Origin of the sequence: Acinetobacter sp. YH12227, from assembly GCF_013417785.1 — a bacterium.
GTDB lineage: Bacteria > Pseudomonadota > Gammaproteobacteria > Pseudomonadales > Moraxellaceae > Acinetobacter > Acinetobacter gandensis.
This window is the reverse complement of the sequence record NZ_VPDH01000003.1, coordinates 1-57671: the sequence shown is the minus strand read 5'-3', so window position 1 is coordinate 57671 and position 57671 is coordinate 1. Positions and strand designations below refer to the sequence as shown.

The following is a 57671-nucleotide window of genomic DNA, read 5'->3' as shown; positions in this document are numbered from 1 at the left end:
CCCAAGAAAGTGACCACTTGATCTTTAAGTTGTTTGCCCGCAGCACGTGATGCTGCAATTAAACTTCCGACAGATACCGCTGCTGTCCCTTGAATATCATCATTAAAACAGCAGATTTTATCGCGGTATTTTTCCAATAAAGGCATTGCATTTTTTTGTGCGAAGTCCTCAAATTGAATTAATGCTTTCGGCCAACGCTGCTGAATGGCTTTAATCACCTTTTCAACAAAGTCGTAGTATTCTTCGCCACTAATACGAGGCTGACTCCATCCCATATATATCGGGTCATTCAATAACTGCTGGTTGTTTGTCCCCACATCGAGGGTAATCGGCAACGTATAAGCGGGACTAATGCCACCACATGCGGTATACAACGACAATTTACCAATGGGAATCCCCATACCGCCAATCCCTTGGTCACCTAAACCAAGAATTCGTTCACCATCTGTAATCACGATCACTTTCACATTCTTTTTATTTACGTTATGAATAATCTGATCGATATGATCACGGTCAGGATAGGAAATAAAAATCCCGCGATGACGACGATAAATATCCGAGAAACGCTGACATGCCTCACCTACCGTTGGGGTATAGATGATCGGCATCATTTCACTGAGGTGATTTTCAATTAAATGATAAAACAGCGTTTCATTGGTATCTTGAATATTGCGCAGATAAATGTGCTTATTGATGTCACTATTAAAAGCACAATATTGCTGATAAGAACGCTGACTTTGTTCTTCAATGGACTCTGTTACATGAGGAATTAAACCGTGTAGATTAAAGCTCTTACGTTCATCTTCAGTGAATGCAGAACCTTTATTTAAAAGTGGGAGTTCTAAAAGTGTGTTCCCTGCATAAGGAATATATAAAGGACGTTTGGTATTTACATTTTGACTGGGCATTATTTAACTCATTTAATTAATCTTTCTCGCTGAATGTCTTCAGCACAAGATTTAACGGTTCTGAATCTCTTTGTTTTGTATAGCCTATCCTGATTTGGGCTCTTTGGGGCATTTAGTAAATTGATAATACTTTAAGCAAGATTTTATAATCTGATAAGACCAAGGCAATTCATACCAATTTCAAACACATTTATTTTAATCTTTTGATTCAAATGACGCAGAATGACTACGACTTTTAGCGAATATCGTTCAATATTATTTTTATAAATAAAATATAAAATCAAAAACTTACTAGATATTAATACAAATCCATAAATTTGGTAGGTCTTTGGTAGGTGTCATTCTTTATGTGCCCTCGCAATACTCATTTCAGGTGAGTATCACCCATAACAACTCAAAATGATGGTAGAAGGAATCGCACCATGGCTTTTAAAAATATTGCAGATCAAACAAACGGTTTTTATATCCCTTGCGTTTCACTTTTTGGCCCAGGTTGTGCCAAAGAGATTGGTGCCAAGGCGCAAAATTTAGGTGCAAAAAAAGCACTCATCGTTACCGATGCTGGATTATTTAAATTTGGCGTGGCAGATACCATTGCCGGCTACTTAAAAGAAGCTGGCGTTGACTGTCACATTTTCCCAGGCGCAGAACCTAACCCAACGGATACGAACGTACACAGTGGTGTTGACGCTTATAACAGCAACGGCTGTGATTTTATTGTTTCTCTCGGTGGTGGCTCTTCACACGACTGTGCCAAAGGCATTGGTTTAGTGACTGCAGGTGGTGGGCATATTCGTGATTATGAAGGCATTGATAAAAGTACAGTGCCAATGACTCCGCTGATTGCGATTAATACCACTGCTGGTACAGCTTCTGAAATGACCCGTTTCTGTATCATTACCAATACTGAAACCCATGTAAAAATGGCCATTGTCGATTGGCGTTGCACACCACTCATCGCAATTGATGACCCGAAACTAATGATTGCGAAACCTGCGGCGCTCACTGCAGCAACCGGTATGGATGCATTAACACATGCGGTCGAAGCTTATGTTTCTACAGCAGCCAATCCTATTACCGATGCTTGTGCTGAAAAAGCCATTTCAATGATCAGTGAATGGCTCAGCCCTGCCGTAGCCAATGGCGAAAACCTAGAAGCACGTGATGCGATGAGCTATGCACAGTACTTAGCAGGGATGGCATTTAACAATGCGTCTCTTGGTTATGTCCATGCAATGGCACACCAACTGGGTGGCTTCTACAACCTACCTCACGGTGTTTGTAATGCTGTACTGTTACCGCACGTTTGTGAATTCAACTTGATCGCTTGCCCTGACCGCTATGCACGTATTGCACAGTTGATGGGTGTACCAACTGATGGCCTTACTGTGACTGAAGCTGCCTATGCAGCAATTGCAGCAATTCGTGAACTTTCAGCATCCATTGGTATTCCATCAAGTCTGTCTGAACTCGGTGTGAAAGAACAAGACTTAAGCGTGATGTCTGAAAATGCACAAAAAGATGCCTGCATGCTGACCAACCCACGTAAAGCGACTCATGCTCAAGTGGTCGATATCTTTAAAGCAGCATTAAAACCAAGTGCATCTGTTGTTGACTTCAAAGCAGCTATTTAAGTTCTATATTTCTTGCTTCATGCTAGCAACCTGAGTGCCTGCAAAATCTCAGCTTTTGCAGGCTCAACTGAGTATCCATTTCACATTCATTCAGGAAAGGCTGACCAAGGACGGGTCACTTTCATGCTCAGGTTGTTCTTTTTCTCTTTCTAAATTATTCCACCTACCTTCATTATTTAATTTGACAAAATGCCATGTCTCATCAAGGATAAAGTATAAATTCAAGAACATGGAACACTATAAAAATGACGCATTCAGCAGTGCACTATCAACCCGACATTTTAGGCACGGGCTATGAACAAACCACACTTCATTTTCCGGATGATTACGAAGGTGCTGTTGTTGCCACATTAGTTCGAAAAAAAGCAGCAAAGTCCACATCTAAAGCCGTTCTGTATATTCATGGCTTTATTGATTATTTTTTCCAAACCGAAATGGCCGAACAATTTAATCAGCATGGCTTCGACTTTTACGCACTAGATTTAAGAAAGTATGGACGATCAATTCTACCCCATCAAAAATATTATAATGTGCACAACCTCTCCGAGTACGATGCTGAAATTGACCAGGCCCTTGAGATTATCTCCGCTGAAGGTCACGATGCCTTACTGCTCTGCGGTCATTCCACAGGTGGCCTCACCACGACCTTATATGCAGCCCATCATCCCAATCATCCTCTAATTAAAGCCTTGTGGTGTAACAGCCCATTTTATGACTTTAATATGAATCCGATTAAGCGTGCGCTGGGGATTCCACAGCTCAGTAGACTGGCAAAGACTTTTCCAAATTTAAAATTCCCAAGTGAGCTGAATAAATGGTATACGGCGAGCCTACATCAAGATTTAAAAGGTGAGTGGGACTTTAATTTAGACTGGAAAAAAACTCGCTACCCAATGGTATACATCAGTTTCGTCCGCAGTATTTATGAAGCTCAAAAGGAAATTCATCAAGGTGTGACGATTGATGTACCGGTATTAGTGATGCATTCACATCAAACTAAAAATCCAAAAAAATGGGGTAAATCGGCTCAAAGCAGTGATGTTATTTTAGGGGTAAAAGACATTCAAAAATATGCCAAAAAAATTCAGGGCTATGTAACTATTCAAAGTATCCAAAATGGTTTACATGACTTAGTCCTTTCTGAGAAATCAGCACGCGAACAGGTTTATCACAATTTATTCCAATGGCTGAACAGTAAAGGTTTATAGACCAATCAACGCTTAAATAACGGATGTTTCACAAATGAATAAGCTATGGGTGCTGTTTAAATTTTAATAAAGTTTGATGAATAGGATGATTGCCAGGCATCAACTCAATTAAACGCTCAACAGCATCAATCGCCTCAGGGAAACGTGCCACATGTTTTAACAGCACATCGGTTTCTTTGGCATTAAAAATCGCCTGACTCAGACGTGATTCCAAACAATCTCGCCATGCACATAAAAATGGGCTTTCAGTTTTCGCCAAGAAGATCCCTGAACACAGTTTTAAGGCCGAATCGAGATAACCAGCATCGAGTGCCTGTTCAGCTTGCAAAAAATCGGCTTCCACTTGCACCAATAAGCGATATGGTCGTGAACCTAACATACCACCCAAAATATCGCGCAACTGCGACATTTCAGCCTTTAAAGTACCGATACTGACTTTGCGTTCGCCATATAAAGCTTGATGCAATGTATCTAAAGTCATGCCTTGCGGGCACAACGCTAAAATCGTGAGTATTTCAATCTGACGCGGCGTCAGTACCATCACCTTGCCATTAAAGAGCACTTGCGGCACTGAAAATGCTCGTATATATAAATGCTGCTTTTGAAACTCTAATAACGCTGATTGAATAATCGAAGCACAACGTTCTGCGGCCAATAAACCCAGACTATTATGGTTTTTCCACACTGTGGATAAATCAATGACCCCCAAAATTTGTCGGGTATGCGGATCAATAATTGGGGCAGCATAACAAACCCAATCATGTACCGAAGGCATGTAATGCTCATTGGAAAATACGCAGCTCGATTGCTGTGTTTTAAGTGTCAATGCCAGCGCATTTGTGCCGACCAATTCTTCTCGCCACTGCCCACCTGCAATAAAATGTACGCTTTCAGCAGCGCTTTGCATTTGCCGGCTTGAAGCACTCCAAATAATGGTACTGCCCACATCACCCACTGCAAGCACCATCGAAGACTGCTGGGCAATATGTTTCAACTCATCAGCGCAATGCTGTAAGGCATGCTGTAAGGCCGTTGGTTGCGAATTTGAAGGAATTGGAAGTAAAGGCGCAGCAACACGATGCTCAGGAATTTCCGCCTGTGCAGAGCGTTGCCAAGAGCTCGCAATACTCTCATTGAGCTGCGAATTTTGCTGCTTAGACAGACTGGTTCGCTGCCTTAACCGTTCAATATTCTGTCGTTTTTCTAATAAATCCTGCTGCATCATCATTCATTATTCTCACAACAATTCATGACTGAAAATCCATTTTAACGGCTTTTGTTTTAAGGGCTGAAAAAAATATTGTAAACCTTCTTGTCTCCAACCTTTTTCCAACCTTATACAAGTTATGCTAATCAAATAATGTACAAAAGTACCTTATACCAAAGCTGTAGACAGCTAAGGTAAAGCAGCAAGACCAGATCATAATAAACAAGCAAAGGAAGATTTATATGCGTTATGTCGATCCTAATCAACCCGGTTCAAAAGTTCAGTTTAAAGCTCAGTATGAAAACCTGATTGGTGGCGAATGGGTCGCACCTGTCAAAGGCGAATACTTTGAAAATATCTCCCCTGTAGATGGTAAAGTCTTTACCAAAGTGCCACGTTCATCAGCTGATGACATTGAATTGGCTCTCGATGCTGCGCACAAAGCAAAAGCGCAGTGGAATGCATCTTCACCAACCACGCGTTCCAATATTTTGTTAAAAATCGCTGATCGTTTAGAAGAGAATCTTGAGCTTCTGGCAGTGGCAGAAACATGGGACAACGGTAAACCGATCCGTGAAACTCTAGCTGCAGATATTCCACTGTGTATTGATCATTTCCGTTATTTTGCAGGCTGTATCCGTGCACAAGAAGGTGGTATTTCTGAAATTGATGAAAATACCATTGCTTACCATTTTCACGAGCCGTTGGGTGTGGTTGGGCAAATCATTCCATGGAACTTCCCTATCTTGATGGCTGCATGGAAACTTGCACCGGCTCTTGCTGCAGGTAACTGTATTGTATTGAAACCTGCAGAACAAACACCGGTGAGTATTTTAGTTTTAGCTGAATTAATTCAAGATATTCTACCACCAGGCGTACTCAACATCGTCAATGGTTATGGTGTAGAAGTTGGTCGTCCATTGGCGACTAATCCACGTATTGCCAAAATTGCTTTCACCGGTTCAACCGCTGTGGGACAAATGATCATGCAATATGCCACTGAAAATATCATTCCTGTGACATTGGAACTCGGTGGTAAATCACCGAACATTTTCTTTGAAGACATCATGGACAAAGACGATGAATTCTTAGATAAAACACTCGAAGGTTTTGCCATGTTTGCGCTCAACCAAGGTGAAATTTGCACATGTCCATCACGTGCATTGGTACAAGAAAGCATTGCAGATCGATTCTTGGAAATGGCAGTAGAGCGTGTGAAACGTATTAAGACGGGTCATCCACTTGATACAGACACCATGATTGGTGCGCAGGCATCGCAAGAGCAGCAAGACAAAATTTTAGGCTGTATCGCTACAGGTAAAAATGAAGGTGCACAGCTCATTACTGGTGGTGATCCACGTAATGAAGTCGGTACAGGTTTCTATATTGAACCAACCATTTTCAAAGGCACCAATGACATGAAGATTTTCCAAGAAGAAATCTTCGGCCCTGTGCTTTCAGTAGCAACCTTTAAAGACTTTGATGATGCCATTAAAATTGCCAATGACACCATTTATGGTCTAGGTGCAGGTGTGTGGTCACGTTCAGCGCATACTTCTTACCGTGCAGGCCGTGCGATTCAGGCGGGCCGTGTTTGGACCAACTGTTACCACATTTACCCTGCCCATGCAGCATTTGGCGGTTATAAAAAATCAGGTATTGGCCGTGAAAACCACAAAATGATGCTTGATCATTATCAACAAACCAAAAACTTGTTGGTGAGCTATGACACCAAGCCAATGGGATTCTTCTAAGTCTGAATATTGAAAAACAAAAAGCGAACTTCGGTTCGCTTTTTTATTAGAGCTACGTTTAAATTGAATGAACAGTTTGCTGCGCTGGGTCATTCATTTTGCAGACAAGGCATGCTCAACAAAATGTAAATGATCGACACCCCAATATAACTCATCATCGACAAACCAACTTGGCGCCCCGAACACACCACGTGCAATGGCTTCTTCGGTAATGACTTTAAGCTCAGACTTTACTTTTTCATCCTCAAGCCACGATTTAACTTGCGCTACATCCAATCCAAGCTCTTGCATCAATTGAATTAATTCATGTAGGTCATTTAAATTGCGTGGCTGACCAAACATTGCGTTAAAAATACCCGTCAGTACATTGAGAAATGCTTCAGGCTGAAATAACTGGACTGCGGTTATCAAACGCATCAACTGCAAAGTATTGATTGGAAAATACGGATTCATTTGCACGGGAATCTGCCATAGATCTGACCAGCGCTTAAGATCCCGCATGGAATAGCGTGCCTTTGCAGGCACAGCCATCGGACTACTGTTGCCAGTAGCTTTAAACACCCCACCCAATAACATCGGTTTCCAGATAATCTCTGCCTGATATTGCTCAGCAATGTGCTGAATACGGTGAAATCCGATGTAGCTATATGGACTGCCAACATCAAAATAAAACTCGATTAATTTCATTTTTTTCGTCCTTTTTTTTACTTATTTTCCTAATATTTTTAAATCAGTGCTTACCAATGTTCCATCCATGGTCGCAGATCTAATTCATGCGTCCATGCATCCCGTGGTTGCTGTGAGAGATGCCAATAATTTTCCGCAATATGTACTGGATTTAAAATACCATCTTGCTCTTTTTTTGCGTACAAATCGGGAAAAGTCTCTTTAATAAAATCGGTATCAATTGCACCATCAACCACTACATGTGCCACATGAATATTTCTTGGTCCAAGTTCACGTGCCATGCTTTGTGCCAAGGCACGAAGCGCATGTTTTGCGCCAGCAAAAGCGGCAAAGCCTGCAGCACCGCGAACCCCAGCCGTCGCACCCGTAAAAATAATTGTGCCAGATTCACGGCTCACCATGCGCTTCGCCACTTCCCGACCAGTTAAAAATGCCGAGAAACATGCCATTTCCCAAATCTTAAAATATTTACGTGCGGTTTCTTCCAAAATACTACATGGCACATTGGCACCGATATTAAAGACCATCACCTCAATAGCACCAATACTGGACTCTATTTGCTCCACCAACTCAATGACTTGTTCTTCTTTACGTGCATCAGAAGCAAAACCATAGGCTTTGCCACCGAGTTGTTCAATCTCATCAATTAAAGGCTGTAATTTGTCTGCATTTCGTCGTGTCATACAGGCAATATAACCCTCTCGGGCAAAACGCTTAGCTATTTCACCACCAGTTGCATCACCTGCACCAATCACTAAAGCGACTTTTGACGAAGTCCGATTGAGTTGTTGCATAGTCTCACTCCATTGCTGTTTTATTTTTATTCCACGCTCATTTTATTTACGCGTCGGTTTTAAACCACACATTATTAAATAACGATCGTTACTATAACGAATACTATGTTATGGTTAATTTATCGTCAATCTTATTTTCAAGGGTGTTGCAGATGCGCTACAAACCCGAATACAAACAAAAAAAACGCCAAGAACTTTTAACCATCAGCGGACAAATTGCGAAAAAAGACGGCTTTGCCGCAACAGGTGTGGATGGATTCATGAAAGCCGCCGGCGTCACCAGTGGTGCCTTTTACTCACATTTTTCGTCTAAACAAGAGCTACTTAAAGCCTTAATTGAACATGAGTTACAACACAGTTTTGATATGTGGCAAAACAATCCACATGATAATGCACAGAATTGGATTGAATTTGAGCTTGACCGCTATTTAACCCCTGCACATGTTCAGCATCCCGAGCAAGGTTGTTCACTCCCCACGCTTGCGAGTGAAGTAGCGCGTGCAGATCAGGACACTAAGTTGGTATATGAAACTGAATTACTGCGTGGTCACGCTTTATTTAGTCAGCATCTCGGTAGCGAAGAACTCGCTTGGGCCATAATCTGCCAACTTGCTGGTGCAATTTTAATTGCGCGAGCAGCTACTGATCCACATTTGCAAAAAAACATATTAGACGCCAATAAGATGATGATTAGGCAATATTTAGACAGTCATCCTCCCGTATCAATGTAATTGATTTTTATGTGACAGTTCATGGAGTTAAAGACCGACAGTTTTCCGACAAACTGTTCATCTCTTTCATTTGAATTATTTAAAATCTGTATAAGCTTACCCATTTTTATGCTTTTCAAGTGTTTAAAGATTCAGCATAAATGGCACAATTCAAATAAAGTCCTCTTTTCAAGGTTCTGACGACTGTGTATAACAATGAGCCAGTAAAGGAAACTCATAAGCATAGGCAAAGGACGCAAAAAAACGTTAGACTATGCAACAATCAATGCAAGTAAATGTCATTCGAGACAAACAAAAAGGTGAAGATTGATGCCGCTCAATACTGTTGAAGAGCTCGTAGCTGATATTCGTGCAGGTAAAATGGTCATCCTGATGGATGATGAAGATCGTGAAAATGAAGGCGACCTTGTCATCGCTGCGACCCACGTACGCCCTGAAGATATCAACTTCATGATTACGCATGCGCGTGGTCTTGTGTGCTTAACCTTAAGTAAAGAGCGTTGCCAGCAGTTAAATTTACCTTTAATGGTCGATGCAAACGGTGCACAGCACGGTACAAACTTCACATTATCGATTGAAGCAGCAAATGGCATTTCAACTGGTATTTCTCCTGCTGAACGTGCACATACCATTCAAACTGCTGTAGCAGCACATGCAAAACCCGCTGATATTGTTCAGCCAGGCCATATTTTCCCGCTTATGGCGCAGCCAGGTGGTGTACTACACCGTGCAGGTCATACTGAAGCAGGCTGTGACTTATCTCGGTTAGCCGGCCTAGAACCCGCATCTGTGATTTGTGAAATCATCAATGAAGACGGCACTATGGCGCGTCGCCCAGACCTTGAAGTGTTTGCTGAAAAGCATGGCTTAAAAATGGGGACCATTGCAGATCTGATTCACTACCGAATGACCAATGAACAAACTGTTGAGCGCATTGATCAACAAACCTTAGATACAGAATACGGTACATTTGAATTGTTCCGTTACCGTGAAATTGGTAATCCAGATATTCATTTAGCACTGGTTAAAGGCGAACCGAAACAAGGGGTAACCACAGTTCGTGTGCATGGTTTCAGCCCAGTTCGTGACTTATTAAAACTGAATAAACAAGATGGCGCTCCGGCGTGGAATCTCGATAAAGCACTCAAAGAAATCGCATCCAGCGATCGTGGTGTTTTAGTGTGGATTGGTCAGCGTCATTTACAGGACTTAGGCCCTGCTTTAGAAAATTTAACTGCACCGAAAAATGTTAAATCCAATGCGGCATTGTCTCAGCAGTATCAAACCATTGGTGTCGGCGCACAAATTTTACGTGATTTAGGCGTTGAAAAAATGAAGCTTCTTAGCTCGCCATTACGCTTTAATGCATTATCAGGTTTTAACTTAGAAGTGGTGGAATACATCACCGCAAATCAAACATCAGAGAAATAATCGAGGTTGCTATGGCAGTTCGCCGTATTGAAGGTATGTTACATCTCGCGAACGAAGACCGTTATGCGATTTTAGTTGGTCGTTTTAATAGCTTTGTTGTTGAACATTTGCTAGAAGGTGCCGTTGATACATTGAAACGTCATGGCGTATCAGAGGATAATATCACTGTTGTTCATGCACCAGGTGCTTGGGAACTTCCAGTGGTTGCAAAGAAACTTGCAGCTTCAGATCGTTTCGATGCCATCATCGCGCTTGGCGCAGTGATTCGTGGTAGCACGCCTCACTTCGATTTTGTTGCTGGCGAATGTGCCAAAGGTTTAGGCGTTGTTGGTCTAGACACTGGCTTACCAGTAATTAATGGTGTATTGACTACGGATAGTATTGAACAAGCGATTGAACGCTCGGGTACAAAAGCAGGTAATAAAGGTAGTGAAGCTGCCTTGACTGCTATTGAAATGGTTAACTTGTTAAAGGCTATTTAACGCTATGTCGCAAACACTTCAAGCAACTTATGCAGCAAAACGTAAAGCACGTCGCTTTGCTGTACAAGGAATTTATGAATGGCAAATGAGCCGCAATCCTGTGCATGAGATTGAAGCACGTACGCGTGTGGAAAATGCCATGCACAAGGTAGATCTCGGCTATTACCACGAGTTATTGACCGAGGTTGTTGCCAATCATGAAGCATTGGATGCGCTTTTAATCCCTGTACTCGATCGCGAAGTTGAAGCCTTAGATGGCGTTGAACTTGCAACCCTTCGTTTAGGCGCGTATGAACTCAAAGAACACCTTGAGATTCCTTACCGTGTCGTACTCGATGAAGCGATCGAGTTAGCTAAACATTTTGGCGGTGCAGACAGCCATAAGTACATCAATGGTGTATTGGATCGTTTAGCGACTACATTGCGTGCAGCAGAAAAGCAACAAGCTAATTAATTTATTAAGTAGTACGTTGTATGGCTGAGTTCTCTATCATTGATACCTATTTTAATCGTCACAGCAGTAGTGCTGTCGATTTAGGAGTCGGTGATGACTCAGCCTTGCTCACCCCTCCTCCACAGCAACAATTGGTCATCTGTGCCGATACTCTCGTTGCTGGACGTCATTTTCCTCTCGACACCAACCCACATGCCATTGGTTGGAAATCTGTTGCCGTCAATTTATCTGACATTGCTGCAATGGGCGCCAAACCGCATAGTATTTTACTGGCATTAAGCCTACCCCAAATTGATCATGAATGGCTCAAAGGCTTTAGTCAGGGTTTATATGATTGTTGCGATCAATTTGGTGTGAGTTTAATCGGTGGGGATACCACTCAAAGTCCTCATCTGACGATTTCAGTCACAGCATTAGGCTGGGTCGATATAGGCAAAGCAGTAACCCGCTCAGGCGCTCAAGTTGGTGATTTCATTTGTGTCAGCGGTCAAGTTGGCGATGCTGCGTATGGATTACAGCATTTAGGACACCCACTGCAAAAGCGTTTAGATTATCCAACACCACGTTGCCAACTTGGTCAACAGCTCAAAGGCTTAGCTCATAGCATGATCGATGTCTCTGACGGCTTGGCTCAGGACTTAGGACATATTTTGCATGCCTCTAAAGTGGGTGCAGAAATCGAGTTAGATCAACTTCCTATCGACGACCATGTAAAACAATTACAACAAGAATCCCAATGGCAGTATGCACTCGCGGGTGGTGATGACTATGAGTTATGCTTTACAATAAGCCCGCAGAATTATCAAAAACTTCTGCAACTAGAATTAGATGTAAACATTCATAAAATTGGTCAAATTACTAAGCCACTCGGGCTGCGTTACAAAAACTACGGCACTGACCATATACTAAAATTTCAGGGATATCAGCATTTTGCATAAACCAGCCATTAACTTCAAACAAATGTCTTGGGCCAACAGAATAATCGCATTCTGTGGCGTGGGCTTTGGTTCTGGTCTTGCTCCCAAAGCACCGGGAACATTTGGCTCTGCGTTTGCTTTATTGTTTATTCCTGGTTGGCTTGCAATTGGATTTATCAACTCCATTATTGTCATGATCATCATGTCAATTGTCGGCATATTTATTTGTGGTCAAACCGCGAAAGTGATGGGCGTGCATGACGATGGGCGCATTGTCTGGGACGAGTTTGCAGGACAGTCTATTACTTTCCTTCCCGTTTTATACCTCGGACAAATGAACTGGACTTGGGCACTGATTGGTTTTGCCCTATTCCGTTTATTCGATGTATGGAAGCCTTGGCCTATTCGTGTCATTGATCGTCAAGTGGGTGGCGGTTTTGGCATCATGTTTGACGATATTATTGCGGGCCTTTGGGCTGCGCTTTGCATCTGTATTTATTTTTATATTTTGTCTATGTAATAGAAACACCTAGGATTTAAAATGTCTACGAGCGTTATTATTCTTGCTGCAGGTAAAGGAACACGTATGCGTTCAAATTTACCCAAAGTATTACAACCACTTGCAGGACAACCTTTACTCGGCCATGTCATTCACACTGCAAAAAAACTACAAGCAGCAGAAATAATTACCATCTATGGGCATGGCGGTGATCAAGTACAAAAAGCATTTGCCCATGAAAATATAAAATGGGTTGAACAAGCTGAACAATTGGGAACAGGTCACGCAGTGAAAGTAACCCTGCCCGTTTTGGCTAAAACAGGTGTATCACTGATTTTATCTGGTGATGTTCCATGCATTAGTGAAGATACTTTACAAAAACTACTCAATGCATCTACTCAAACAGGTATTGGCTTAGTGACCTTAACGGTTGCTGATGCGACAGGTTACGGGCGCATTGTGCGTGAAAATGGTAAGATTCAAGCCATTGTTGAACATAAAGATGCTTCTGAAGAACAACGTAAAATCAAAGAGTTTAATACCGGTATTTATGCAGTGAGCAATGCCAAATTGCATGAATGGCTGCCAAAATTGAGCAATAATAATGCGCAAGGTGAATATTACCTGACCGATATCGTTGCCATGGCGATTGCTGACGGTCTCGAAGTTGCATCTGTAGAACCAGAGCGTACATTCGAAGTCGAAGGTGTGAATGACCGCGTACAATTAGCGGCATTAGAGCGTGAATTTCAAAATTTCCAAGCCAAACAACTGATGCAACAAGGCGTTCACCTCATCGACCCTGCTCGTTTTGATTTACGTGGCACATTAAAAGCAGGTCAAGATGTTCGCATTGACATTAATGTGATCATTGAAGGCAATTGTGAGCTCGGTGACAATGTCGAAATCGGCGCTGGTTGTGTAATAAAAAATACGCAAATTGCCGCAGGCACCAAAGTTCAACCGTATAGTGTATTTGACAGTGCTATTGTGGGTGAAAATACGCAAATTGGCCCATTCTCACGTTTACGCCCAGGTGCCAAACTTGCCAATGAAGTACATATCGGCAATTTTGTTGAAGTAAAAAATTCAAGCATTGGCTTAGGCTCTAAAGCCAATCACTTCACCTACTTAGGTGATGCTGAAGTGGGTGCTGGATCAAATATTGGTGCGGGAACCATTACCTGTAACTATGATGGCGCCAATAAATTTAAAACCATCATTGGTGACAATGCCTTTATTGGCTCAAACAGCTCATTGGTTGCCCCTGTACACATTGCCAATGGTGCGACCGTCGGTGCTGGCTCAACCATTACCCGTGACGTAGCAGAAAATACTCTTGCGGTAGAACGTTCTAAGCAATTTGCCAAAGAAAACTATCAACGTCCCCAAAAATTGAAGAAATAAGAGGATAAAATTATGTGCGGTATCGTCGGTGGCGTTGCAGAACGTAGTATTACCAATATTTTAGTAGAAGGTTTAAAACGCCTTGAATACCGTGGTTATGATTCAGCAGGATTAGCACTGATCAATAAAGGTCACGTCCTTCGCGAACGTCGTGTTGGTAAAGTTGCAAATTTAGAGCAAGCTGTAGAAGAAGCTGACATTACAGGTTCTGTAGGGATTGCACATACGCGCTGGGCAACCCATGGCAAGCCAACAGAGAATAATGCCCATCCACATATTTCTGGCACAGTTGCTGTTGTTCATAACGGTATTATTGAAAACTATCAAGAGCTTAAAGATGATCTTGAAGCTTTAGGCTATGTATTTACCTCACAAACCGATACCGAAGTTGTTGCACATTTAGTCAATGATGCCCTAAAAAGTACGCCAAGTTTATTGGAAGCGGTAAAGCAAGTTGTTCCTCAACTCAAAGGTGCTTATGCACTGGGTATCGTACATACAGATCATCCTGATGAATTAATCACAGTACGTGAAGGTTCACCACTTGTGATTGGTGTAGGTATTGGTGAGAACTTTATTAGCTCGGATCAATTAGCACTTTTACCGATTACCAACCGTTTTATCTACCTTGAAGAAGGTGATATTGCGCGTTTAACCCGTAATACCATTGAAGTATTTGTTGATGGTCAACTCGTGAACCGCCCAATTAAAGAGCTAGATGCAACGGTAAGTAACGCTTCGAAAGGTGAATACAAGCATTACATGCTCAAAGAAATTTATGAGCAACCTGAAGCGATTAAACAAACGATCTCTCAGGCATTAAATGGCAATGCACTACGTGATGATTTCTTAATCAATGCGACTGATGCTTTTACTAAAATTCAGCAAGTGCAAATCATTGCCTGCGGCACCAGTTACCATGCTGGTATGATTGCCAAATATTGGTTTGAGCAACTCATTGACGTACCTTGCCAAGTCGAAATTGCCAGTGAGTTCCGTTATCGCTCGCCTGTGATTGTCAATAACACCCTGTATGTATGTATTTCTCAATCAGGTGAAACTGCAGATACGCTTGCTGCACTGCGTGATACACAAAAGCGTGCTGGCGCTAAGGGTTTAGATATTACCACCATGACCATTTGTAACGTTGCGACGTCTTCAATGGTCCGTGAAACCAACTATAGTTTGTTGACACTTGCAGGCCCTGAAATTGGTGTGGCTTCAACCAAAGCATTTACTACGCAGCTTGCAGCACTCATGCTTTTAGTTCTAAAAATGGGGCAAATTAAGCAGACCATTTCTGAAACTCAAATTGCTGAAATTATTGCAGACTTGTGGCATACGCCTAAGGTGATTTTAGATACGCTGCAAAACAATGCAGAAATTTTGCGTTTATCTGAGCTGTTTGTTGAAAAAAATCACTGCTTATTCTTAGGCCGTGGTACTGAGTTCCCTATCGCACTTGAAGGTGCTTTAAAACTCAAAGAAATTTCATATATTCATGCAGAAGGTTATGCTGCCGGTGAACTCAAACATGGTCCATTGGCTTTAGTGGATAACGACATGCCTGTTGTGATTCTAGCACCGAAAGATGACATGCTGGATAAACTCAAATCAAATATGGAAGAAGTCCAAGCACGTGGCGGTGAGTTATTTGTTTTCGCTGATGAAAATAGTGGGATTAAAGCCAAAGAGCGTCTACATGTGGTCTTTGTACCGAGTGTGAGCGCATTACTCGCTCCTATCGTGTACAGTATTCCTGTGCAATTACTTTCATACCATGTTGCTGTATTACGTGGAACTGATGTCGATCAGCCACGTAACTTGGCGAAGTCTGTGACGGTGGAATAATAATTTCGATCAAGGGCTAGAAATTGTGTTCGTATAATTAAGTTTGTACCAAATAATTAAGTTTAGATTTAATTATTTAAGTTTGGATATTAATGAAGTAAACGAATACCCCCCACCCTGTAGACCCAGTGATTCTTCACCAAGTCTACAGGGTTTTTAATATAATTAAATTCAAATTAGAGTCAAACCAGAAATATAAAATTATTACTAATATATTCAATTAGATAGATATATAAAAATCTCACCCTAGATTCAAAAAGCATTCCTTTTTGACCTCACCTTGAAAAAATTTCATTTTTATTTAAAGTATGCTTCGCCTTTCTGCGCAAGAATTCGCATTTTAAATGCGGAAGAATATTATGCAAACTTAATTTCATCTAGAATTGAAGATAGTAAATATTAATACAAACTTAATTTTAAAAACAAAAAAACAATGAATAAGATATATCAACTACTTAAGATAAAAAATAAAACAAACTTAATTAAGTTACCATAATTAGACGCAGTATTTGGTCATAAAGCAAAATAAGGGATAAGGAACTATGTGCAAACTCTGAATAAGTCTATTAGCTATTCCTGTTACTAGCAGCCCACCTTATTTAAAATGAGGTATTTCATTCACTGGATATATTAATGTTAATGGATTTGATGTTAATGAGATAAAGCCAAACCGCTGATAAAACTCCATAGCTTTTTGATCCTTAGCATGTATTACAACAAAATTTACGCCAATAATTTGAGCAACTTTTGAAACTTGTTTAAGAGCATGTGCTAAAAGTACTTTTCCAACTCCTTGCCCCTGTGCTGCTTGATCAACGGCAAAGCGACCCACAACCACACAAGGTAAGGGATAACGAGGTAATCGTTTAGTGAGAACAGCATCAACCCCATCAAATCCTATAGAGGTACTTGATAGACAATAAAATCCCCTCACCTGTGCATCATCAATAGCAACATAGGTTTTACTTGTTCCTGATTTCTGATGTTGGGATGCGTATTGTTTTATGAACTTATTTAAATCATCTTGCCCACAATTAAATGATTTTTTCTGATGATGGGCTTGTAAAACCTCAATTTTCATCCAATAAACTCATTAAATTTTTCATCTCATCATTTGCAGGGCGTGGATTTTCAAGCAAATTCATTAACATATCACGATCAGCATTATTTACTTTTAACTCGTGATTAGATTTAAGTAATTCTTTTGCTCGTTCAAATGAGGATTGGATCATAAAGGAACTCACACTAAGACCCAATAAATTCGCAGCTTGCTCAATTACATTCTTTGCATCTACGGTTGAACGAACATTGATTCGTTCTGTTGCTAAGTTAGCCATATTTTCCACCAATTTGTACATCATAATGATGTACAAATTATAGCAGATTAAGGTAGTACTTTAAGATCCAAATTTACATATTTTGTTCTAAAATATTTGGAATAGAAAATAAGCATTTTACTATGAACCAGAATGAATGGTCGGGTTTGAGTCTGAATATGCAATTGGTTTACATAAGAATATGCAACGATGTTTACTAAGATGTAATTTGAATACTTTTGCCTATCATCAACGTTTTTTTAAACTCATTAATTGAGTATTAAAATACCATATTAATTATTAAGTTGCTGAATTAAATAAATAATTAAATAAAAATTATAAAATTTTGTTTGTATATAAATATATTTAAGTTTGTATGTTTTTGCTAAATACAAAATTAACCCGCTTCAGATATGATTAATTATCCACCAAAACCCACAGGTCTTCTGTATGGCAAAAATTATAAAAAACTATGAAGAACTAGTAACAGAAGGGTATGGCCAGGGCCATGGACGCGATTATAAACCTTGTAAAACTGTTCAAAACTTCAGTTCAATTGGTCGCTCTCACAGAGTACAAGGCCGTGTCAGTAAACGTCTTCATCACTTATTTTCTGATCTAGAGCTATCTACCTTTTTACTGCTTGACTGGAATCAGAACGTTACAGATATTCGCGAGCATTATCCTTTGGATATCTATGATCTTAACTCCATCTGTTCTCGTTTCCGAATGAAAAAAGTGTCGATTGACTATATACCTTTTACCCTATCTTCAGATTTTTTAGTTGATTTTGGTAAGTTTTCTATAGCCCTTGACACTCTTTACAGCAAAGATCTGAATAAAGCTCATGTTATTGAGTCATTAGAAATTAAACGTCGCTACTGGGAAGAAGAGCACAATACGCCGTTCAAGTTGATTACTGAAAAAGACATTCCTGCTACGGTACTAGAGAACATTAAATGGTTGTATGTAGAAAAAAATGACCTTGAAATAACAAATCACATGATCGATCTAGCAGTTTATTTTATGGAAGAAATTAGCCAGTACCCTCAAAGCTCATTAATCCAATTTTGTAAGCATTTTGACCAAACTCAAAAAATGGGTATCGGAGCGACGCTCGCATTGTTTAGAAAATTATTTGCACTGCGAATACTTCAATTTAATCTAGAAATTTCGTACTTGGAGCTTAAACTCTCTGATATTCATGCAAGTAATTTGCTCCAGAATGAGAATACAGTCCATGCAACTAATTAATTCAGTTTACATCTTGAATTCAACACAATACCGAATACTCAAATTCTTACCGCAGTATACGGTATGGATTGCGATTGATAATAAAAATGCTTTTCCTGAACTCATTTTGTCTAAGGAACTTCAAACTCTCTCAGATGATCAAAGCCTGATACCAGCGCAAGATCCTTATGAATATTTAAAACGATTAAACTTGAGTGAAGATTCTATTCAACTCAAAAAAAGAGATGAAAACTTTTTAATTATTCAAGATTTAATTAATGATGAACAAGTTCTTATCAATACAAAAATTAGGACTGCAAAAATTAAAACTCTACATCTAGAGAAAGAAGTATCAATTAATAAAATTCTACGACTCCTAAGACGCTACTGGCAGCGTGGTCAAACTATAAATGCTTTGGTACCGGACTATGAAAACTCAGGTGGAAAAGGCCAAAAAAGAGCTATAGGTGATAAAAAAATTGGCAGACCACGCATCTATGAATCAAATGAAGGTAAGAATGTCACTGAACAGGTTGAATTATATTTTAAGAAAGCCATCGAAGAGTATTTAGTTCCTGTCAAAAAACAATCCATTAACGAAACTTATCTTCGGTTTAAAAGTGTATTTTCTAAGCACTTTCATCAAGTGCAAACCTCAGATATTCCAACCTATGCTCAATTCTATTATTTTTATAATACGCGATATAGAAATAAGAACAATTCCAAGGAAATTCTGACGAATCAGAAAACTCTGAAAGATCACAAACCTCTAACTTCAACAGCAACCAAGCAAGCAAATGGCCCTGGCGCACGTTATGAGATAGATTCAACAATCGCTGACATCTACCTTGTATCATCACGGGATCCATCACAGATTATTGGCCGACCTACCGTATATATTGTTATCGATGTATTCAGCCGGATGATTACTGGGCTTTATGTCGGTATGGAAAACAGTTCATTTAATACAGCCATACAATGCCTCAGCGTTGCAATCCAAGATAAAGTGACATTCTGTCAGAGTTATGGCTTGCAAATACAACCGGAAGACTGGCCTATTTATGGTTTACCTGGTGCCATACTTGCAGACCGCGGTGAACTCATTGGTTATCAAATTGAACTTCTTGAAAAAAACTTTTCTGTTCGTATTGAAAATGCGCCACCGTATCGAAGCGATGCCAAAGGTATAGTGGAGAGGGCTTTTGGAATCATTCAGTCACGCTTTAAATCCTACGAGAATATTGGTGTTGTTTCTGGATTCAAGGAAAAAAAGAAAGGCGGACATGATTATCGACTAGAAGCTTGTCTAACTTTGGAAGAGTTCAGAAAAATCATATTAAGCTGCGTCTTGTTACGCAATAATTTTGATATTTTGACGAAATATGATCGTAGTGCCGATATGCCGACTGACCTGCCTTCTATCCCCCTTAAGCTCTGGCAGTGGGGTCTACAGCACCGTACTGGGATGTTAAGACAAGTGGATAACAAATCACTATATGTTGGCTTGTTACCTAGGACCGACGCCTCCTTAAGTGACAAGGGACTTAAAGTCAAAGGCTTACTCTATCAATGTCTGGAAATGCATCAACAAGGCTGGTTTATTCGTAACACGACTAAATCCCGCCCGAAAAAGTTGCGGATTGGTTTTGACCCATACTCAGTAAATACCATTTATGTTTTCTTTGATGAAAATAAGTTGGAATACTGGGAAGCGCACTTAAGTGATGCCTCACGTCAATATCAGCATCTGACCTGGTGGGAAGCTGAACAAATTCAAAAAGCAATCAAAACTGTTGAAAAACAGCATTCACAACTAAAGTCTGTAGCCATCAGTGAATTACAGGATTTTACTGACAAAATCATCCACACAGCACAGAGCCGGCAGGCTCAAGCAGGAGTTCACCAACTTTCTAAAGCACAACGTACTCGGGATATTCGTCAGAACAAACAAGAAGCAATTCAGGTGGAACGTGAGGAACATCTCCAAAATAGGTCCGTCAATTCTATCCGGACTATCCATCCCAACCAAGACAATACTCCAACACCCCCATCTCACAGCAGCAATCTGGATTTGACCAGTCAACCAGACTTAATGAGACAATTATTTGAAGAGGACGATGAAGAATGAATAATAATGAACTCGCGGTCAACACATCGATAGAAGATATCTATGGGGATAATCCTCTCATTACTCAATTACCGCCTATCCTTGACACAAAATCGGTCATTAAACACCTACGAGGGAAACTGAAATTTATTCCAGAACAGCGTTTCTTACCCCAACCAGAAAGAATCCATCTGATTGCTCAGTTGCCTCATGATTTTTTTCAACCACTGACTAAACATCTATCCCTTGAACAAAAAATTTCTATCATGATCCGGCAAGGTTACGTGAGCAGAAACATCACTAATGGGGATAGACATCGACATTTACACGCTGCTTTTCAGCAACTAGAACCATCAAATGAAAGCTCTTACCGCTATGCACCTCCAGAGTCGACTGCAACTAGCATGTCAATTATAGGATGTTCGGGAAGTGGTAAAACAACGACAATGAACAAAATTTTACGTTATTACCCGCAAGTGATTGAACATAGAGAGCTGGGATTAAAACAAATTGTTTACCTTAAAATTGATTGTCCGCATGACAGCTCTTTAAAAAACTTATGCTCAAACTTTTTTAGAGCAGTAGATTTAGCATTAGGAGATACAAACTTCGAGCATCGTTTCACCAGAAGTCGCTTAAATGTGAATGCCATGCTACAGCAGATGAAAATTATCGCAAATAATTATTCTATTGGACTTTTAATCATTGATGAAATCCAGCATTTGAATACAAAAAAATCTGGCGGGGCTGAAATCATTCTTAATTTCTTTGTCACCCTTGTGAATGTGGCATCCATTCCAATTGTGATGATTGGGACACCCAAAGCCAATGAAATTCTGCAAGAAGATTTAAGATCAGCTAGACGCAGTGCAGGATTAGGCTCTTTAATCTGGGAACCTATGCGCAATGAAGCACCCACTCCCGATCCTAGCACCCCTGATCAAATGATCATTTCTGAATGGTATGCTTTCACCAACAAGCTGTGGCAATATCAATGGGTTCAACAACCAGCTGAACTGACCGATGAATTAAGAAACACTTGGTATTATTATACCCAGGGCATTCCAGATTTAGTGGTCAAACTGTTCTGCTTGGTGCAGATTCATGCAATCACCATTGGTCTGGAAAAAATTACATCTGAACTTTTTAAAAAAGTCTACGAAGAACAATTACAGCCAGTCCACGATATTTTGGATGCACTCCGCTCAGGCAACCCCACACGTATTGCACGATATTCTGACTTAACGATCCCTCAAGTTCAAATTGAGGAATATGTTGAACAACACCGTTTCAAAGCTGCATTAAAAACGGAAATACAGCGTAAAGATCTAGGACCACATTATTCCACACTGATAGGTATGCTAACGGCCTTAGGTCACCCCGCTGCTACAATTGATCTGCATGTCACTTCTGCATTAAAAAAATATCCAAACGAGAACTTACAGGTACTACTCCAACATATTCTGGAAGTATTAGACGGCTCTGTAGCAAAAGATAAATTGGACCAGCCTCAGACTACAACTCCGGCAAGGAAGCCAAGGACCTCTCGTAAAGTCATGAAAGTGGAGGAATGGAAGAGTACTGAAACGAATGACTTACGAAACTTTTTCAGTCAAGCACAAGAACAGGACGTAGATGTTTATGAGTTATTAAAATCATCTCACTATTTGTTTGATCCTACCTGTCCCATTTTGCATTAAGCAGAAAAAATGGAGGGTAAGGTACCATGATTTCAAATTTTCCAGCACCATATCCAAATGAATTGATTTACAGTGTGATTGCTCGTTATGCTGTTCACAATGGGATTCTGAGTCCAAAATATCTCACTGAAGAATTATTCAATAATAGGAACTTGACACCAACTTACGATTTACCTTCTCATCTAGACAGGGTGGCCAGTTACTTACCAGATCACTATGATACGCTTATTTTAATCAACCAACACACCCTGTTACCAATTTACCAACCATTTCAACCTGATACAGTAATGCATTATGCTGTGCAGGCATTGCGAGGTGAGCAGTATCAATCCCTGCATACCAAATTAGGAAAAAATGCATCGCGGATCAAAGCTGTGAGTTTTTTCCGGTTCTGCCCTCATTGCTGGCAAGAACAGATGCAGCAATATGGTGAAGTTTATTGGAAATGCAGCTGGCAGATTACTGGATACGAATATTGTACAAGGCATCAGCAATCTCTTTCTGTGAGTTCTATGTCTTGTAATGGGATAGACCGAAAATTCTATTTTGCTCATTTGAATGCACTGAAAGACTCTTCACAGCTTGTGTTTAATCTTCAAGACGTAAATCATCATATCGAGCTTGCAGGACTGATCGAAGAGCTACTCGCTCATTCAACATCCATTAGTGTACAAGATTTTTCTACTTTATCAGATACTTATTTCCTTCTCTTAAAAGATAGAGATTTACTATTAAATCGAAAAAATATCAATTACGAAAAAGTCCGTCAGCTTGTTGTCGATTATTGGGGCGAAAGTTTTCTTCAATATTATCAATTAGGTGATCTGAGCTCTGAGAACTGCTGGCTCAAGAATATCTGTAGAAAACATCGTAAAGCATTTTCTTATCTTGAGCATCTCATCGTATTAAAGGCACTTGTTCCCGAACAAAGTCCTATTTATACATACCAACAGTATTTGGATCTAGCGACAGTAGGTATAGAGGAACAAGCCATTCCTGTCACTGTAAAACACAAGACTTACCAAGTCCTGTCAGATGATCAACTGAAATGGATACAATTGATTCAGGATATGTCAGTCAAACTAGCTCGTAAACATGATGGTGCACTGTACGCACGTTTATATCGCAATCATAAAGATTGGCTGTTACAAATCAATCAAACCGCTATCATGACACCACTCTCTCTACCCAAACCACGTGTCGATTGGAGTATTCGGGATCGTCAGTTTATGAAACAATTGATTAAAATACGTGATGAATTATTAGAAGACTTAGACTCCCCACAATGGACCAAAAAGTTTTTAATTAAACAACTTGGGCATGTCAGCCTAATTGAAAAAAACTGGCATTTTCTGCCGTTGACCAAAGCATTTTTGGAGCGCTACGCTGAGTCGGTGGATTGTTATCAAATACGTCGTCTGACACGAACATATATTCGTCAACAAACTGAGAATAAATACTATCCACCGAGTGTTTTTTTACGTGTATCAGGATTAAGTGAGCAGCGATTAACGCCAGAAGCACGTCGATTTTTTAATAATATTTGGGAAGAAATAAAAAATGAGTGATTGTTCAACCGACTTTTTACCAAAAGAGATGATTTACTATACTGCGACAAAAATTAGTCGACGCGGTCAAACTCGGTTTGATATTGATACTCATTTGTTTAACCCTATTATTAACCGTCCTATTCAACTTAAATTACCGATTGAGAGTGTTCTTCTATACCGCTATAGAACCCAAATTGATGCCTCTCCTACAAAATTATTCACTCACACACTTGAACATGTAAATTTCACAACATTTAGAACTATTATTTTACCGGAGGGTGAGGATCAAAAAATACATGAAGGCCGGATATGTTTTGAATTTAATTACTACTCAACAGTTTTAAAGAAAAATATTACTATTCAAATACCTAAGCTTATCTTGGCCCGCGATTTATTTTTCTCTCATCCTTATTTAATTCGGGCGGCACTTTTTGCAGAAAATTATTCAACCGATGTTTTAGTGGATAGAAATGATAAAAAGGCTATTCATATTAATATAGCAAAAAACAAAAAAATTATGAACGCAGATGTCTCTGATCCTCATTTTTTGAAGAAGCTCGCTTTAATTTTATTACAGCCTGATTTAAATAAAGCCTTCCTTAGTATTTATCAGAAAACAATTATTGATCAAAAAGGCGCTAAAAGTTTTAATTTTGACATGGAAGTGCCTGATCTTAAAAATATTGATCTAACAGTAGATGGAATTTATGATAAAAAAACAGGTATTTACAGAATTGAGCGCATTACATCTTTCAAAAATCTTGATACAGCTATCAACCGTCCTATTCAATTTCATTTCACTTCAAAAAAAATCATACAACAGGTCAAAAATGCTCAAGGGCAAGGTTCAAACAAACCAAAACCAGCGAGTCAACCTAAAGAGAAATTGAATAAAAATGCTGAGGCAGATATCGATAAACTACTGGCCAAGCTAAGAAACCTACCTGGAGAAATTTATACAATTGAAGAATTAAAAATTTCTTTAGAGACACCTCCTGCTAAAACTGTAGTACGTAAAAGACGAAAGCAAATGGATAAAGATCAAAATCAAGAAGAAGGATTTGCTGGTGGAGAAGGAGATATAGAGGGTACAGTGTCTGGATTTACAACAGAATCAGAAATTCAACTAGAGCGAGTCACTTATAAAGACTTGATTAAACTATTGGAGCAAATTGAAGAAAAGGGATATAAAACCAAAGAAATCAAGAATTCACCTTTTAAAATATATAAATGTTTCAGAGGCCATAAGTTTGCAAACAATCAATTACGCTACTTTTATGTCTATAAAATTTTTAATATAGAAAATAACCATCAATTTTATTTGTGTGAAATTGATACTTCAGATGGTAAAAAAAATATCTCCACCTTATTACTCCCATATGAAGAAAAAACTCAACGATTAATTGAGACAGATTTGGATATATTAAACAATTCGATACTGTCTCAATCACTCAGTTGGCCTAAAAAGTTTCTATCTGAGATAAGAGGTATTACTGCCTTTACTACAATTAATCATCCTTCTAAACAGAAACAACTAGAAGATGTAAATTATTACGCTGACTGGGCTCAACGAATCTTAGCAAAGGTAAAATCAATATAAAGGTTAAACAGTATCTTGGCATATAGGAGCGATTTTCCTTCTATAATCATACCTTCCTTACTTCGCAGGAATTATTTCGAGAATTTAGATGACACAACTTACTTGTTTTAAAGCTTATGACATCCGTGGCAAACTCGGTACAGAACTTAACGTAGAGATCGCTTATAAAATTGGCCGTGCCTATGGGCAAATTTATCAACCTAAAACTGTGGTTGTGGGCTGCGACATTCGCCTCAGCAGTGAAGATTTAAAGCAAGCCACCATCAAAGGTCTGAATGATGCGGGTGTTGATGTTTTAGATTTAGGCATGACGGGAACAGAAGAAGTCTATTTCGGTGCCTTCCATCTCGATGTACAAGGTGGTATCGAAATTACTGCGAGCCACAATCCAATGGACTACAACGGCATGAAATTGGTACGTGAACAAGCACGTCCCATTGGAGCAGATTCAGGTTTAAAAGAAATTCGCTTATTGGCTGAATCAGGCAACTTTAATGAAGTTACAGCCAAAGGCAAAACTGAAAAATACCATATTCTGCCTGAATATATCGATCATTTAATGTCGTATATTGATCCTGCCAAAATTCGCCCACTTAAATTGGTCATGAATGCGGGCAATGGCGCGGCTGGTCATGTGGTTGATGCCATTGAAGCAAAATTTAAACAGCTCAATATGCCTGTTGAATTTGTCAAAATTCACAATGATGCCGATGGTACTTTCCCTAATGGTATTCCCAACCCAATTTTAGTTGAAAATCGTGACAGCACTCAAAATACAGTGCTTGAACATGCTGCGGATATGGGCATTGCTTGGGATGGTGACTTTGACCGCTGTTTCCTGTTTGATGAGAAAGGCCAATTTATTGAAGGCTATTATATTGTCGGTCTATTGGCACAAGCGTTCTTACTGAAACAATCTGGTGAGAAAATTGTGCATGATCCTCGCCTGGTTTGGAATACCTTTGATGTGATTGAACAATACCAAGGTGAAGCGATTCAGTCTAAATCAGGGCATTCATACATTAAAGAAAAAATGCGTGAGCACAATGCAGTGTATGGCGGTGAAATGTCAGCACATCATTACTTCCGTGATTTCTCTTATTGTGATAGCGGTATGATTCCTTGGTTATTGGCAATTTCTGTACTCTCAGAAACCCAGCAAAAATTGTCTTCACTGGTTGAAGATATGATTGAAAAGTTCCCTTGTTCGGGTGAAATCAATTTTAAAGTTGCGGATACTCAAGCCACCATTCGAAAGATTTTTGATCACTTTGCCGATCAAAATCCTGCAATGGATGAAACGGATGGCATCAGCCTGAATTTTGGTGCATGGCGTCTAAATGTACGTGCTTCCAATACTGAACCTTTATTACGTCTCAATATTGAAAGCCGTAAAGACCAAAATCCGAAACCGATGCAAGACTATGTGGATGAATTAACACAGCTGATTCAAGGTTAGTATTGTTCTGCATTCCAATAAAAAAAACCATTCAACTTATTCATTAAGTTGAATGGTTTTTTTCTTAGCTCAACTAGAAAGAAATTCTATTTAAGCTGACAACTTATTAAAATAATGAACGATCCAATGGAATTTCGACTCCGATAGACACTCCCGCATCTTGACCATAGACATCAGAGTCACTCACCCATCCATTCAGTTTCAATGGCGCATTTGGTTTTAAGTAATGTGTCCAAGTAAGATCTAAAGCTTTAATTTCATCTTTTTGCGCAAATGCATGATTATTTATTGAATTTGACTGATTCACTTTGGCCATCATTACTCGACCATTTAAGCGATTCATAACATCAAAGCGAATATCTCCACCAAGACTTACCATTTGACCATCCCCGCCCATGGCATGCCCTAACGGGAAGCCGTGTTGATAATAGCCATCTGTATATATATGATGATCGTAAGAAATACCAAGCGCATCACCATTGGTTCGTGTATCTGCCCACTCTGCATAAATTTGATAAGGCATGCTATTCAGTTGAGAGGAATAATCAACTCCAGCCAAATACATTTTCTTAGAAGGTAGAAGTCCTGCCTCATCCTCACCCACATATTGAGCATACATACTCATGGGGATGCCTGTAAAATGATTCAGATTCAAGCGCGCATCAAAACCTGCTATTTGATTCGATGCATTGTCTTCACCAACACATACACCATCATTACATCCATTATCTTTCCCAACAAAAGCATTCCAATATGCTTTGAAACTATCAGGTTGCCCTTGACCATCAATTTGAAAAGTTCTTGAGGCACCGAGCTCAAGATAAGGCAATGGCTGTGCAGTTAAGCGTAGGCCTAATAAATTCGTATCAGGAACGGCTTTATAATCATCTAATCGGCCAGCAAAAGCTTGATATTGCCAAGGACCAATCCATGACAGCCACTTTGTTTCAAATGCTTGTTGTTCAGCACGCTGCATGGTCAAACCATAAACTGGGCGGCTTGCATCACCACGGATTAGGCTTCCTTCATGTCCAGGTCCCCAATAGGTTGGGATTTGTCCCGCAATCAACCATTGATTCCACAATTTTCCTGCAATATAAGAACCTTCTAAATTGACATCATGTCCATGGTCAATGATTGGATCTTTTTCAGCATTGACTCGCAGTCTTGCATCCCACTGCGTTCCACCTGCATTCAATTCAAGTGCCGCTTGATATTGCGATTTTTGCTCATCTGCAAATTTTTGCGGGATATTTTGTGGATCTGTTTCAGCAAATAAAGCGAGCTTAATAGAGGTATTTTCTGCTTCTAAATTTGCCATAACCGAATTGACAACTTTCTGCTGAGCATTATTTTCAATTTTGGCAGTAGATAATGCACGCTGAATTTCTTCACCACTCAATGGCCAAGTCGAAGTGCTAATTTGGATCACACCTTGCTGATTCAGCCAATTTAGATCTGTACGTAGATCATTATTATTCAAAATGATCCCTTGAGCGTAAACTGGCAGAGCTAGAGAAGAAAAAATGGCAAATGATAAAACCCTAAGAGCTTGATATTTCATATATTATTTCAGTCAATTTATCTTTCACATATGATAACGATTTTCTTCAAACAAAAGATAAGATCTATCATCATTTTTGCACAATCAATACACGACTCACGACTTAAGTTAATTGGTGAGAAGTATGGCAAATACAAAATTCGCCATACTGTCTTTAATTAATTTACACACTAAATTTAAATCTTAGTTATAACCATTTGGATTTTGCTTTTGCCAGTTCCAGCTATCTTTCAACATATCTTCTAAACCATATTGAGGCTGCCAATCTAACTCTGCGACAGCACGGGCATTATCAGCAAATGAAGTTGCAACATCACCTTCTCGACGAGGTACATATTCAAATGGTATCTCAACACCATTTACCTTCTCAAAAGTATCCCGAATTTGTTTTACTGAAATCCCATTGCCTGTACCAATATTCCAAGCGCGGCATCCTTGCGTTTTTAAACGATGATTCAATGCGCATAAATGTGCATTGGCCAAATCAACCACGTGAATATAATCACGCACACCTGTACCATCTACCGTGTCATAATCATTGCCAAAAATTGACAACTTATCACGACGGCCGACTGCCACCTGTGTCACATAAGGCATCAAATTATTGGGTATCCCTTGTGGGTCTTCACCCATTTGACCACTTTTATGTGCCCCTACAGGGTTAAAATAACGCAGCAATGCAATTGACCAGCGCTCATCTGCTAATGCTAATTTCTCTAGTAATTGCTCGACAATCAGTTTGGTATAGCCATAGTTATTACTTGGCATACCTGTAGGCATGGTTTCATTTAAGGGTGAAATATTGGCTTCATCATAAACGGTTGCAGATGAACTAAAGACCAACGTAAAGACTTGAGCACGTTCCATTGCTTTAACTAAGCTTATTGAACCCGAGATATTATTTTCAAAATATTTTAGTGGCTCTTTTTGGCTTTCACCCACAGCTTTTAAACCTGCAAAGTGAATCACAGCATCAATAGAATGATGCTTAAAAATTTGATCTAAAATTTGCTGATCGAGAATATCACCTTCAACAAAATCTAATTTTTTAGCTGCCAACGCTTGAACACGTGCTAAGGATTCGACAGAACTGTTGGACAAATTATCCAGTACAACAACGTCATGCCCTGCGCTCAAAAGTTCAATACAAGTATGTGAACCAATATAACCTGCACCACCTGTTACTAAAATTTTAGCCATTGGTTTTTCCTAATAATATTTGTAGTAAGCCTTGCGTTGAACCATCTAAATCCGCAATATCCTTTCGATTACCATTTAATATTGGAAGTAGCTGATTGGCAATTTCTTTGCCTTTTTCTACACCCCATTGATCAAACGGGTTAATGTTCCAAAGCACCGACTGTACAAAAACTTTATGTTCATACATTGCAATCAACATGCCCAAACTATATGGATTTAGCTCTTGCAATAAAATGGTTGAACTTGGTTGATTGCCTTCATATTGTTTATATTCCGGCAAATCTTGTACTTCTTGTTGATTTAAAGCTTGATTACCAAATGCCAGTAAGCGCGATTGAGCCAAACAATTGGATAAGGCCAAATGATGCTGTTCCACCAGCGCCTCTGCATTATCGACATAGGTAAATTGTTGTGCCTGATAGCGCTGCACTGGCGCAATAAAATCACAACTCACTGCTTGACTACCTTGATGCAGCAATTGATAAAAAGCATGCTGCGCATTTGGTCCCACTTCCCCCCATATAATCGGACAAGTGTCTAGATCTACTTTTTTCCCATCGCGTTGAATCGATTTACCATTCGACTCCATTTCCAACTGCTGCAAATAAGAGGCGAAATATTTCAAACGCCCATCATAGGGCAGTACAGCATGAGTCTGAATATCAAGGAAATTATTATTCCACGCACCCAATAAGCCCATTAATACAGGAATATTCTGTTCGAAAGGTGCCGTCTGAAAATGCTGGTCTACCGCATATGCGCCAGCTAACAGTTGTTTAAAGCCATCAACTCCTATTGTCAGTGCAATCGGTAAACCGATACATGACCAAAGTGAATAGCGACCGCCGACCCAATCCCAGAGCAAAAATTGGTTTTCAGCTGCAATGCCCCATTCGGTCATTTTATCTGCTTTAGTAGATACGCCAATAAAATGATGCTTTAAAATTTGTGATTCTTGTCCAAGTGCTTTTTCAAGCCATAAACGAACTGTTTGCGCATTAGATAAGGTATCAATGGTCCGGAATGATTTTGAAGAAATAATAAACAGCGTGGTTTCGGGCCGAAGTTGATGCAATAAATCCGAAAGCTGGCTACCATCAATGGTCGAAACAAAATGTACATTGAGTGGCTTATATGTGGATTTTTTGAAATCAGATAAGGCATGACTCACCATCAGTGGTCCTAAGTCTGACCCTCCAACACCAATATTCACCACATCTTGAATGACTTCACCTGTTGAACCACGGCATTGACCAGCATGAATTTTTTCTACCAAAGCATACATACGCTCAAGTTGTGTATGCACTTGTTTTGCTAATTCAGGATGTGCCTGATCATGTTTAGGTAGACGAAGCGCCCAATGCATGGCTGCTCGGCTTTCTGTGTAGTTGATCTGTTCTGTGGAGAATAAATGTTTGATCCAAGGTGTAAGGTCTTGCGCATTTGCCCATGCGACCAAACGACTTAAAACCTCTGCATGAATACGATGTTTACTAAAATCAAATACTATCGGTGAAACGGCCACAGAAAATTTTTCAAAGCGTGTGGCATCTTTGTCAAATAACTCAGTTAGATGTAATTGCGCAAATTCAGCTTTCAATGTGTTTAATTGTTGTATGACTGTCGCACGATCTTCAACAGCATAAGGTTTTGCATGACTGCTCATTAGCGACCTACCCCCATATAAGAAAATCCTTGCGCTTTCACATAACTTGGATCATAAATATTTCGCCCATCCAAAATCAGTGGATGGGACATGGTTTTTAATAATTCAGAATAGTTTGGGCTCCAATATTGCTTCCAAGCGGTCAGCAAACACAGCGCATGTGCGTCTTTGACTGCATCATATTGGTCTGTACAGTAGATTAAGTCGGGACGATGGCCATAAACTTTTTCAATTTCAGGCAAAGCTTGAGGATCATGTAACTTCACTCTGATCCCTTGCGCCCAAAGTGCTTTCAACATGGTGTGAATCGGAGATTGCTGAATACGCGCGGTATTTTCCTTAAATGCAGCCCCCCAAATAGCAACAGTTTTACCGTTTAAATCACCATGATAATAATTCCATAATTTACGGAATAGAATTTCTTTTTGTTGTTCGTTAATATCCCAAACTTGTGCCAGAAGTTGACTCCTTGCACCCGCACCTAACACCGTTTGCGTCAATATCAAAATATCATGTGAGAAGTTCTCCCCACCAAAACCTGCACCTGGATGTAAATAAGATGCGCCAATACGGCTATCCGCTGCCATGCCTTGACGCACTTGTTCAATATCAATCCCCAATTTTTCAGCCACTACCGCCAAGTCATTAATATAACTAATACGTGTCGCCAACATGCCAGAAATACTCAGTTTGGTAAATTCCGCATCCAGTACAGGCATAAATAAATATTGCTGTGTACGTGGGAATAATGGTCTAAGTAACTCTTTAATTTTGGTTTGTGCGCGTTCAGATGAAGTCCCTACGATGAGCTGCTTGGTCTGTATCAAACTTGGTAAAGCATTACCTTCTTGGATGATGTCAGGCAAATAAACCCAATCATCTTCTGATAAAATTTGTGCAAATTTTTCAGTACCATGCAGTCCTAAAGTAGATGCATTCATCATCAGTTTAGGATGAATAATGGTTCGAGATTTTAATTCTTTTAAAATCTCTATTGCTTGAATCTCTTCAGTAGGATTAAAACTAAAAAAATAAGCATCGATATCTAAAGGAATATGGGAAAAGTTGCAGTATTTTAAAAAGCCATTAGCTTTCTGTTGCTCAAGCAAACGCTTAACCGCTTCATCTTGGGTATAGGCTTGCTCCGATGTTGGTTTTTTTAAAACATCACACCAAAAGACCTGATGACCACTTTCAGCCATTAACCCTGCAAAAACACCTGCATACGGCGTCTGTCCAAATACTGCAACTTTCATATCTGTCTCTTTTTTATAATTTTAGATCTTTGATCAGTGCCTTAAATTCCTCACCTAATTTTGGATGATCTACTCCATAATACAGCACAGCTTTTAAATAACCCAACTTACTACCACAGTCAAAGGTTTGACCTTTCATACGATAAGCTTCTACGACATCAGTCTGTTGCAGCATCGCAATTGCATCTGTGAGTTGAATTTCATTACCTGCACCTTTAGGCGTTTGCTCCAAAAGCTGCATAATTTTAGCGGGTAAAATATAACGACCCACCACTGACAAATTAGAAGGTGCTTTATCCACTGCTGGCTTTTCTACAATCCCTTGCATTTGAATGCTTTCACCTTCCGCAGGAGATTTAGCAACATCGACAATACCGTATTGATCGACTAAATGATTTGGCACAGCTTCCACCATAATTTGTGATGCTTGTGATGCTTCAAAGCGTTTAATCATCAGACTTAAATCATTTTCTGTATCAGAGTCTTTCACCAATACATCAGGCAGTAATACAGCAAAATCGTCTGTACCCACTACTGCTTTAGCACATAACACAGCGTGCCCCAAACCAAGTGGTTGCGGTTGACGTACGCTAATCACTTTCACGTGTGGCGGTAGAATTTCTGTAATTTCTTTGAGCAGGTCAAATTTCTTTTTATTCTCTAAAGTTGTTTCGAGCTCAAAGTTACGGTCAAAGTAGTTTTCAATAGATGCTTTTGAAGAGTGGGTCACTAAAATAATTTCTTCGATACCTGCAGCAACTGCTTCACGTACCACGTACTCAATCGCTGGACGGTCAACGACTGTGACCATTTCTTTTGGAATGGATTTACTTGCTGGTAAAAAACGTGTGCCTAGTCCTGCGACAGGTAAAATTGCTTTTTTGATCATTGAATTACAACTAAAATAATATGAAACGATAAATTAATTTTTGCTTGAGTCTTGGCTTGAAAAACGAGCTGCGCCTACCGCTTGATCAGGTGCATTGATACCCTCTTTTTTAACCATAACTACAAAAGTTTTAAACATGATTTTAAAATCAAACCATACATTATGGTCATCGACATATTTTACATCAAGCTCAAATTTTTCTTCCCAAGATAGATTATTACGACCACTCACTTGAGCAAGACCTGTCATACCTGGGCGTACTTCATGGCGGCGCATTTGCTCAGGCGTATAATGCTCCATAAACTCTTTCATCTGTGGTCGTGGACCCACAATACTCATATCGCCTTTTAAAACATTAATGAGTTGAGGCATTTCATCTAAACTGGTTGAGCGAAGTTTCTGACCAAATGGTGTAATACGTTTTTCATCTGGTAGTGGATTTCCCTGTTGATCAAATGCATCTTTCATAGAACGGAATTTTATCATTTTAAATAATTTTCCGTTCTTACCAGGGCGTTCTTGGAGAAAAAAAACAGGTGCACCAAGATTTTTGCGCACCTTATAAGCCACAACAACAAAAACCGTACTAAGAAGTATTAAAGCGACTAAAGCTATTAATATATCGATAAATCGTTTCATGTATTTATATCGCCCTGCCTTCAGTGCATAAATCGATTAATTCTATCAATTTCAACCTAAATATATAAATATTAAAGTAAAAATTTAAATTTCACTTTAAAATTTCTTTCCATTTTCTTACTATATTATCAGGATAATATTGACCAACAAGGTGCTTATTACTGACTGAATAAGTTGCTAAGACTTCTAGATCATTACAACTATAAATTAACTCATCAGCATAGCTATGAATGTCATATTTTTTTACAATTTGAGGATTATTAAGACCAAGAATTTCTTTTGCACCAGTAGGAAAATCAGTAACTAATACTGGTAAGCCATGATTCATGGCTTCTAACAAAACCATCGGGAAAGCTTCAAAACGACTTGTCATACAAAGGATTGTTGCTGAATCATAGAATCTATTGATGTCTTTAGTAAACTTATGAATAGTTATGAAATTATTTAATTTCAATTGTGTAATCATATTTTGTAAAGAATCATATTCTGAACCCTCTCCTATAATATCTAGAGTCCATCCTCTTTCGTATAACCTAGAATAATTAAAAGACTCAATCAAAAAACTAAAATTTTTCTGATATTCCAAACGACCAATAGATAATAATTTTCTTCTATTAGGTATATAATGAGACTCAATAGGATTGATAAAATTAGGAATTGTAATAGTATCAATATTATCAGCAATAAACTTTTGTGTATCAGTTTCCGTTAGACAAACTAATTGAACTTTTTCTTGTCTATAAAAAAATTTACGAATCGAATTACGAATACCTTTATGATAATCATATTCAATATGTTCACATAGTATAACACGATGTGCTGTTGATTTTGATAGAATTACATTCATAACGTTTAAATCAAAAGAAAATGAAATCACTATATCTTTTGAATTAATAGCAATTTTTTTTCTTATTTCATTTAAATATTCAAACCTATGTACAATTTTTTTTAGCTTACCTTTATCAGGAAACTCACCAACATCTAAACTTAAAATTTTTAGATCTTCAAAACCATTAAAAGCACATTGCTGATTACCTGGTACAATAATAATGACATCAGATAATGATTTAGCTAACTGTACAATGACCCTTTCAGTACCACCAACACGATTGACCCCATTGGTTATAAAATATACCGTCATATAAAAAATTCCATGTTTTTTTCAACCACAGTTTCTGAACTATAAGTAAAAGAAGAAATGTATGCATTGTATTTAAGTTTTTCTAAATCAAATAGACCATCTGAAATATTATCAAATAATTCTTTGATTTCTTCTGCTGATTTAGGTTTTACTACTAAACCATTAAAATCATGTTTGATAAAATCAGTGGGCCCAGGTATATCACAACAAATTGGTATAACACCAAAAGAAGCTGCTTCTAAATAGATTTGACCAAAACCCTCATGGTGAGACGGCACACATAAAATATCTGACGACAAATAAAATAATTCAAGATCTTTTTTATAACCTAAAACCTTTACTTTATTACAGTCTAAATCTATATTAATATCATTTTTTTCGCAGCCAAGAATAATTAACTCATAATTAAGTCTTGTTCCTGAAAGACCTTTTAATAAATCGTATATCCCTTTTCTAAATTCAGGCCTACCAATAAAAATTATTCTAATTTTATTTTTATTTTCATGTTTATTACGCTCATCGAGTAGCTGCTGATAATCCTTATATTTAATATTTACACCAACCATCGTACCAGGATTAAGAAAAAAAAGTTTTTCCTTATAAAAAAGGAAAGATGACAACAACTTGCTCATAGATTGAGTAATAACAATTGTTTTGTGGGAAAAATTTAAGTTAGAAAACTCAACAAACTTAAATAAGTTTCTTATTATTCCTTTATATCCTACATACGGAACTCCATGGTTTACATATACCACTTCAGCAGAAGTAAAAAAACGCAACATTAAAACGTAAAAAAAAGAATCAAGGGTGGTATGCAAATATACCTTATGAATTCTATTTTTTCGTATCTGATTAATTAGAAAAAATGAGTGAAAAATATGGCTTAAAAATTTATTATATTTATTATGCCAAGACACAAATTTTACGCCACTTTCATTACAATTTATTTCCAAATGATTTTCTGGAGTAGAAATCCATACACAGTTCCCAACTTCATATTGCTTCTTAGCAATAGGTAAAATAAAAATAGTACACCAATTAAAATTAGGAGAAATATGCAAAATATTCAAAACAGACTCCATTAGTTTTTAAATTTAAAAACATAAATCAAAGATAGCAACATAAAAGATATTTTATTTATCAAAAAAAATTTATAAATATTCTTTTTCATGCCATAAGAATAAAAATACAACTTATTTTCTTTGAAAAAATTAAAATATAAACTAGCATCTCTATTCAATTTTAAATTCATATGTATTATACCTAAAGCTAAATCCCCTAAAATTAATTTAGAATATTTTTTTGTGGAAAAGTTTTGCTCATTAAAAAAATACTTTAAGTCATCAAAAACAAACATTAAATCAGTGCTTAATTTATTTTTTTTAACGGGATCATCGCCCCTAGTTATTGAATTAGAAGTTAAATATATATTTTCCAAAATTTCGCTTGTAGACCTAACATTTTTTGCAAAATAAAAAGCACGTGAATTAAAATGAATATCTTCACAATAAATTTTTTCTTTAAAAAAAATATTATTTCTCAATAAAAAATTTAAATTATAAATTTTATTACATGCTGAACTTTCAAAACCAAATTTCAGGGTGTAATCAACCCCTACTTTACTAATAATATTTTCTTGTTTTTTTAAGGTACTTTTAATAATACCATCTTCATTTAAAAAATTAACAGAAAACTCTAAAATATCAAAATCATCTTTTTTTAAATACTTATTAAAAATATTTAAATTTAGCCTATCATCAGAATCAAGGAATAAAACATACTTACCATTGGAATTCAATATCCCAGTATTCCTTGCACCACCAAGTCCTTTATTTTCTTGTGAAATTATTCTAACACGTGGATTTTCGCTAGCTATTAAATTAATAATATCTAGACTATTATCACTAGAACCATCATTAACAATTATTATTTCATAGTTTGTATTATCCAAAATTTTGATAGAATTTACACAATCAAGAATATAATCTTTTGAATTATACACTGGAATAATAATACTTAAATCAGAACTCATTAAAAAATCTCAAATATTGGGTTGATTTTATAAGGGTAGAAACCGCCTAAATAGCGAGTCACAAAATAAAAATATAACACAAACTGAAAATAAATAAAAATCAATAAAAGCATGTTTTTTATTTTACTCATCACTAAAGTAATAAATATCATTGATGTAAAAGTAAAGTAGTAAAGCACTCGTTGTGGACCAGAAGGATCCATACCTAAAAAGACCAATGGATAAACAATGGCTAAACCACACCAATAAATACTCATTGAATAATTAAATATTATATCTTTTATTTTAATCTTATTAGCTAAAAATTTAAAAAACAAACCAATAAAAGTAAAATAAAGTAAAGTATAAAGCCCACCTATCTCACCGGAAACATCTTTATATATTTCATATCTTTCGTTATTATTGGCTAAATAATTAATAAGCATAGAGCTAAAGATCAAAGAAAAAATAAAACAAGAAATAACTTTGTAATATTCACTTATCTTTAACAAACTTAAAAAATATATTGGTATAACAATTAATGCAGACTTATGAAATAAACTAGCTATAAAAACAACTAATAAGAATTTTAAAAATTCTTTCCTAAACAAATATTTCAATGAAAAAAAACATAATGCTAGAGCAATTCCTTGTCTCAAACCATTAAAAAAAAATGTATAATAACCCAATGAAATATACAAAAAAACAGATATACTATAGTTAGGTGATATTTTCTTTAAAGTATACAAATATAAAGAAATCACAATGACTGAGCTTATTAGAAAAAGCCAAAAATAGTTATAAGTAAAATAAATTACAGTTCTATCCAGTATTTGATATCCAATTTCAATATCCTCTAAAAAACCATTAACATAAACATTGTTGTGGTTTTTATAATTTAGAGTATAAGCATTAGTATCAACACCTACAGAAATATTGCGCAAAGAAAATAATAATACCAAAAAAAACAAAGGAAACAATATTGCTCTTCTGTTTAATACAGTTTTTTCAAAAATAGTAACAAAATTTACTAAAAAAAATACTAGAAAGTAAGGAAGCACTTAATTCACCATTTTCAATTTATTTTTTATCTTAAGAAAAATTTTTCTTAAAAAATAAAAAAAACCATAGAATTTTATAATCTGAAACGGTAATAAAACATTGTATACCACTCCCCCAATTTTATTTCCCATTTTATCTTTCAAATTCTTTCTAAATGTTAATAATTTTCTTTCTGAATCACTTAACCAAGATGCATTAAAATGGTGTATAGAATAGGTATTATGAGTAAATTTTTTCTCTCCTAAAAAACCAATTGGTGAAAAGTATTCTGAAGAAAAAAATTGAAAATTATCAATATGCTGATTACAATTGTTTTGCTTTAATCCTAAATTTATTAACACTTTAGTATCTCTTTGTGGACAGGGAGTCATATCAAACGAACCATCATGTTTTACAAATGAAGTTTTTTCATAGTTTTCTCTAAGTTTTTGTATAATTTTATTATGAGGCGTAGCACCAAAACCCAAACCAGAATTAATACAATTAAACTTTGAGAGTTCAAACCCCATAAAACCTTCTAATTCTAACAAACTATCAAAGGGTTTTAGTAATTCAACATCTATGTCTAGATATATACCTCCATGCTCCTCAATAACTTTGAGACGAAAATAGTCTGAAACAAAAGCCCATTTTTTATGCTCTACTGCTTCTCTAACGAAATCATTAATTAGCAAATCACAATTACTTTCATCCCAACGAATAATTTCATAATCAGGACAAAACTTTTTCCAACTTTCCATACATTTATGAGCAATATCTGGTAATGGATTGCCACCAAACCAGCAGTAATGTATTTTTTTAGGTATTAAATTAACACTCACGCTTAGAACACTCCTAACTTTTGTTTCTTGCTGTCTGAATATATTTTATAAATATACAATGGTGCTCTAATACCAAACATTAAGAATAAACCCATTAGCCTAAAGTGCCATTTAAAATTACGGTTAACCATCATTTTTAATCCAAATCTACCAGTTTGAATATCCTTTGGATGTTGACTTAAAGCAATCTGAATGTCTATCAGTTCTTTGACTTCTTTTAATTCTATTTCTGTTAGAACATCTGTTAATAACTCAATTTCAATTTCACTAGAAGACTTAAATTTCTGGATAGAAAGATTATCAGTTTCATTCGTATAGGAACCCAATCTTTGTCTATAAAAATAAACATTTGAACTTATACAAGAGATTTTTAAATTTTTATTATTTTTTAATAATTTTAACAAATACAATTTATCTTCCATATAATTAATATTTGGTATGAAAGACATTTTTTTGCAGATATCACTTCGAATCAACTTATTCCACAAAGCACCATGCATTTGATCAAATGCTAATTTTCTGATCAAATCTTGATGAGTTAGCTCTCCATTTACTTCAACTGTTATAGATTTATTCGGAAACATTACACTATAAGAAGCAATACATATATCACATTTTGTTCTTTCTACTTCAGTTGCCATCAATTCTAGTGCGTCATTAGCCAAATAGTCATCAGGATCTGCATGTATAATATATAGACCTGTAGCTTTTTCTAAACCATATTGTCTAGCAGATGCAACGCCACCATTGATTTTCGAATATAGCTTAAATCTAGAGTCACACTTATCATATTGATTACAAATATCTAAACTTTGATCAGTCGATCCATCATTTACCAAGATTACTTCAAAGTTTTTATATGTTTGATTTACTAGAGATTCCAATAAATCAACAATATATTTCTCCATATTATAAATAGGGACAATTACTGAGATAAAAGGCATAATAGTTAGACATCCAAATCTAGCTTTCTTTTAAGCAAATTAATTGATTGTTGAATAAGCCTTGGATCTATGGCTTTGATATGTGTCAGTTTAGACGAGTATTCTTTCAAATCAGCTGAAAGACCTAAGGTTTTGAATAGTGAAGAAAATCTTGAACTTCCCCTTCCTTCATTAACAATACAAATAAATGGTTTTTCAAAAATTATTGAAAAGACAACTCCATGAAATGAATCGGTAATGACATATTTCGCATTTGCAAATCCAGCAAGCCAATCTCTTGGATCAGGCATAATAATATCATGATGATCAATTGAATCCTCAATAGAACATTTTGCTTGGCAACTATAAACCATTTCTGCATGTTCTTTAGCGAAAGATTCAATTAATTGTTTCTTTTCACTGCTAGGATCTAGGATATAAGTGTAAATTCCACTACTTTTTGAATCTAACCTATCTTGACCTATAAGTTTTTTATAATCGGATTGACTCAATAATAAAGTTGGATCGAGAACATGATCTACATCTATATGAAAATATTTTTTACATAGCTCAACTCCAGAATCTTCTCTGACACTTATCCAATCAAATAAGTTAACTAACTTTGAGCATCTCGCTGTCAATTCAGCATCATATTCCCACTCACTCACACCAAATGATGATGCATAGGCAATTTTTTTAATTTTCTTTTTTTCTAAAAAATCTAAGTAAAAGTTTTCAATACAAGGTGAATATTTAGGCCTCCAAGTTTGATCACTGCCAACTATAACAGCATCATACCCAATGTTATCAAAATGCTCGATCAATTGAGACGTAGTAAACAAAGGTTCTGACATGATTAGATTTGTACTAATAAAATTTCTAGTATTTTTATAGGCAAGATTTTTTTTCGATTCTATAAAAATAGGTGATTTTCCTTTACCCAATCCTTTTAGCAAAACTCTATATATCAACCGTATAAAAAGATATGTAAGACTCAGTTTAGCTGGCTGACGATCAATCGTAACCACATTATAACCCAGTTGGGTAACAACTTGTTGTAGTGCCCACGCTTGCAACATGCCACCATAATTATGTCCCAATGGTTGCGTTAAAATAGCTACTTTTTTCATTTAGCACCCAGCTTATTTTTAAATAACTTTACCAACTTCTGTTGCATATGATTTAATTTATTATAAATTTTTAATTTAACAAGTAATGGATGCATTAACTTATTAAATTCAGAGTAATCAGGATTATTTATCCAATAAGATAAACTTTTTTCACGTGTTTGCATTCTTTGCGATTGAACTAAATTAAATATAATACTTTGTTCGGATATAAATCTTTCGCGTTTTTTTATTAAATCTTTATTTTTAAATTTTTTAATTCGATATGCAAGTCCTTTATGTCTATGATTAAAACTACCTGACTGTGATTGTATTACCATTTCCAGCGAAATTTTATCTAAAATTAATTCTTCATTGTCTATACCATGGTTTATTAAGGTTTCAGCTAATTGACTACGGGTTATAACAATACTATTTCCAGAACCTGATTTATCATATGGATCTATCCAAGCATCACCTAAAGAGATATCCGCTAATTCATTCATTACATCATCACAGAAATCACATGCATTTGATTTAAATAAGCCTGTTCCCCACATGTCACCTAAGCTCAACATATCAATCATATGTATTCTGCCATTATCTTTTTCTTTACAAGAAAATTTATAATCTAAAGCAAAACTTTCAACATTCTTAACACGATACTGAACTGAAGAATAATCAGAATTACACCCAGCTGATTGTGCTAAAAAATCTGTATAATACTTACTCTTTAATCCACCACAGATAATTCCCACCACAAATGGAATCTTTTCTTTTAAATTAGGATTTTTTTCTTGCTTTAATCGTATTGCTTTTACAAAGCAAGAAACTCCTGAAACTGCTACTTTTCCGTTAATATTATCAATTTCTGTAAACAATTTTTCTAAAGTTACAGGCATATAACGTGTTTTAGATATTTTACGTATATCCTCTATATCGCTACACAGTTTATATTCAAAACCGTCACAACTTTCCTGAACAATGAATAAATGGTCTGCAATTTTATTATTAATTATTTTTTCAAATATATATGTTGCAATACCACCGGAGGAAGAGGTTTCTCTATATTTATTACTATATCCTGCATAAAGACCACCATAAAATCCAATCCTGTCATTGTAATTACCACTAGTTCGCTGAAAAAATATTTTTCCTAGAGCATCCTCATTTTTTAAATTTGGATTGAAAGGACATACACTGTACATTTCATTACTAGTAGATAATTCAGTCAACTTAGGAACTAAGAAATTTGAATCATTCCAAACCATTTTTGCTGTTTTGCTTTTATCCTCTGAAATACAAGCCCCACACCCAGTACAGAGTTCATTTTCTAGAATTTTTTCAATACTCATAACTATCTAAATTTTCCATCTTTTTTAAATACAATAGATCTGATTTTTTGCTTTTCCACTTCATTTAATCCAATGAAATAAGAAAGAAATAAACTATAGAGACCAAATGAAATTAAGAAATATATAAATTCTGATAGCTCTTGTGGAGTACCAAAAATATAATTATATATTAATATACCTAGCAATATAAATACTTGTAGTGTAAGTATAGGCATAAAAACCTTCAATACATACATTTTAAATCTATAGTTTGTCAATTTAATTAAAAATAAAATTCTTACAAAAAAAGCAATAAAAGCAATACATATAGGTACGATCAATATAAATTTAGGCGAAAATCCAAGCATGAACAGTAGATAAGAAATCGGAATATTCAATAAAAGTAGTGTGCCTACTATTATCTGTGTACCTTTAATGTTACCTGTTGCCTGAATAGCCGACACAATTAATATTGAAAATGACTCAATTAATACTAAAACAAGACCCAATTGTGTCAATTCAACTGCATAACTAGGAGTGGATTTTAACCATAATTTCAAAATATATTCCATGCTAAAAATTAATGGGAATATAACGACTGAAACAACTATCATACAAAACTTTGTACCATAATCGATTAAATTATAATAATTTTTAAAATTTTTATTGGCATAATTTTTATAAATTTGAGGATTTATTGCATTTGATACCGAAGATAATAATGTAGATATAGCAGCCATAACCGTTAAAGAAATTGCAAATGCTGTATTTATCATTAAACCAAAAAAAATATTTAGTATTACATTAGCACCTTGATTTCTCATTACAACTGAAAGATTGCCTATTAAATTCCACCCCATGAATTGAAGCATATCTTTAATTAATAACTTAATTTTATTTAATGCTACAAAATTAAAGGCCACCACCCTACCAAAACTAATGTAACAATATAGTATATTAAAAATAAAGATAAAAAAACTTACCAATGTCAAAAAAAATGAGTATAAAACAACTTTATTTATATCAAAAAAATTTAAAAAATATACAACCAATAGTTTTAGGATACCATCTAATACTGCAAGATAAGCAAATGCTTGCATTTTTTCATATGCAGTAATTAATGCTGAAAAAGGAATTTGTAAAATAGAAATAAAAATACTTAATGTGGCAAAATTATAAATTAAAACTGCCTCTCTCTTAAAGTTTTTAATATTTAAAATATTTTCTATAATATAATCTCTAAATAAATAAATTAGAAAGCAGAGAAAAAAAGAAGCTAATAAGTGTATATAAAATCCTGAAATGAAAGTGTTTTTTATTGAGTTAATGTCATTTTTCCCAATATCAACACTTAGAAATCTTTGTGTACCAGAAAGCAATGCGCCATTTACAAAACCAAACATTGCTACAATACCAAAAACTACTGTATATAAACCAAACTGTTCCGCTCCAAGTATTGAAATAACTTCACGAAGTGTATATAAAGTTACTATAGTAAGAAATATTGTTCTACTTAATAAAAAAATTGAATTTTTAGCTATACGCCTGTTATTCGAAACCACTTCAATATCCTGGCTAGATTTACATTAGTCTATTTGAGTTATGAAGTATAACCCTCTACATATTTTTTAAATTCATTAAATAAATTTGGTATTTCAGACTTATCTTTATATTCACTTTCCCATATATTAAAGATTTTATTAATATCACAATAAGGATAAAAATTTTCAAAAGACCTTAAAATCCGCTCATGATCCGTTTTTTCCACACTATCTGCATCAATTAATAATTCCTCATACAACTTTTCACCCGGACGTAAACCTGTAAATTGTATATCAATATCACCTATACCATTTTCATCGATGGGACGGAAACCACTCAAACGAATCATTTGTTTAGCTAAATCTACTATTTTAACTGGCTCGCCCATATCCAATAAAAAGACATCGCCGCCTGTCCCCATCGCACCTGCCTGAATAACGAGCTGAGCTGCCTCTGGAATGGTCATAAAATAACGCGTGACTTCTGGGTGCGTTACTGTAACAGGCCCGCCTTGAGCAATCTGCTTTTTAAACAAAGGGACGACAGAACCTGACGAACCAAGTACATTGCCAAAACGCACAATACTAATTTGAGTTTTTGGATTCGTCGACGCTAGACCCTGACAATACAATTCTGCCATACGTTTAGACGCACCCATGACATTGGTTGGACGTACCGCTTTATCTGTTGAAATTAAAACAAAAGTTTCAACATTTTGATTCACCGCTGCATCTACACTACGCTGTGTGCCAATGGACGTATTATAAATACCTTCAAATGGGTTTGCTTCAACAAGTGGCACATGTTTATAGGCTGCGGCGTGATAAACCGTTTGCACTTTGTACTCTTGAATAATACGTTCTAATTTTTGCTGATTGGTGACAGAACCCAGCACTGGAATAATTTGTATATCAGAAGCCTGCAATTCACGGTCGATTGAATACAAAGCAAATTCAGACATTTCAAACAGCACTAACATTTTAGGCTGATGCTTCACGATCTGACGGCATAACTCCGAGCCGATCGACCCCCCTGCTCCTGTCACCATGACCACTTTATTTTTAATATTTTTTTCTAAGAGTTCAGGCTTTGGTGGTACAGGATCACGCCCTAATAGGTCAATAATATCCACTTCACGAATATCTGAAACTTGAACTTGACCATCGACCAGTTGGGTTACCCCTGGCAGTTCCATGATTTTGACATCTGCCATATCAAAAGACTCAATGAGTTCTTTTTTACGCGCACGACCAACCGATGGCATGGCAAGTAATACTTCTTCAATGCCAAATTTTCCAAATTTTGCTTGCGCTTTTTTGGGTGAATAAATTTTTAAACCACTCAGTGACTGACCTTGTAAGGAGCGCTTATCGTCAATAAAACACACGGGCAAATAATCATCTGAGCGGTTTAAAGCTGCTGCAATTTGCTGACCTGCCAGCCCTGCCCCATAAATTGCCACACGTTTACGGCTTTGCTTTTTGGCAAAAGTTTTAAGGGTAGCGTAGCGAATGACTGCACGGCTCCACCACATGTATGAAAACAGCATAAAGCCATACATGAGCGGAATACTCATGGGAATAAATGCAACATTGAGTTTTTTAATCGTGTACAAGGCCACGATTTGAATAAATGTCCCGATTAAAATCCGCAGCAAATAATCTTCATTAAATGAACGTACAATTGCACGGTAAATACCAAGCAAAGCAAAAATCAGAATGCCAACCACACCAACATAAATATACCAAGCATCCAGTCCTTGCATGACCTGAACATTGGGACGTGCCAAACGAATGGCATAAGCCAGCCACATCATCAGTGGTAAAACACAGATATCCATCAGCACCAAAACGATTTGTTTTTGGCGACGCGGTAATGATGCTATAGAACGGATAAAGTCTTTCACAAGATGCTCAAATGGGGTCAATAAAGCGAATGAGAGCGCATATTATACGCTCTTTTCAGATTTAGATTTTTGCGATCACCGCTTGGATCGCATCCACGGTTTTCTGCAAGCTGTGCTCAGACAATGTTGGGTGTACAAGGAACATTAAACTTGTTGTACCGAGCTGTTTAGCTTGCGGTAAAGACTGCGCAGGACGCCAAGGCGTACCATCAAATGCTTTTTCTAAATACACTTCTGAACACGAACCGCTAAAACAAGGCACATTCAATGCATTGATTTCTGCCATGATTCGATCACGCGACCAGCCGTCGGGTAAAGCATCGACATTGACTTGCACATAGCATTTATAGGCTGCATGCACATATTCAACAGATGGTTTTGCTACAGTAAAATACGGACTATTTTCAAACGCCGCTTGGATACGCGCCATATTGGCATTACGTTTTGCAGTCCATTCTGGCATTTGTTTGAGCTGTAAACGGCCAATCACCGCCTGCATTTCCATCATGCGCCAGTTGGTGCCAAATGAATCATGCAACCAACGGAAACCCGGTGGATGTTGTTTGTTATAGACGCTATCAAAGTTTTTGCCGTGATCTTTATACGACCACATTTTTTTCCACAGACTTTCGTCATTGGTAGTGACCATGCCGCCTTCACCGCCCGTGGTCATGATTTTGTCTTGGCAGAAAGACCATGCACCAATATGACCGATGGAACCAGCTGATTTGCCTTTGTACATTGCACCATGCGCTTGGGCACAATCCTCAATCACAAAAATGCCTTTTTCCTCAGCCAACTGCATGATCGGATCCATATCACACATCCAGCCTGCCAAATGTACACAAATAATCGCTTTGGTATTCGGCGTAATCACTGCTTCAATGGTACGGCAAGAAATATTCTGTGAATCAAGTTCGACATCTGCAAAAACCGGATTGGCACCGGCAGTCACAATCGAGCTTGCCGAAGCTAAAAACGTACGTGAGGTAACAATCACATCATCGCCTGCGCCAATACCTAAGGCTTTGAGTGCTACATCCAGTGCGACTGTACCATTGGCAACAGCAACTGCATGCTTGGTTCCTGCAAACTGTGCAAATTCCTTTTCAAATTCACGGCATTCTTGACCGGTCCAATAATTCACCTTATTGGATAAAAGGACTTTTGATACCGCATCGGCTTCTGCTTGAGTAAAGCTTGGCCAAGGTTCAAATGCACTGTTTAACATGAGTTTTTCCTAGTCTCAAAATCGAGTTTAAAAATCTATTTTTTCGTCACAATACGGGCGGGATTTCCCACCACTGTTGCGCCTGGAGGCACACTTTTAGTCACGACAGCACCCATACCAACAATAGCACCTGCACCAATCACTAAAGGCTGATCAGGTGTGCCCTGCTTAATCATCGCACCTGCGCCCATATAAGCATGGTCTTGAATATGAATATTGCCATTACATTTTACGCCTGGTGCAAAAGTAACGAAATCCCCAATCACACAATCATGCTCGACATAACTGTATAAATTGGCATGAAAACACTTACCGATTCTGACATTTGAGCCAATGGTGACAAATGGACTTAAAGCAGAGCCTTCATCGAGCTCAAGCTGATCCATTAGAACTACATTGTCCGCGATGATCGACCAAAGGTGAATGCCATCCATCTCTAAACGCTGAGCGATCTTTTCTCGTACATGACTATTGGCAATCGCGATTTGCACGTATTTTTCAGAAGCCGTTTCATTTAAAAATGTGAGGTAATTCATGGCACGATGACCATTTACGTCTGCAACCAATTCCAAGGCATCATCAATAAATACGATTTCTGAAATATCGCTTTCACGGGCTAATTGCTGGCGTGCAACAGGCATTAAACTCCGCCCGCAGCCTGAAGCGCCATAAATTGCATAGAGCTTAGTCATCTTTAGGCTCCGAAGTACCCGTAAATTTACTCATGGTCGCTTCACCTTCGGCACTAATATCATCTTTAGACAATACTTTTTGTACCGTTTTCAGCATAATTTTAAAATCGAGCCATAATGAACGGTTTTCGACATACCATGTGTCTAGCTCAAATTTCTTTTCCCATGAAATGGCATTACGACCATTCACTTGCGCATACCCTGTGATGCCCGGACGCACGTTATGACGTTTGGCTTGTTGCTCATTATAGAGGGGTAAATATTCCATCAGCAGTGGTCGTGGTCCGACAATACTCATATCGCCTTTAATCACATTCCACAGTTCAGGCATTTCATCCAGACTGCTGGAACGCAGCATTTGACCAAAGGGTGTTAAACGCTCACTGTCGGGCAAGGAATCACCTTGTGCATCAACCGCATCTTTCATACTGCGGAATTTGATCATTTCAAAAGGTTTGCCATTAAGCCCCGGACGCACCTGACGGAACAATACAGGTGAACCCAAATTTTTTCGCACCTTATATGCCACAAAAGCATATACAGGAGACAGCAGCAATAGCGCAGATGATGCAATCACAATATCCAATAAGCGCTTTAACATGGTTCACTCTTGAGGTTAGATAAAAATGGTGGAGTCAATATTTATTTCTAGCAATAATTATACCCTGTCCAAAGCCATCAGATTTGTAAAAAATTCAACATCACAGGGATTCAAGTATTCCCCATTCTAAAAGCTGCTAAACCATATAACCGTTTAGAGATCTGTCCAACGACGATTAACTGCATGACCCGGATTATTCATACTGATCACCTTCGCGTAGTTTCCTACCGCAGTTGCATTTTCAGGAATATCTTTGGTCACAACGCTGCCCGCACCTATAGTGGCATTCTTGCCAATTTTGACATGTTCAATAATGCAGACATTTGGCCCAATATAAACATTATCGCCAATTTCTGCGGCTTGACGGCCGCCATTTGCACCAATGGTGGTAAATTGCGATAAATTCACATTATTGCCAATCACGGTTGTCGGATTGACGACCAACGGCCCGCCATGCCCAATAAACAAGCCGTAGCCAATTTGAGTCGTGGTATGAATATCAATGCCGTAGTGCTTTCTTTTATAATAATAAATAGGATAGGCCAACTTTGCCCATACAGTTTTTGAACTGGCTAAACGCAGCCAAAATGAAAAATTAAAACCACGATTGAAAAAATAAGTTTTCAAAAATGTTTTAAAACTGACATGACCGGTATAACGGTATAAATCACTTTTTATATATTTTAAGGTCATCTGGATCGCCTCTTAAATTGGGTAAATCGCCTTTAATGAATATCCATTTCAGCCATCATGTGCTTATTCACTTGATGCACATCATATTTATTCAGCGCAATTTCCCGCGAACGCGTTCCCATATACTCAATCAGTTTTGGATCTTCAATAAAATACTGCATGCTTTGCACCAAATCATCTACAGACTTCACTCCAACCAAATAACCATTCACACCGTGCGATACCGTTTCACGACAGCCCGGCGCATCGGTGGTAATCACAGCACGACCCATTGCCATCGCCTCTAATACCGTACGTGGCGTGCCTTCACGATAAGATGGCAACACATACACGGAACTTTCCGCAATTGCAGGACGGACATCACTGAGCTTGCCCCAATATTTGAGGCGACCATCTGCAATCCATGTATCGAGTTCGGCTTGAGAAATGGCTGATGGATTATCATCAATCCAACCGACCAAATGAAATTCCGCTTCAGGATGCTTTTCTTTGATGATACGTGCCGATTCAGCATATTCACGCACGCCCTTATCACCCAAAAGTCTTGCAATAAGTAAGAAAGAGGCTTTGACCTGCCCTTGTTCATTTTTTGGTAAAGGCATGACATCAAAGTCTTGCACATTTACCCCTGAACCATTCACTACTACAGTGGGTTTATCAGCATCAAGCAAGTGCATATCTTGAAACAATTTGAGGTCATCAGGATTTTGAAAAAAGACTTTGTCGCTACGTTTTAATGCTTGCGCATATAAACCATGCACCATTTTTTGGAACACACTGCGCTTACCTGATTCGACATTTTGAAAGGCGTAACCGAGACCGGTAATTAACGCAAAACGATGCGGGACTTTGGCAAGCCATGATGCCAAGGTGCCATAAATCACCGGTTTAATGGTATAGGACAGCACATAATCGGGTTGAATGTGACGAATCTGCTGATACAGGTTTTTAAGCAGTTTTAAATCCGCCAGTGGATTGGTACCAGTGCGTTGCATCGGAATTTCATGCAAATGATAGCCAAGTACTTCAAGTTTTTTCTGTTCTTCAGGGAAGCTTGCAAATTCAGGTGCCATGATATGAATTTCATAGTCATGAGCAGAAATCGCTTCTAGCAATTTGCCACGAAAATTCAGTACCGACGGCAAAAAACTACTGATCATTAAAAATTTCATGCCTGTTGGCTCCACACCTGCATATATTGACGGCTAACAGTTTCAATACTGAAATTCTGCTCTGCCCGTTCACGCGTCGCCTGTTTTAAACTTTGTTTTTGTGCTTCTGTCTTTTGTACATATGCCAAAATGGCATCCGCCAAAGCTTGCGCATTACGTGGTGGAACAATACTTCCTAAATCCTGCACAATATATTTGGCATCGCCAACATCTGCACTGATACATGGCAGTCCTGAAGCCATGGCTTCGACCAACACATTGGGAAATCCTTCGGTAATCGAGGTCATTAAAAAGGCATCAATCGACTGATAAAAAGCAGGCATATCCGAGATTTGATCGAGTAACTGAACTTTCTCGCTCTCCAATTGATACTGCTCAAATAATGCTTTCACTTCCACGTTATCTAAGCTTGCACCACTACCTGCGACTTTAAAGATGATGTTTTTATCTTTCAGCAAGTCCATGGTTTCAAACAAATACGGATAACCTTTGGCGGTGTGATAACGTCCTGCAAAACCAATCACGGTTGGTTCATTTAACTGTAAATTTGGCTGAAACTTATCGAGAAAAACACCATTGGCAATCACTTGGCTATTGCCATTTTTAAAGCCGAACGCCTGATGCTGTTGCATGGACGAATGTGCACAATAAATAATAGCACTGGCTTGCTGTGACAGTATTTTGCTTAAACCCAAGGCAATTTTGGTACTGATGGATTCCTCTTTAGGAGAAGCAAGCGAATGATGAATGCCCCACACAACTTTTGGTTTTTTCGCTAAACCAATGACACTGAGACTGGTCAACACATTGGCGTGGTACATCCAACATTGCACGGTTTTAGGTTGCAGTTGTTTGAGTAAACCACGCAGTTTTTGAATGGTGCCCAGCGTATTTATACCATTCCAACCCAGCGCATAATGCGCCTGACAGCTATCTAAAGTACTTTGATAAACCTCAGAGGTTTTCATCAATGCAATGATCACATGTTCATACTGCTGCTCTGTGCATTGGATCAAACGTGCCAGCATCATCTCTGCACCGCCCACGCCTGCAAAGTTGGTGATCACATGTACCATCAACGGTTTGCTCATGCTGCCGACTCCATCATTCGCAAATACTGCTTGAGTACGGTTTGCTTATGAAACTGCTGAATATGCATTTCAAAATCAACATTTTGATATTGCACATAATCTGCAAAAATTGCTTGTTGCATGGCTTGAGTTAAACCTACCTGATCATTGCATTCAACCAATAAACCAAACTTGGAGTTTTCTAAAATTTCCATTGGTCCGCTTGGACAGTTGGTACTCACTACTTTGACTTTAGAAGCTAAGGCCTGAATGAGAACGCCCGGTAAACCCTCCCAATTGGAGCTTAAAACAAATAGCGATGCATATTTAAAATAAGCATATGGATTTGAATCAAAGCCCGGCAAATCCACCACGTCTTTTAAACCCAAGTCAGCAACTAGAGCCTCAAACTCTGCACGCAGTTCGCCCTCACCTAAAATCAATAATCGAGTTTCAGGATGCTGATCATGCAAGGCTTTAAAAGAGCGAATCAGAAAACCAAAGTTCTTTGCTTCAGTGAGACGCCCTACTGCCAAAATCACTTTATGGTCATCGTTCAAAAATTTGTGTGTGACTGGCGCTTTAAGCTTTTCAAAATAGGCATTGTCCAACACAGGATTATAAATCGTGCTCAGATTATTATTTTTATAGCCATAATATTCACGAAAATCGGCTTCAACCCCTTTAGAGACACAGACCACTTGCTGTGCCATGGGATAAGTCCAATTCACCAAAGTTTTCAGCACAAATTTAGCAATACCTTGCAATTTTAAGTTTTTGGATGGCGTCGATACTTCACGGAAGATCAATCGCGTTGCAACACCTGCAAGCTTTTTCGCAATGCCTGCCACAATATTGGTATGGGTTTGCGTTGCCACCAAGCAATCATATTGCTCAGCTTTCATTTTCATTTTTAAGGGTGTGATGCTATTCATCACCCGACCACAATTAAAATTGACCAATTCAATTTTAGAACTGACTTCGGGTAGCAGCTTGGCTTTGTCACCATTAAGGTCACATACACCTAAATGAATCTTTAGCCCTTGTTCAGCAAAGCTGTTCGCCAGTTGAATGACCGTACGTTCTGCACCGCCACCGCCCAAGCTTGGCAAAAAGAACATGACTTTATTCAACATATGCAGACCTAAATTTTATAAAATGCGAGAATATTAACGATGATTTTTTGAGGCTTGAATTGCCATGGCACGTTCCACGCGCGCGCGATAATCCGCAATACCCGCTAAGTCAGTATCACTGGCACAGGTGCTTTGAATTTTGGCTTGATAATCAGCAAAACTGGATACCACTTTAGCAGGCACACCAATCGCCACGCTATGGTCAGGAATGTCTTTAGTCACCACCGAACCTGCGCCAATCACCACATTTGAGCCAATGCTCACACCCGGCATAATAATGCTATTTACACCAATAAATACATGTGAACCCACCTGAATTGGCGCAAAGCGTTGATAGCGTTTCCCTTGGTCATCTTTGACCAAACAGGTACTGCCATCATGGGTAATAAATTTCACCCCTGAAGTGACCGTCACATGGTCGCCAATGCTGACCAAGAACGGTTCTGAGCCCCAACTTTTAATATAGATTCGGCAGTTTTCACCGACTTTCACACCTTTTTTACGTGCATAAGCCACACTGCCCTTCGCCATAAAATAAGCAAGATCAAACAGCTGTCGAAAAGCAGAAACCATAAATGCCATACGTATGACCTATGTCAGGATCAGAAAATCGAAAGGAAAAAAATTAAGCTGAATATTTTACGCTGAAAACGTGTTTTAGGATATGAATAGTATTTTAAACAGTTTTGATCTTTTTAGCCGGAATACCGACATATACCCCTGATTCAGGCAAAGATTTAGATACCAAACTACAAGCACCAATCACGCTATCATCGGCAATAGTTACACCATCAAGTACCGTAACCCGTGCACCTAGCCAAATATTTTGTCCTAAACTGACGCCTTGTTTGGTAATCGCATCTTTCACCAACAGATCAGGCTCACCAAATTTATGGTTGCTGGCAATCAAAATACTTTGCGTACCAATACGGGTGTTATCGCCAATGGTGATACCACCACAGCCATTGATAAAAGACTTCGAGTTAATACTGACGTCTTGACCAATCGACACCTTGCCACCAAAGCATTTGATATAACAGCTTTCACCAATAAAACTGTGATCTGCAATTTCTAAAATCGCGCCTTGCTCGACAATTAAACTGACATGGTCGCCAATATAGACATTCTTACCGATCTTGACTTGGCCATTAATCTCTAGAGTACACGCTTTCCCGAAGTAACGGAATTGTGTGCCAAATGCCATGTTGTACATCACTTTACGGCACTGTGAAGCAAACCAATTTATGTATTTTAAGATTTTAAAAAACATCAGTTTTTGTTTCTCCACACCACATATAAAATGGCAAAGTTATAGAAAATTAATGCCACAGGCACCGCAAGTAACATATACACTTTATCAGCAAAGACTGCATAGAAGCCTGCAAATAAAGCAAACTTAATCATGAGTTCTACGATTTGCAACTTGAATAAAACTTGGCTGTTGCGCTTAGCAATCAAAAAAGCTGAGCTTGGTGGATTACAGAAAATCGCCCAATAACCTAAAGCTAAAATTTGGAAATAGCTCGAAATACCCACCCATTCACTGCCAAAAACCCATAAATATAAAGATTCAGGCAATACAAACACCAAGGCAAATAATGGCAGTGAAACTAAACTCAGTAGCACACTGGCTTTTAACGCATTTTGGCTTGAATCTGCATCTTTAAATTTGCGAATAAAAAACTGACGCAAAGTTTGTGAGATCAGATTAATCGGAACACGCAAAGTCCTTTCGACAATGGCATAGAAGCCCATCGCCTGCACACCGACAAAATGCGACACCACATAGTAAGGCAAATTATGCGAAAAACTATTCAGCAAGGCATGAGGCGTGTTGGCATAAATAAAATCTTTGTAATGTTTAAATGCTTGCCAACTCACTTGATAGAGCTGATGTTTTAGTAAATAAATCAGCACCGCCACAATCATAATGACTGAGCTGACGTTATAACTGTTCACCAAGCTAATTTGCATCACGAGCGGTAAAGAAAGTTGAACAGCCACCACAATGGCACTACGGAAAATATTTAAACTTGCACAGAAATATTCTTTATGTGCAGAAAATTGATAATTATACAGACTTTGAATTAGGGTATTGGCAAGCACACCTGTCGCGACAGCCCCTGCCATTTCAACATTTAAAATAACACTGATGACGATGCCACTCATCACAGCGATTGCTGTTGAGAACACCGCCCCTTCAAAAATCAGGCTCTTTTTATCTTGCTCGTCCGCGACTAACAACGCTTGATCGAGACGTAAATTAGCAACGGTCGATAAAACACTGACAATCGCCAATGCAATCCCGTAAGCACCAAAGTCAGCAACAGAATATAGGCGTGTTAAAACAGGAAGTGCGATAAATGTAATTATCGCACCGACCAGTAAACTTAATGTAATCAGTCCAATGGACTGATATTTTGCGAAAATTTTCGCAATCATCTGTTCAATATCATTTTAAGTTGTTTACGTACCAACGCATCGCAAGTTGAATGCCTTCGGCAATTTTAAACTGTGGTGCATAACCCAAGCCTTGCTCAATTTTGGAAATGCTGGCTTGTGAATGACGTACATCACCTGCACGAAACTCACGATAGACAGGATCACGGTCAAATTGAACATTATTGGTCGCAAGCGCGACTTGAATAGCACGATATAACTCATTCAGCGTAGTACGGTCACCCACTGCGACGTTATAGACCTGATTTTTTGCTTCATCTGATGCGGTCGCCGCCAAGATATTGGCTTGAACTGTATTGTCGATGAAACAGAAATCACGACTGGTTTCACCGTCACCATTGATGAAGACATCCTCACCATCAATCATCGATGCTGTCCATTTCGGGATCACTGCCGCATAAGCACCGTTTGGATCTTGGCGTTGACCAAACACGTTAAAATAACGTAGGCCAATCGCTTTAAAACCGTATGCACGTGCAAATACATCGGCATAGAGTTCATTTACATACTTGGTTACCGCATAAGGTGAAAGTGGATTACCAATATTTTCTTCCACTTTTGGCAATGCTGGATGGTCACCATAGGTTGAACTACTGGCCGCATAAGTAAAACTTGCAACACCTGCATCACGTGCTGCAGTGAGCATATTTAAAAACCCACTGATATTAGTTTCATTGGTGGTGATGGGGTCAGCAATGGAGCGTGGTACAGAACCGAGCGCTGCTTCATGCAAGACATAATCTACGTCTGCACATGCTTTTTGGCAGTCTGCAAACTGACGAATATCGCCTTCAATAAAACGGAAATTCGCCCACTGCTCAGCAGAGACCAAGCTTTGCACTTCATCTAAATTATGCTGATGCCCTGTGGCAAAGTTATCTAAACCCACCACAGTTTGATTGAGCTTAAGTAAAGTTTCTAAAAGGTTTGAGCCGATAAAACCCGCCACACCCGTCACCAACCAAGTTTTGGGTGCAGTTTTGAGGTTGTCACATACCTGTTGATATTGATTCATAATAGTATGTCCTCTTATAGACGAAGGTCAGATTCGGCTTGAGATAACACATATTTCAAGTCATATAGCACATGCTCAGATTTACCTAAAGCACGAATGGCTTGCACGCCCATATCTTTAAATTGATGATGTGCAACGGCCAAAATAACGGCATCATATTTGCCATTTTCTAAGTTTGAAATTGGGCTAATACCATATTCATGCTCAGCTTCAGATGCATCGACCCAAGGGTCATAGACATCAATCTGAGTGTGATATTCTTTAAGTTCATTGACGATATCAATAATGCGGGTATTACGAATATCTGGGCAGTTTTCTTTAAAACTTAAGCCTAAAATCAATACTTTGGCATCTTCAACTTGAATGCGTTTTTTCAGCATTGCTTTAACCAGTTGAGTCACCACATAAGCGCCCATTCCATCATTTAAACGACGGCCTGCCAAAATAATTTCTGGGTTGTAGCCAATCGCTTGGGCTTTATGAGTCAAGTAGTATGGGTCGACACCAATACAGTGACCACCAACCAAACCCGGACGGAACGGTAAGAAATTCCACTTGGTGCCTGCAGCTTGCAAGACTGCTTCTGTATCAATGCCCATTTTATTAAAAATAAGCGCCAATTCATTAATTAAGGCAATATTCACATCCCGTTGGGTGTTTTCAATCACCTTCGCCGCTTCTGCAACTTTAATACTTGATGCTTTATGTGTGCCTGCTTCAATAATCAAGTTATAGACTTGATCAACATAATCAGCCACTTCAGGTGTTGAACCCGAAGTGATTTTTAAAATATTGGTGACACGGTGCAGTTTATCTCCCGGGTTAATACGCTCTGGGCTATAACCTGCATAAAAATCCTGATTGAATTTTAATCCTGAATTTTTTTCTAAAACTGGAATACATACTTCTTCAGTTGCACCAGGATAAACCGTTGATTCATAGACAACCACATCGCCTTTTTTCAATACTTTAGCGATACTTTCGGATGCTTTAATCAAAGGAATCAGGTCGGGTTGCTTAAATTCATCGATCGGGGTTGGCACTGTCACAATAAAGAAATTACAGTCTGCTAACTGCTCTAAGTTCGTGGTGTAGCTTAAATGCGTTGCTTGCTTTAATTCTTCTGGTGAAACTTCTAAAGTATGATCTTGTCCGCTCTGTAGCTCATCAATACGCTTTTGATGAATATCAAAACCCACAACGGGAACTTTTTTTCCAAACTCAACAGCTAGCGGTAAACCGACATAACCTAATCCGATTATGGCAATTTTTAATTCGGAGAGTTGTAACATACTGAAGCCCATGTCATCGATGAATTATCAATCATCGTTATGTTGTAAATAGCGTTAAATTATATCAGAAAATCAAATTTCGATTGTGTAATGATGTCCTATAGGGACTGTAATTTTAATCAAAAATATTTATAGGATTAAACAATCCCACCTATAAAACCAACATTACTCATTTAAAAAAATTCAACTAATATAGGACTTACGCATTGACGGATTCAAAAAAGTATTAAAATACTTTATAAAGTATCTGTGATCAGACGAATTAAACATGCTTCTACAGCAACTTGTACATTACCCATTTATATGGGCTTTCTCATGAC

Annotated in this window: 51 protein-coding genes (1 of these 51 running past the window's edge); 17 read left to right on the top strand and 34 right to left on the bottom strand. The window is 37.9% G+C overall.

Annotation, left to right across the window (positions count from 1 at the left end):
* Nucleotides 1-908 carry the 5' portion of an NAD-dependent malic enzyme gene (locus tag FTV09_RS01185; protein ID WP_180056353.1) on the bottom strand. The gene continues 793 nt to the left of window position 1, outside the view, so the window shows 908 of its 1701 coding nt (coding positions 1-908); its start codon is at nt 906-908; its stop codon lies beyond the left edge, outside the window.
* A 422-nt stretch (nt 909-1330) separates the two neighbouring features.
* On the opposite strand from FTV09_RS01185, the gene FTV09_RS01180 reads away from it, so the two are divergent.
* Nucleotides 1331-2542, top strand: coding sequence for an iron-containing alcohol dehydrogenase (locus FTV09_RS01180; RefSeq protein WP_180056351.1), 1212 nt, complete (start codon nt 1331-1333; stop codon nt 2540-2542).
* A gap of 245 nt (nt 2543-2787) precedes the next feature.
* Nucleotides 2788-3750: an alpha/beta hydrolase gene (locus FTV09_RS01175; RefSeq protein WP_180056349.1), complete on the top strand. Its 963-nt coding sequence runs from the start codon at nt 2788-2790 to the stop codon at nt 3748-3750.
* Nucleotides 3751-3793: 43 nt separating this feature from the next.
* Here the strand turns inward: FTV09_RS01175 and FTV09_RS01170 are convergent, their stop codons facing one another.
* Nucleotides 3794-4978, bottom strand: a complete 1185-nt coding sequence (locus tag FTV09_RS01170) for a transcriptional regulator (RefSeq protein ID WP_180056347.1) — start codon at nt 4976-4978, stop codon at nt 3794-3796.
* Between the two features lie 221 nt (nt 4979-5199).
* Here FTV09_RS01170 and FTV09_RS01165 point away from each other — a divergent pair, with 221 nt between their 5' ends.
* Nucleotides 5200-6711 carry an aldehyde dehydrogenase family protein gene (locus tag FTV09_RS01165; RefSeq protein WP_180056344.1) on the top strand — a complete coding sequence of 504 codons (1512 nt, stop codon included), beginning with the start codon at nt 5200-5202 and terminating at the stop codon, nt 6709-6711.
* 93 nt (nt 6712-6804) lie between these two features.
* Here FTV09_RS01165 and FTV09_RS01160 read toward each other — a convergent pair whose 3' ends face one another.
* Complete coding sequence (locus FTV09_RS01160) at nt 6805-7398, bottom strand: 2-hydroxychromene-2-carboxylate isomerase (RefSeq protein ID WP_180056342.1); 594 nt, start codon at nt 7396-7398, stop codon at nt 6805-6807.
* Nucleotides 7399-7448: 50 nt separating this feature from the next.
* Entirely contained in the window at nt 7449-8192 is a 744-nt protein-coding gene (locus FTV09_RS01155) for an SDR family oxidoreductase (protein WP_180056341.1), read from the bottom strand.
* A gap of 152 nt (nt 8193-8344) precedes the next feature.
* On the opposite strand from FTV09_RS01155, the gene FTV09_RS01150 reads away from it, so the two are divergent.
* From FTV09_RS01150 to glmS, 8 genes are all read left to right on the top strand, one after another.
* The gene (locus tag FTV09_RS01150; protein ID WP_180056340.1) at nt 8345-8923 is read left to right on the top strand and encodes a TetR/AcrR family transcriptional regulator; all 579 of its coding nucleotides are present in this window, start codon (nt 8345-8347) and stop codon (nt 8921-8923) included.
* 309 nt (nt 8924-9232) lie between these two features.
* Nucleotides 9233-10354, top strand: coding sequence for a bifunctional 3,4-dihydroxy-2-butanone-4-phosphate synthase/GTP cyclohydrolase II (gene ribBA / locus FTV09_RS01145; protein ID WP_078191533.1), 1122 nt, complete (start codon nt 9233-9235; stop codon nt 10352-10354).
* An 11-nt stretch (nt 10355-10365) separates the two neighbouring features.
* On the top strand, nt 10366-10836 hold the full coding sequence (ribE, locus tag FTV09_RS01140) for a 6,7-dimethyl-8-ribityllumazine synthase (protein WP_067765591.1): 471 nt from the start codon (nt 10366-10368) through the stop codon (nt 10834-10836).
* Between the two features lie 4 nt (nt 10837-10840).
* Complete coding sequence (gene nusB / locus FTV09_RS01135) at nt 10841-11290, top strand: transcription antitermination factor NusB (RefSeq protein WP_067765594.1); 450 nt, start codon at nt 10841-10843, stop codon at nt 11288-11290.
* A gap of 20 nt (nt 11291-11310) precedes the next feature.
* Nucleotides 11311-12228, top strand: coding sequence for a thiamine-phosphate kinase (gene thiL, locus FTV09_RS01130; protein ID WP_180056339.1), 918 nt, complete (start codon nt 11311-11313; stop codon nt 12226-12228).
* Between the two features lie 22 nt (nt 12229-12250).
* Nucleotides 12251-12727: a phosphatidylglycerophosphatase A gene (locus FTV09_RS01125; RefSeq protein WP_180056358.1), complete on the top strand. Its 477-nt coding sequence runs from the start codon at nt 12251-12253 to the stop codon at nt 12725-12727.
* Between the two features lie 21 nt (nt 12728-12748).
* Nucleotides 12749-14113, top strand: coding sequence for a bifunctional UDP-N-acetylglucosamine diphosphorylase/glucosamine-1-phosphate N-acetyltransferase GlmU (gene glmU, locus FTV09_RS01120; RefSeq protein ID WP_180056338.1), 1365 nt, complete (start codon nt 12749-12751; stop codon nt 14111-14113).
* Between the two features lie 12 nt (nt 14114-14125).
* The gene (gene glmS, locus FTV09_RS01115; RefSeq protein WP_180056337.1) at nt 14126-15964 is read left to right on the top strand and encodes a glutamine--fructose-6-phosphate transaminase (isomerizing); all 1839 of its coding nucleotides are present in this window, start codon (nt 14126-14128) and stop codon (nt 15962-15964) included.
* 595 nt (nt 15965-16559) lie between these two features.
* Here glmS and FTV09_RS01110 read toward each other — a convergent pair.
* Complete coding sequence (locus FTV09_RS01110) at nt 16560-17045, bottom strand: GNAT family N-acetyltransferase (RefSeq protein WP_180003567.1); 486 nt, start codon at nt 17043-17045, stop codon at nt 16560-16562.
* Nucleotides 17035-17301, bottom strand: coding sequence for a DUF1778 domain-containing protein (locus FTV09_RS01105; RefSeq protein WP_039890759.1), 267 nt, complete (start codon nt 17299-17301; stop codon nt 17035-17037). The genes FTV09_RS01110 and FTV09_RS01105 overlap by 11 nt, the downstream gene beginning before the upstream one ends.
* A gap of 429 nt (nt 17302-17730) precedes the next feature.
* Between FTV09_RS01105 and FTV09_RS01100 the strand changes: the two genes are divergently transcribed.
* The 6 genes from FTV09_RS01100 to FTV09_RS01075 all read left to right on the top strand — a co-directional run bounded on the left by FTV09_RS01100 (nt 17731) and on the right by FTV09_RS01075 (nt 26929).
* Nucleotides 17731-18534, top strand: a complete 804-nt coding sequence (locus tag FTV09_RS01100; protein ID WP_180003570.1) for a TnsA endonuclease C-terminal domain-containing protein — start codon at nt 17731-17733, stop codon at nt 18532-18534.
* Nucleotides 18521-20641: a Mu transposase C-terminal domain-containing protein gene (locus FTV09_RS01095; protein WP_180056336.1), complete on the top strand. Its 2121-nt coding sequence runs from the start codon at nt 18521-18523 to the stop codon at nt 20639-20641. Before FTV09_RS01100 ends, FTV09_RS01095 begins: the two co-directional genes overlap by 14 nt.
* The gene (locus tag FTV09_RS01090) at nt 20638-22320 is read left to right on the top strand and encodes an AAA family ATPase (protein ID WP_180056335.1); all 1683 of its coding nucleotides are present in this window, start codon (nt 20638-20640) and stop codon (nt 22318-22320) included. The genes FTV09_RS01095 and FTV09_RS01090 overlap by 4 nt, the downstream gene beginning before the upstream one ends.
* Before the next feature lie 26 nt (nt 22321-22346).
* Entirely contained in the window at nt 22347-23888 is a 1542-nt protein-coding gene (locus tag FTV09_RS01085) for a TnsD family Tn7-like transposition protein (RefSeq protein ID WP_180056334.1), read from the top strand.
* Nucleotides 23881-25470, top strand: coding sequence for a Tn7-like element transposition protein TnsE (locus FTV09_RS01080; protein WP_180056332.1), 1590 nt, complete (start codon nt 23881-23883; stop codon nt 25468-25470). The genes FTV09_RS01085 and FTV09_RS01080 overlap by 8 nt, the downstream gene beginning before the upstream one ends.
* An 88-nt stretch (nt 25471-25558) precedes the next feature.
* Nucleotides 25559-26929, top strand: coding sequence for a phosphomannomutase CpsG (locus FTV09_RS01075; RefSeq protein ID WP_180056330.1), 1371 nt, complete (start codon nt 25559-25561; stop codon nt 26927-26929).
* Nucleotides 26930-27035: 106 nt separating this feature from the next.
* Here the strand turns inward: FTV09_RS01075 and FTV09_RS01070 are convergent, their stop codons facing one another.
* From FTV09_RS01070 to tviB, 28 genes are all read right to left on the bottom strand, one after another.
* On the bottom strand, nt 27036-28493 hold the full coding sequence (locus FTV09_RS01070) for a capsule assembly Wzi family protein (RefSeq protein WP_180056328.1): 1458 nt from the start codon (nt 28491-28493) through the stop codon (nt 27036-27038).
* Between the two features lie 183 nt (nt 28494-28676).
* Nucleotides 28677-29693 carry a UDP-glucose 4-epimerase GalE gene (galE, locus tag FTV09_RS01065; RefSeq protein WP_180056326.1) on the bottom strand — a complete coding sequence of 339 codons (1017 nt, stop codon included), beginning with the start codon at nt 29691-29693 and terminating at the stop codon, nt 28677-28679.
* Nucleotides 29686-31359: a glucose-6-phosphate isomerase gene (gene pgi / locus FTV09_RS01060; protein ID WP_180056324.1), complete on the bottom strand. Its 1674-nt coding sequence runs from the start codon at nt 31357-31359 to the stop codon at nt 29686-29688. The genes galE and pgi overlap by 8 nt, the downstream gene beginning before the upstream one ends.
* Nucleotides 31359-32615, bottom strand: coding sequence for a nucleotide sugar dehydrogenase (locus FTV09_RS01055; RefSeq protein ID WP_180056322.1), 1257 nt, complete (start codon nt 32613-32615; stop codon nt 31359-31361). Before FTV09_RS01055 ends, pgi begins: the two co-directional genes overlap by 1 nt.
* Nucleotides 32616-32628: 13 nt before the next feature.
* The gene (gene galU / locus FTV09_RS01050; RefSeq protein ID WP_180056320.1) at nt 32629-33504 is read right to left on the bottom strand and encodes a UTP--glucose-1-phosphate uridylyltransferase GalU; all 876 of its coding nucleotides are present in this window, start codon (nt 33502-33504) and stop codon (nt 32629-32631) included.
* A gap of 33 nt (nt 33505-33537) precedes the next feature.
* Nucleotides 33538-34143 (bottom strand): sugar transferase, encoded by a 606-nt coding sequence (locus FTV09_RS01045; protein WP_180056319.1) that lies wholly within the window; start codon nt 34141-34143, stop codon nt 33538-33540.
* Between the two features lie 91 nt (nt 34144-34234).
* The gene (locus tag FTV09_RS01040; RefSeq protein WP_180056318.1) at nt 34235-35284 is read right to left on the bottom strand and encodes a glycosyltransferase; all 1050 of its coding nucleotides are present in this window, start codon (nt 35282-35284) and stop codon (nt 34235-34237) included.
* Nucleotides 35281-36354, bottom strand: coding sequence for a glycosyltransferase (locus FTV09_RS01035; protein ID WP_180056317.1), 1074 nt, complete (start codon nt 36352-36354; stop codon nt 35281-35283). The genes FTV09_RS01040 and FTV09_RS01035 overlap by 4 nt, the downstream gene beginning before the upstream one ends.
* An 11-nt stretch (nt 36355-36365) precedes the next feature.
* Nucleotides 36366-37316, bottom strand: a complete 951-nt coding sequence (locus FTV09_RS01030) for a glycosyltransferase (RefSeq protein ID WP_180056316.1) — start codon at nt 37314-37316, stop codon at nt 36366-36368.
* A complete protein-coding gene (locus FTV09_RS01025) occupies nt 37316-38356 on the bottom strand; it encodes an EpsG family protein (protein ID WP_180056315.1) in 1041 nt (346 codons plus the stop codon). The genes FTV09_RS01030 and FTV09_RS01025 overlap by 1 nt, the downstream gene beginning before the upstream one ends.
* Complete coding sequence (locus tag FTV09_RS01020; RefSeq protein WP_180056314.1) at nt 38357-39178, bottom strand: glycosyltransferase; 822 nt, start codon at nt 39176-39178, stop codon at nt 38357-38359.
* 2 nt (nt 39179-39180) lie between these two features.
* Nucleotides 39181-40122 (bottom strand): glycosyltransferase family A protein, encoded by a 942-nt coding sequence (locus tag FTV09_RS01015; RefSeq protein ID WP_180056313.1) that lies wholly within the window; start codon nt 40120-40122, stop codon nt 39181-39183.
* A 5-nt stretch (nt 40123-40127) separates the two neighbouring features.
* Nucleotides 40128-41231 (bottom strand): polysaccharide pyruvyl transferase family protein, encoded by a 1104-nt coding sequence (locus FTV09_RS01010; RefSeq protein WP_180056312.1) that lies wholly within the window; start codon nt 41229-41231, stop codon nt 40128-40130.
* Nucleotides 41228-42562 carry a Coenzyme F420 hydrogenase/dehydrogenase, beta subunit C-terminal domain gene (locus FTV09_RS01005; protein ID WP_180056311.1) on the bottom strand — a complete coding sequence of 445 codons (1335 nt, stop codon included), beginning with the start codon at nt 42560-42562 and terminating at the stop codon, nt 41228-41230. Before FTV09_RS01005 ends, FTV09_RS01010 begins: the two co-directional genes overlap by 4 nt.
* 2 nt (nt 42563-42564) lie before the next feature.
* Nucleotides 42565-44103 (bottom strand): MATE family efflux transporter, encoded by a 1539-nt coding sequence (locus FTV09_RS01000; RefSeq protein ID WP_180056310.1) that lies wholly within the window; start codon nt 44101-44103, stop codon nt 42565-42567.
* A gap of 38 nt (nt 44104-44141) precedes the next feature.
* On the bottom strand, nt 44142-45989 hold the full coding sequence (locus FTV09_RS00995) for a nucleoside-diphosphate sugar epimerase/dehydratase (RefSeq protein ID WP_180056309.1): 1848 nt from the start codon (nt 45987-45989) through the stop codon (nt 44142-44144).
* Between the two features lie 61 nt (nt 45990-46050).
* The gene (locus tag FTV09_RS00990) at nt 46051-47220 is read right to left on the bottom strand and encodes a DegT/DnrJ/EryC1/StrS aminotransferase family protein (protein ID WP_180056308.1); all 1170 of its coding nucleotides are present in this window, start codon (nt 47218-47220) and stop codon (nt 46051-46053) included.
* Nucleotides 47221-47255: 35 nt separating this feature from the next.
* On the bottom strand, nt 47256-47912 hold the full coding sequence (locus FTV09_RS00985; RefSeq protein ID WP_180056307.1) for an acetyltransferase: 657 nt from the start codon (nt 47910-47912) through the stop codon (nt 47256-47258).
* Entirely contained in the window at nt 47905-48513 is a 609-nt protein-coding gene (locus tag FTV09_RS00980) for a sugar transferase (RefSeq protein ID WP_180056306.1), read from the bottom strand. The genes FTV09_RS00985 and FTV09_RS00980 overlap by 8 nt, the downstream gene beginning before the upstream one ends.
* 153 nt (nt 48514-48666) lie before the next feature.
* Nucleotides 48667-49206 (bottom strand): serine O-acetyltransferase, encoded by a 540-nt coding sequence (locus FTV09_RS00975; RefSeq protein WP_180056305.1) that lies wholly within the window; start codon nt 49204-49206, stop codon nt 48667-48669.
* A 32-nt stretch (nt 49207-49238) separates the two neighbouring features.
* Nucleotides 49239-50378, bottom strand: a complete 1140-nt coding sequence (locus tag FTV09_RS00970) for a glycosyltransferase family 4 protein (protein ID WP_180056304.1) — start codon at nt 50376-50378, stop codon at nt 49239-49241.
* Nucleotides 50375-51469: a glycosyltransferase gene (locus FTV09_RS00965; protein ID WP_180056303.1), complete on the bottom strand. Its 1095-nt coding sequence runs from the start codon at nt 51467-51469 to the stop codon at nt 50375-50377. Before FTV09_RS00965 ends, FTV09_RS00970 begins: the two co-directional genes overlap by 4 nt.
* Entirely contained in the window at nt 51466-52584 is a 1119-nt protein-coding gene (locus tag FTV09_RS00960; protein WP_180056302.1) for a glycosyltransferase, read from the bottom strand. The genes FTV09_RS00965 and FTV09_RS00960 overlap by 4 nt, the downstream gene beginning before the upstream one ends.
* Nucleotides 52585-52617: 33 nt before the next feature.
* Complete coding sequence (locus FTV09_RS00955) at nt 52618-53166, bottom strand: DapH/DapD/GlmU-related protein (protein WP_180056301.1); 549 nt, start codon at nt 53164-53166, stop codon at nt 52618-52620.
* A 94-nt stretch (nt 53167-53260) separates the two neighbouring features.
* Nucleotides 53261-53854, bottom strand: a complete 594-nt coding sequence (locus FTV09_RS00950; RefSeq protein ID WP_168379448.1) for an acyltransferase — start codon at nt 53852-53854, stop codon at nt 53261-53263.
* Nucleotides 53854-55026: an oligosaccharide flippase family protein gene (locus FTV09_RS00945; RefSeq protein WP_180056300.1), complete on the bottom strand. Its 1173-nt coding sequence runs from the start codon at nt 55024-55026 to the stop codon at nt 53854-53856. The genes FTV09_RS00950 and FTV09_RS00945 overlap by 1 nt, the downstream gene beginning before the upstream one ends.
* Before the next feature lie 10 nt (nt 55027-55036).
* Nucleotides 55037-56059 carry an NAD-dependent epimerase/dehydratase family protein gene (locus tag FTV09_RS00940; protein ID WP_180056299.1) on the bottom strand — a complete coding sequence of 341 codons (1023 nt, stop codon included), beginning with the start codon at nt 56057-56059 and terminating at the stop codon, nt 55037-55039.
* Nucleotides 56060-56073: 14 nt separating this feature from the next.
* Nucleotides 56074-57351 (bottom strand): Vi polysaccharide biosynthesis UDP-N-acetylglucosamine C-6 dehydrogenase TviB, encoded by a 1278-nt coding sequence (gene tviB, locus FTV09_RS00935; RefSeq protein WP_180056298.1) that lies wholly within the window; start codon nt 57349-57351, stop codon nt 56074-56076.
* Nucleotides 57352-57671: the final 320 nt, after the last annotated feature.

Coding starts and splice junctions, on each gene's coding strand:
- FTV09_RS01165 (WP_180056344.1), top strand. CDS start 5,200: ATGCGTTATGTCGATCCTAATCAACCCGGTTCAAAAGTTCAGTTTAAA.
- FTV09_RS01075 (WP_180056330.1), top strand. CDS start 25,559: ATGACACAACTTACTTGTTTTAAAGCTTATGACATCCGTGGCAAACTC.
- glmS (WP_180056337.1), top strand. CDS start 14,126: ATGTGCGGTATCGTCGGTGGCGTTGCAGAACGTAGTATTACCAATATT.
- FTV09_RS01125 (WP_180056358.1), top strand. CDS start 12,251: ATGTCTTGGGCCAACAGAATAATCGCATTCTGTGGCGTGGGCTTTGGT.
- FTV09_RS01045 (WP_180056319.1), bottom strand. CDS start 34,143: ATGAAACGATTTATCGATATATTAATAGCTTTAGTCGCTTTAATACTT.
- FTV09_RS00955 (WP_180056301.1), bottom strand. CDS start 53,166: ATGGCATTTATGGTTTCTGCTTTTCGACAGCTGTTTGATCTTGCTTAT.
- FTV09_RS00945 (WP_180056300.1), bottom strand. CDS start 55,026: ATGATTGCGAAAATTTTCGCAAAATATCAGTCCATTGGACTGATTACA.
- FTV09_RS01095 (WP_180056336.1), top strand. CDS start 18,521: ATGCAACTAATTAATTCAGTTTACATCTTGAATTCAACACAATACCGA.
- FTV09_RS00970 (WP_180056304.1), bottom strand. CDS start 50,378: ATGAAATTTTTAATGATCAGTAGTTTTTTGCCGTCGGTACTGAATTTT.
- ribBA (WP_078191533.1), top strand. CDS start 9,233: ATGCCGCTCAATACTGTTGAAGAGCTCGTAGCTGATATTCGTGCAGGT.
- FTV09_RS01110 (WP_180003567.1), bottom strand. CDS start 17,045: ATGAAAATTGAGGTTTTACAAGCCCATCATCAGAAAAAATCATTTAAT.
- FTV09_RS01005 (WP_180056311.1), bottom strand. CDS start 42,562: ATGAGTATTGAAAAAATTCTAGAAAATGAACTCTGTACTGGGTGTGGG.
- galU (WP_180056320.1), bottom strand. CDS start 33,504: ATGATCAAAAAAGCAATTTTACCTGTCGCAGGACTAGGCACACGTTTT.
- FTV09_RS01160 (WP_180056342.1), bottom strand. CDS start 7,398: ATGAAATTAATCGAGTTTTATTTTGATGTTGGCAGTCCATATAGCTAC.
- nusB (WP_067765594.1), top strand. CDS start 10,841: ATGTCGCAAACACTTCAAGCAACTTATGCAGCAAAACGTAAAGCACGT.
- FTV09_RS01010 (WP_180056312.1), bottom strand. CDS start 41,231: ATGAAAAAAGTAGCTATTTTAACGCAACCATTGGGACATAATTATGGT.
- FTV09_RS01150 (WP_180056340.1), top strand. CDS start 8,345: ATGCGCTACAAACCCGAATACAAACAAAAAAAACGCCAAGAACTTTTA.
- FTV09_RS00990 (WP_180056308.1), bottom strand. CDS start 47,220: ATGTTAAACAGTGCATTTGAACCTTGGCCAAGCTTTACTCAAGCAGAA.
- FTV09_RS01105 (WP_039890759.1), bottom strand. CDS start 17,301: ATGGCTAACTTAGCAACAGAACGAATCAATGTTCGTTCAACCGTAGAT.
- FTV09_RS00950 (WP_168379448.1), bottom strand. CDS start 53,854: ATGTTTTTTAAAATCTTAAAATACATAAATTGGTTTGCTTCACAGTGC.
- FTV09_RS01030 (WP_180056316.1), bottom strand. CDS start 37,316: ATGAGTTCTGATTTAAGTATTATTATTCCAGTGTATAATTCAAAAGAT.
- FTV09_RS00965 (WP_180056303.1), bottom strand. CDS start 51,469: ATGAGCAAACCGTTGATGGTACATGTGATCACCAACTTTGCAGGCGTG.
- FTV09_RS00985 (WP_180056307.1), bottom strand. CDS start 47,912: ATGACTAAGCTCTATGCAATTTATGGCGCTTCAGGCTGCGGGCGGAGT.
- galE (WP_180056326.1), bottom strand. CDS start 29,693: ATGGCTAAAATTTTAGTAACAGGTGGTGCAGGTTATATTGGTTCACAT.
- tviB (WP_180056298.1), bottom strand. CDS start 57,351: ATGTTACAACTCTCCGAATTAAAAATTGCCATAATCGGATTAGGTTAT.
- FTV09_RS01085 (WP_180056334.1), top strand. CDS start 22,347: ATGATTTCAAATTTTCCAGCACCATATCCAAATGAATTGATTTACAGT.
- FTV09_RS01080 (WP_180056332.1), top strand. CDS start 23,881: ATGAGTGATTGTTCAACCGACTTTTTACCAAAAGAGATGATTTACTAT.
- FTV09_RS01175 (WP_180056349.1), top strand. CDS start 2,788: ATGACGCATTCAGCAGTGCACTATCAACCCGACATTTTAGGCACGGGC.
- FTV09_RS00980 (WP_180056306.1), bottom strand. CDS start 48,513: ATGTTAAAGCGCTTATTGGATATTGTGATTGCATCATCTGCGCTATTG.
- FTV09_RS01170 (WP_180056347.1), bottom strand. CDS start 4,978: ATGATGATGCAGCAGGATTTATTAGAAAAACGACAGAATATTGAACGG.
- FTV09_RS01015 (WP_180056313.1), bottom strand. CDS start 40,122: ATGCCTTTTATCTCAGTAATTGTCCCTATTTATAATATGGAGAAATAT.
- FTV09_RS00960 (WP_180056302.1), bottom strand. CDS start 52,584: ATGTTGAATAAAGTCATGTTCTTTTTGCCAAGCTTGGGCGGTGGCGGT.
- FTV09_RS01100 (WP_180003570.1), top strand. CDS start 17,731: ATGGCAAAAATTATAAAAAACTATGAAGAACTAGTAACAGAAGGGTAT.
- FTV09_RS01055 (WP_180056322.1), bottom strand. CDS start 32,615: ATGAAAGTTGCAGTATTTGGACAGACGCCGTATGCAGGTGTTTTTGCA.
- FTV09_RS01090 (WP_180056335.1), top strand. CDS start 20,638: ATGAATAATAATGAACTCGCGGTCAACACATCGATAGAAGATATCTAT.
- FTV09_RS01180 (WP_180056351.1), top strand. CDS start 1,331: ATGGCTTTTAAAAATATTGCAGATCAAACAAACGGTTTTTATATCCCT.
- FTV09_RS01155 (WP_180056341.1), bottom strand. CDS start 8,192: ATGCAACAACTCAATCGGACTTCGTCAAAAGTCGCTTTAGTGATTGGT.
- pgi (WP_180056324.1), bottom strand. CDS start 31,359: ATGAGCAGTCATGCAAAACCTTATGCTGTTGAAGATCGTGCGACAGTC.
- FTV09_RS00975 (WP_180056305.1), bottom strand. CDS start 49,206: ATGACCTTAAAATATATAAAAAGTGATTTATACCGTTATACCGGTCAT.
- glmU (WP_180056338.1), top strand. CDS start 12,749: ATGTCTACGAGCGTTATTATTCTTGCTGCAGGTAAAGGAACACGTATG.
- FTV09_RS01040 (WP_180056318.1), bottom strand. CDS start 35,284: ATGACGGTATATTTTATAACCAATGGGGTCAATCGTGTTGGTGGTACT.
- ribE (WP_067765591.1), top strand. CDS start 10,366: ATGGCAGTTCGCCGTATTGAAGGTATGTTACATCTCGCGAACGAAGAC.
- FTV09_RS01070 (WP_180056328.1), bottom strand. CDS start 28,493: ATGAAATATCAAGCTCTTAGGGTTTTATCATTTGCCATTTTTTCTTCT.
- FTV09_RS00940 (WP_180056299.1), bottom strand. CDS start 56,059: ATGAATCAATATCAACAGGTATGTGACAACCTCAAAACTGCACCCAAA.
- thiL (WP_180056339.1), top strand. CDS start 11,311: ATGGCTGAGTTCTCTATCATTGATACCTATTTTAATCGTCACAGCAGT.